The organism is Kitasatospora aureofaciens (assembly GCF_001188955.3).
Classification (GTDB): Bacteria; Actinomycetota; Actinomycetes; order Streptomycetales; family Streptomycetaceae; genus Kitasatospora; species Kitasatospora aureofaciens.
In genome coordinates, this window is the sequence record NZ_JPRF03000015.1 from 1 (window position 1) to 57,062 (window position 57,062).

47 protein-coding genes and 5 tRNA genes (1 of these 52 running past the window's edge) are annotated in these 57,062 nt (G+C 73.8%); 30 read left to right on the forward strand and 22 right to left on the reverse strand.

The genetic code is table 11. The features are described from left to right. A partial coding sequence (locus tag HS99_RS45775) for a hypothetical protein (protein ID WP_211295895.1) occupies positions 1-218 on the reverse strand: 218 nt, incomplete at its 3' end. A gap of 80 nt (positions 219-298) precedes the next feature. Here HS99_RS45775 and orn point away from each other — a divergent pair. The 4 genes from orn to HS99_RS08005 all read left to right on the forward strand — a co-directional run bounded on the left by orn (position 299) and on the right by HS99_RS08005 (position 2,690). Next, the gene (gene orn, locus HS99_RS07990; RefSeq protein ID WP_030290017.1) at positions 299-901 is read left to right on the forward strand and encodes an oligoribonuclease; all 603 of its coding nucleotides are present in this window, start codon (positions 299-301) and stop codon (positions 899-901) included. A 146-nt stretch (positions 902-1,047) separates the two neighbouring features. Next, positions 1,048-1,123: transfer RNA gene (locus HS99_RS07995), tRNA-His, on the forward strand. Positions 1,124-1,255: 132 nt separating this feature from the next. Further along, positions 1,256-1,702, forward strand: coding sequence for a DUF4442 domain-containing protein (locus HS99_RS08000; protein WP_030290018.1), 447 nt, complete (start codon positions 1,256-1,258; stop codon positions 1,700-1,702). Between the two features lie 109 nt (positions 1,703-1,811). Continuing rightward, positions 1,812-2,690 carry a hypothetical protein gene (locus HS99_RS08005; protein ID WP_030556886.1) on the forward strand — a complete coding sequence of 293 codons (879 nt, stop codon included), beginning with the start codon at positions 1,812-1,814 and terminating at the stop codon, positions 2,688-2,690. A gap of 82 nt (positions 2,691-2,772) precedes the next feature. On the opposite strand, the gene HS99_RS08010 is transcribed toward HS99_RS08005, so the two are convergent. From HS99_RS08010 to HS99_RS46400, 3 genes are all read right to left on the reverse strand, one after another. Further along, positions 2,773-3,234, reverse strand: coding sequence for a GNAT family N-acetyltransferase (locus tag HS99_RS08010; RefSeq protein ID WP_030556887.1), 462 nt, complete (start codon positions 3,232-3,234; stop codon positions 2,773-2,775). A 103-nt stretch (positions 3,235-3,337) separates the two neighbouring features. Further along, a complete protein-coding gene (locus tag HS99_RS08015; protein ID WP_046385945.1) occupies positions 3,338-4,243 on the reverse strand; it encodes a spermidine synthase in 906 nt (301 codons plus the stop codon). 105 nt (positions 4,244-4,348) lie between these two features. Beyond that, entirely contained in the window at positions 4,349-4,861 is a 513-nt protein-coding gene (locus tag HS99_RS46400; RefSeq protein ID WP_050366775.1) for a hypothetical protein, read from the reverse strand. 263 nt (positions 4,862-5,124) lie between these two features. On the opposite strand from HS99_RS46400, the gene HS99_RS08025 reads away from it, so the two are divergent. Further along, entirely contained in the window at positions 5,125-6,774 is a 1,650-nt protein-coding gene (locus tag HS99_RS08025; RefSeq protein WP_030290025.1) for an NsdA family TPR-like regulatory protein, read from the forward strand. A gap of 18 nt (positions 6,775-6,792) precedes the next feature. Here the strand turns inward: HS99_RS08025 and HS99_RS08030 are convergent, their stop codons facing one another. Continuing rightward, positions 6,793-7,449: a histidine phosphatase family protein gene (locus tag HS99_RS08030; protein ID WP_030556888.1), complete on the reverse strand. Its 657-nt coding sequence runs from the start codon at positions 7,447-7,449 to the stop codon at positions 6,793-6,795. Positions 7,450-7,657: 208 nt separating this feature from the next. On the opposite strand from HS99_RS08030, the gene HS99_RS08035 reads away from it, so the two are divergent. The 3 genes from HS99_RS08035 (at position 7,658) to HS99_RS08045 (ending at position 12,054) form a co-directional block, all read left to right on the forward strand. Continuing rightward, positions 7,658-8,929, forward strand: a complete 1,272-nt coding sequence (locus HS99_RS08035) for a hypothetical protein (protein ID WP_046386771.1) — start codon at positions 7,658-7,660, stop codon at positions 8,927-8,929. A gap of 150 nt (positions 8,930-9,079) precedes the next feature. Then, positions 9,080-10,705, forward strand: a complete 1,626-nt coding sequence (locus HS99_RS08040) for a hypothetical protein (protein WP_046386770.1) — start codon at positions 9,080-9,082, stop codon at positions 10,703-10,705. Beyond that, a complete protein-coding gene (locus HS99_RS08045) occupies positions 10,702-12,054 on the forward strand; it encodes an AAA family ATPase (protein ID WP_030290029.1) in 1,353 nt (450 codons plus the stop codon). Before HS99_RS08040 ends, HS99_RS08045 begins: the two co-directional genes overlap by 4 nt. Positions 12,055-12,077: 23 nt before the next feature. Here HS99_RS08045 and HS99_RS42355 read toward each other — a convergent pair whose 3' ends face one another. Beyond that, a complete protein-coding gene (locus HS99_RS42355) occupies positions 12,078-12,398 on the reverse strand; it encodes a hypothetical protein (protein WP_030290030.1) in 321 nt (106 codons plus the stop codon). Between the two features lie 247 nt (positions 12,399-12,645). Between HS99_RS42355 and HS99_RS08055 the strand changes: the two genes are divergently transcribed. The 3 genes from HS99_RS08055 to HS99_RS08065 all read left to right on the forward strand — a co-directional run bounded on the left by HS99_RS08055 (position 12,646) and on the right by HS99_RS08065 (position 13,825). Further along, entirely contained in the window at positions 12,646-13,002 is a 357-nt protein-coding gene (locus tag HS99_RS08055) for a DUF8844 domain-containing protein (protein ID WP_030290031.1), read from the forward strand. Positions 13,003-13,125: 123 nt separating this feature from the next. Continuing rightward, positions 13,126-13,683, forward strand: a complete 558-nt coding sequence (locus HS99_RS08060) for a bifunctional DNA primase/polymerase (protein WP_046386769.1) — start codon at positions 13,126-13,128, stop codon at positions 13,681-13,683. Between the two features lie 68 nt (positions 13,684-13,751). After that, positions 13,752-13,825: transfer RNA gene (locus HS99_RS08065), tRNA-Lys, on the forward strand. A gap of 116 nt (positions 13,826-13,941) precedes the next feature. On the opposite strand, the gene pgi is transcribed toward HS99_RS08065, so the two are convergent. After that, the gene (pgi, locus tag HS99_RS08070; RefSeq protein ID WP_030290033.1) at positions 13,942-15,603 is read right to left on the reverse strand and encodes a glucose-6-phosphate isomerase; all 1,662 of its coding nucleotides are present in this window, start codon (positions 15,601-15,603) and stop codon (positions 13,942-13,944) included. 177 nt (positions 15,604-15,780) lie between these two features. Then, positions 15,781-17,364, reverse strand: a complete 1,584-nt coding sequence (locus HS99_RS08075) for a Na+/H+ antiporter (RefSeq protein WP_030290034.1) — start codon at positions 17,362-17,364, stop codon at positions 15,781-15,783. 203 nt (positions 17,365-17,567) lie between these two features. Here HS99_RS08075 and HS99_RS08080 point away from each other — a divergent pair, with 203 nt between their 5' ends. From HS99_RS08080 to HS99_RS08095, 4 genes are all read left to right on the forward strand, one after another. Beyond that, complete coding sequence (locus HS99_RS08080; protein ID WP_030290035.1) at positions 17,568-18,476, forward strand: NADP-dependent oxidoreductase; 909 nt, start codon at positions 17,568-17,570, stop codon at positions 18,474-18,476. A gap of 70 nt (positions 18,477-18,546) precedes the next feature. After that, a tRNA-Lys gene (locus HS99_RS08085) sits at positions 18,547-18,620 on the forward strand. Between the two features lie 193 nt (positions 18,621-18,813). Beyond that, the gene (locus HS99_RS08090; protein ID WP_030290036.1) at positions 18,814-19,788 is read left to right on the forward strand and encodes a GlxA family transcriptional regulator; all 975 of its coding nucleotides are present in this window, start codon (positions 18,814-18,816) and stop codon (positions 19,786-19,788) included. Next, positions 19,788-20,417: a DJ-1/PfpI family protein gene (locus HS99_RS08095; RefSeq protein ID WP_030556896.1), complete on the forward strand. Its 630-nt coding sequence runs from the start codon at positions 19,788-19,790 to the stop codon at positions 20,415-20,417. The genes HS99_RS08090 and HS99_RS08095 overlap by 1 nt, the downstream gene beginning before the upstream one ends. Here HS99_RS08095 and HS99_RS08100 read toward each other — a convergent pair. Both HS99_RS08100 and HS99_RS08105 read right to left on the reverse strand, forming a co-directional pair. Next, positions 20,408-21,604, reverse strand: coding sequence for an MFS transporter (locus tag HS99_RS08100; RefSeq protein WP_030556898.1), 1,197 nt, complete (start codon positions 21,602-21,604; stop codon positions 20,408-20,410). The genes HS99_RS08095 and HS99_RS08100 overlap by 10 nt on opposite strands. Positions 21,605-21,663: 59 nt before the next feature. Beyond that, positions 21,664-23,292: a chitinase gene (locus HS99_RS08105; protein ID WP_030556900.1), complete on the reverse strand. Its 1,629-nt coding sequence runs from the start codon at positions 23,290-23,292 to the stop codon at positions 21,664-21,666. Positions 23,293-23,494: 202 nt separating this feature from the next. Between HS99_RS08105 and HS99_RS08110 the strand changes: the two genes are divergently transcribed. Next, on the forward strand, positions 23,495-26,722 hold the full coding sequence (locus HS99_RS08110) for a S41 family peptidase (RefSeq protein ID WP_030290041.1): 3,228 nt from the start codon (positions 23,495-23,497) through the stop codon (positions 26,720-26,722). Between the two features lie 14 nt (positions 26,723-26,736). On the opposite strand, the gene HS99_RS08115 is transcribed toward HS99_RS08110, so the two are convergent. Next, positions 26,737-26,952, reverse strand: coding sequence for a hypothetical protein (locus HS99_RS08115; RefSeq protein WP_030556902.1), 216 nt, complete (start codon positions 26,950-26,952; stop codon positions 26,737-26,739). Between the two features lie 226 nt (positions 26,953-27,178). On the opposite strand from HS99_RS08115, the gene HS99_RS08120 reads away from it, so the two are divergent. Next, positions 27,179-27,958, forward strand: coding sequence for a phosphoribosyl-dephospho-CoA transferase MdcG domain-containing protein (locus HS99_RS08120; RefSeq protein ID WP_050366774.1), 780 nt, complete (start codon positions 27,179-27,181; stop codon positions 27,956-27,958). A gap of 24 nt (positions 27,959-27,982) precedes the next feature. Here the strand turns inward: HS99_RS08120 and HS99_RS08125 are convergent, their stop codons facing one another. From HS99_RS08125 to HS99_RS08140, 4 genes are all read right to left on the reverse strand, one after another. Beyond that, complete coding sequence (locus HS99_RS08125; protein WP_030290044.1) at positions 27,983-30,043, reverse strand: phosphocholine-specific phospholipase C; 2,061 nt, start codon at positions 30,041-30,043, stop codon at positions 27,983-27,985. Positions 30,044-30,236: 193 nt separating this feature from the next. Further along, positions 30,237-30,896: a pentapeptide repeat-containing protein gene (locus HS99_RS08130; protein WP_030556904.1), complete on the reverse strand. Its 660-nt coding sequence runs from the start codon at positions 30,894-30,896 to the stop codon at positions 30,237-30,239. 169 nt (positions 30,897-31,065) lie between these two features. Next, positions 31,066-31,695 carry a snapalysin gene (gene snpA / locus HS99_RS08135; protein ID WP_030290046.1) on the reverse strand — a complete coding sequence of 210 codons (630 nt, stop codon included), beginning with the start codon at positions 31,693-31,695 and terminating at the stop codon, positions 31,066-31,068. A gap of 331 nt (positions 31,696-32,026) precedes the next feature. Further along, on the reverse strand, positions 32,027-32,683 hold the full coding sequence (locus HS99_RS08140) for a snapalysin family zinc-dependent metalloprotease (RefSeq protein WP_030556906.1): 657 nt from the start codon (positions 32,681-32,683) through the stop codon (positions 32,027-32,029). 316 nt (positions 32,684-32,999) lie between these two features. On the opposite strand from HS99_RS08140, the gene HS99_RS08145 reads away from it, so the two are divergent. Further along, a complete protein-coding gene (locus tag HS99_RS08145) occupies positions 33,000-34,013 on the forward strand; it encodes a LysR family transcriptional regulator (RefSeq protein ID WP_030290049.1) in 1,014 nt (337 codons plus the stop codon). Here HS99_RS08145 and HS99_RS08150 read toward each other — a convergent pair. Both HS99_RS08150 and HS99_RS08155 read right to left on the reverse strand, forming a co-directional pair. Beyond that, positions 34,001-35,242, reverse strand: a complete 1,242-nt coding sequence (locus HS99_RS08150) for a low temperature requirement protein A (protein WP_030598344.1) — start codon at positions 35,240-35,242, stop codon at positions 34,001-34,003. The two genes, HS99_RS08145 and HS99_RS08150, sit on opposite strands and share 13 nt — an antisense overlap. A gap of 522 nt (positions 35,243-35,764) precedes the next feature. Beyond that, positions 35,765-37,468: an ABC transporter family substrate-binding protein gene (locus HS99_RS08155; RefSeq protein WP_030556909.1), complete on the reverse strand. Its 1,704-nt coding sequence runs from the start codon at positions 37,466-37,468 to the stop codon at positions 35,765-35,767. 335 nt (positions 37,469-37,803) lie between these two features. Here HS99_RS08155 and HS99_RS08160 point away from each other — a divergent pair, with 335 nt between their 5' ends. From HS99_RS08160 to HS99_RS08180, 5 genes are all read left to right on the forward strand, one after another. Further along, positions 37,804-38,784, forward strand: a complete 981-nt coding sequence (locus HS99_RS08160; RefSeq protein ID WP_030290053.1) for an ABC transporter permease — start codon at positions 37,804-37,806, stop codon at positions 38,782-38,784. A gap of 29 nt (positions 38,785-38,813) precedes the next feature. Beyond that, positions 38,814-39,800: an ABC transporter permease gene (locus HS99_RS08165; RefSeq protein ID WP_046386477.1), complete on the forward strand. Its 987-nt coding sequence runs from the start codon at positions 38,814-38,816 to the stop codon at positions 39,798-39,800. Then, positions 39,797-41,869 (forward strand): dipeptide ABC transporter ATP-binding protein, encoded by a 2,073-nt coding sequence (locus HS99_RS08170; RefSeq protein WP_030598336.1) that lies wholly within the window; start codon positions 39,797-39,799, stop codon positions 41,867-41,869. The genes HS99_RS08165 and HS99_RS08170 overlap by 4 nt, the downstream gene beginning before the upstream one ends. 73 nt (positions 41,870-41,942) lie before the next feature. Continuing rightward, positions 41,943-42,016, forward strand: a tRNA-Lys gene (locus tag HS99_RS08175). Positions 42,017-42,088: 72 nt separating this feature from the next. After that, complete coding sequence (locus HS99_RS08180) at positions 42,089-42,769, forward strand: GOLPH3/VPS74 family protein (protein WP_050366773.1); 681 nt, start codon at positions 42,089-42,091, stop codon at positions 42,767-42,769. A gap of 77 nt (positions 42,770-42,846) precedes the next feature. Here the strand turns inward: HS99_RS08180 and HS99_RS08185 are convergent, their stop codons facing one another. Further along, positions 42,847-43,803: an alpha/beta fold hydrolase gene (locus HS99_RS08185; protein ID WP_305953104.1), complete on the reverse strand. Its 957-nt coding sequence runs from the start codon at positions 43,801-43,803 to the stop codon at positions 42,847-42,849. Between the two features lie 125 nt (positions 43,804-43,928). Here HS99_RS08185 and HS99_RS08190 point away from each other — a divergent pair. The 3 genes from HS99_RS08190 (at position 43,929) to HS99_RS08200 (ending at position 47,999) form a co-directional block, all read left to right on the forward strand. Then, a tRNA-Lys gene (locus HS99_RS08190) sits at positions 43,929-44,002 on the forward strand. Between the two features lie 223 nt (positions 44,003-44,225). Next, positions 44,226-46,670 carry a transglycosylase domain-containing protein gene (locus tag HS99_RS08195; RefSeq protein ID WP_050366772.1) on the forward strand — a complete coding sequence of 815 codons (2,445 nt, stop codon included), beginning with the start codon at positions 44,226-44,228 and terminating at the stop codon, positions 46,668-46,670. 219 nt (positions 46,671-46,889) lie between these two features. After that, entirely contained in the window at positions 46,890-47,999 is a 1,110-nt protein-coding gene (locus HS99_RS08200; protein WP_078867679.1) for an EamA family transporter, read from the forward strand. Here the strand turns inward: HS99_RS08200 and lepB are convergent. Further along, positions 47,962-48,849 carry a signal peptidase I gene (lepB, locus tag HS99_RS08205; RefSeq protein ID WP_050366771.1) on the reverse strand — a complete coding sequence of 296 codons (888 nt, stop codon included), beginning with the start codon at positions 48,847-48,849 and terminating at the stop codon, positions 47,962-47,964. The genes HS99_RS08200 and lepB overlap by 38 nt on opposite strands. Before the next feature lie 135 nt (positions 48,850-48,984). Beyond that, a complete protein-coding gene (locus tag HS99_RS08210) occupies positions 48,985-49,320 on the reverse strand; it encodes a chorismate mutase (protein ID WP_030290065.1) in 336 nt (111 codons plus the stop codon). 237 nt (positions 49,321-49,557) lie between these two features. Between HS99_RS08210 and HS99_RS08215 the strand changes: the two genes are divergently transcribed. Both HS99_RS08215 and HS99_RS40825 read left to right on the forward strand, forming a co-directional pair. Further along, the gene (locus HS99_RS08215; RefSeq protein ID WP_030290066.1) at positions 49,558-49,983 is read left to right on the forward strand and encodes an OsmC family protein; all 426 of its coding nucleotides are present in this window, start codon (positions 49,558-49,560) and stop codon (positions 49,981-49,983) included. 641 nt (positions 49,984-50,624) lie between these two features. After that, on the forward strand, positions 50,625-52,616 hold the full coding sequence (locus HS99_RS40825) for a putative bifunctional diguanylate cyclase/phosphodiesterase (protein WP_051835617.1): 1,992 nt from the start codon (positions 50,625-50,627) through the stop codon (positions 52,614-52,616). Between the two features lie 109 nt (positions 52,617-52,725). Here HS99_RS40825 and HS99_RS08225 read toward each other — a convergent pair whose 3' ends face one another. Continuing rightward, positions 52,726-53,817, reverse strand: a complete 1,092-nt coding sequence (locus HS99_RS08225) for an LLM class flavin-dependent oxidoreductase (RefSeq protein WP_030290068.1) — start codon at positions 53,815-53,817, stop codon at positions 52,726-52,728. 785 nt (positions 53,818-54,602) lie between these two features. Between HS99_RS08225 and HS99_RS08230 the strand changes: the two genes are divergently transcribed. Beyond that, positions 54,603-55,190 carry a DedA family protein gene (locus tag HS99_RS08230; RefSeq protein WP_050366769.1) on the forward strand — a complete coding sequence of 196 codons (588 nt, stop codon included), beginning with the start codon at positions 54,603-54,605 and terminating at the stop codon, positions 55,188-55,190. A gap of 357 nt (positions 55,191-55,547) precedes the next feature. Next, the gene (locus tag HS99_RS08235) at positions 55,548-56,831 is read left to right on the forward strand and encodes a polysaccharide deacetylase family protein (protein WP_030290070.1); all 1,284 of its coding nucleotides are present in this window, start codon (positions 55,548-55,550) and stop codon (positions 56,829-56,831) included. Positions 56,832-56,955: 124 nt separating this feature from the next. Here HS99_RS08235 and HS99_RS08240 read toward each other — a convergent pair whose 3' ends face one another. Then, positions 56,956-57,062, reverse strand: the 3' end of a protein-coding gene (locus HS99_RS08240) for an alpha/beta fold hydrolase (protein WP_030556922.1). Its footprint extends 799 nt past the window's final position; 107 of the gene's 906 nt are visible here — the last part of the coding sequence; its start codon lies beyond the right edge, outside the window; the stop codon is at positions 56,956-56,958.

Genomic DNA, 57,062 nt, shown 5'->3' on the forward strand with positions numbered 1-57,062 from the left:
CGGCGAAGGAGCCGGACCCGGCGGCCGGGGCGGGCGAGCCGCGGGGCCGGCAGTCGCGGGCGCCACAGGTCCGGGCCCCGGGCGCACGGGCCACCGCCGCGGACGGCGGACGGGCTGCGCGCGAGGCCCGTTCCGGGCGGGACGGCCACGCGGTCCGCACCGGCCGGGAGGGCGAGCATCCGGACGGCCACGGCACGCACGACGGGGCGGAGGAGCACCAGGCCGAGGCCTGCGCTCCGGCACCCCGCTCGGCTCCACCGGTCCCCGCAGCGCGTGATCGCGCCGTAGGGTGAGGTGCGTGAATGACCGTTTGGTATGGATCGACTGTGAAATGACCGGCCTCGACCTCGACCGGGACGCCCTGGTCGAGGTCGCGGTGCTGGTGACGGACTCCGAGCTGAACATCCTCGGCGAGGGCGTGGACGTCATCATCCGCCCGCCCGTGGAGGCTCTGGCGAACATGCCGGAGGTGGTGCGCGTGATGCACACCACCTCCGGCCTGCTGGAGGAGCTGGAGCAGGGCGTGACCCTGGCCGAGGCGGAGGAGCGGGTCCTCGCGTACGTGCGCGAGCACGTGCCGGAGGCCGGGAAGACGCCGCTGTGCGGCAACTCGGTGGCCACCGACCGCGGCTTCCTGGCCCGGGACATGCCGACCCTGGAGAGGCACCTGCACTACCGGATCGTGGACGTCTCCTCGATCAAGGAGCTGGCCCGCCGCTGGTACCCGAAGGCGTACTACAACAGCCCGCCGAAGGGCGGGAACCACCGGGCGCTCGCGGACATCCGCGAGAGCATCGACGAACTGCGGTACTACCGCGAGGCGGTGTTCGTCCCGCAGCCCGGGCCGGACGCCGACACCGCGCGTGCCATCGCCGAGAAGTACCGGGCCGCGGCCGACTGATCCAGGTCGGCCGCGGGGCCCTCGCGGGGTCGGAGGGGGTGCCACCGTTCGCCGGAACGAAACCCTGGCGCGAGCACCCTCTCGGATCCTGTAGAGTTCTTCCTGTCGGAACGGGAACGCGAGAGCGGGAACGGACCGGACAGATGGTGGGTGTAGCTCAGTTGGTAGAGCACCTGGTTGTGGTCCAGGTGGCCGCGGGTTCGAGTCCCGTCACTCACCCCAGAGCCCGAGGGGCCGATCTCTTCAAGAGATCGGCCCCTCGGGCGTTTTCGCGTTGCCTCAGTTGTGGGCGGCGGCCCGGGCTTTCCGGTCGGCCCCTGCCGCAACAAGCTACCGGCTAGTAACATCGTCGCCATGACCACTCCTTCGATCGGCCAGATGCTCGACGCCACCGTGCCGATGGCGCACACTCTCAAGCTGGAGTACCTGGAGACCACCCCGGAGCGCGCCGTGCTCCGGCTGCCCGACCAGCCCGCGTACCACAACCACGTCGGCGGCCCGCACGCCGGCGCGATGTTCACCCTCGCCGAGTCCGCCAGCGGCTGCATCGTGCTCGCCGCCTTCGGGGACCAGCTGTCCCGGGCCGTGCCGCTCGCCGTGAACGCCGAGATCGCCTACAAGAAGCTGGCCATGGGCGAGGTCACCGCCACCGCCGTGCTCGGCCGCCCGGCCACCGAGGTCGTCGCCGAGCTGGACGCCGGTGGCCGCCCCGAGTTCCCGGTCACCGTGGAGATCACCCGCACCGACGGCGCCGTCACCGGTGTGATGACGGTCACCTGGACCCTGCGTCCCAACTCCTGACCGCCACGCGGTCGGTGGCCCCGGGAGCGCCCTTCCGGGGCCAACCGCGCGATGACTGTCCGTGACGGCGGGCGTGACCTCGACGTCAGCCCGCTCGTTCTCAACTCACGTGCGAGCCAATCACGCGACCGAGCCCCAGGAACCGGCCCCCCGCGGCGTCGCCGGAGCCCGACGGACCGTCGCCCGATGGCTGCGCCGCCCCCGCTCCGTCGCCGCCTGCGGAGCCCTGCTCGCACAACTCTGGGCCGCCGGCGCCCCCAGCGCGTACGCCGCGCCTGCCGAGCCGCCGTCCAGGCAGCCCGGGCCCGCCGTCTCCCGCACCCTGCCCGACGCACCCGCGCTCGACGGCCCGTCAGCCGTCCGCCCCGTCGAACCGGGGCGGCGGGGCGCCGCCGGAGACGGCCGCTCCCCCGGACTCGTCGGGGAACGGGCCGACGGCGGGCCGGCCGACGGGGCCGCCGCCGCGGTCGGTGACGTCCTCCAGGAGCGCATCCGGGCCGGTGGTCTCCCGCTGCCCGGCCAGGGGGCGGCCGTCCCCGACGCCTTCGCCCTCGCCTCCGGCCTGCTCGGCACCGCCCCCGCCGAGGGCCGTTCTACCGGGACCCGCGCCTCCCGCGAGGGCGAACCCGGCACGCTGCCCGCCACCTCCCGGCCCCGCTCCGGCTCGGCCGACCAGGGCCGCCCGGCCCCGTCCGAGACGGCCGGGACCACCGCGGTCCGGGACGCGGCGGCCGACGAGGGGCCCGCCTCCGCGGAACCCGCCGGCACCGCGGGGAACGCGCAGGAGGCCGTGGCCCCGGGCGCACCGGCTGCCGCACCGGCGGACGCGGGGACGCCCGAGGCGCTCGCCCTCGCCGACACGGCGTCCGCGACGTCCGGGGCGGCCGGCGCGGCCACCGCGACCGCGGTGCTCGCCCCCATCGCCGCCGGGCTGCTGCTCACCGGCGCGGCGATGTGCAAGCACCGGGGGCTGCCGCGCGGGCACTGAGCAGCGCGGGTGCGGATGCGGGTGCGAGCGCGGATGCGGGGGCGGGGGATCGTTGCCACGCGGGGCAGCTCGAGGGCCGGACTCAGGCTCCGGGGGCCAGTTCCACTTCCAGCAGCGGGAGTTCCCGCCCGGGTATCGAGCCGGAGGGGGTGCTGCCGATGCGGGTCGCGCCCATCGCCAGGTAGAAGGGCTCGGCGTTCGGGTCGGAATCGATGGTGAGGCGGCGCAGGCCGGCGGCCCGGGCCTGCTCCCGGACGTGCTCGAACAGCGCCCGGCCGATGCCGCCGCCGATCCGGTCGGGCTCGACGAAGAGCATGGCCAGCTCACCGGACGGTGCGGCACCGGTCAGCACGGCGAAGCCCAGCACCCGGCCGCCGTCCTCGGCCACCACCGTCGACGCCCGTTCCACGGCGGCGGCGTCCAGAGTCAGCTCCTCGCGGCACGCGGCCATGAAGGCCTCGTCGTAGCCCCAGTACGCCTTGGCCCGCAGGGCGATGCCGGTGAGCAGGCCGGCTTCGTCCGGGCAGGCGGGTCGGATGTGCATGCCGTCCCCTCACGTCGACAGCCGGACTCCCGCGGCCACTGTGCGCCGCAACTCGGTCGTCCGCAAACGGTTTTACGGCGCGTGCGGAAGGAGCCTACCGCCGTCAGCGGAAGACGCCCGGCGGCGGCGACGGCGAGGGGGCGGCCGTGGCGTCGGTGGCCGGGGTGGCGCCGGCGGTGAAGTCGGTGAGGGCGCGGCCGTGTTCGACCCGGCCGTGGGAGGAGTCGGAGGCGACCCGGCGGGTGAGGTCGGCGATCGGGAGCGGGGTGTGGGCGGCGGCCAGGACGAGGTTGCCGAAGCGCTTGCCGCGCAGCACGGCGGGGTCCGCGGTCAGGCACAGTTCGGGGAAGACCGCGCCGAGGGTGGCGACCTGGGAGCGGGCGAAGGGCAGGGCGCCGCCGTCGGCGATGTTGGCGGTGTACCAGCCGCCGGGCGCGAGGGCGCGGGCCGCGAGGGTGGTGAACTCGACCGTGGTGCAGTGGGCCGGGGTGCGGGCGCCGGAGAAGACGTCGGTGATGACCAGGTCGACGCTGCCCTCGGGAGTGCGTTCCAGCACGCTGCGGGCGTCCGCGCCGCGCACCTTGATCTGCCAGCCGCGCTCCAACGGGAGTTCGGCGCGGACCAGTTCGGTGAGTGCGGTGTCGATCTCGGCGACCTGCTGGCGCGAGCGCGGCCGGGTGGCGGCCACGTAGCGGGCCAGGGTGAGGGCGCCGCCGCCCAGGTGCAGGACGGTCAGCGGGCGCCCGGGCGGGGCGACCAGGTCGATCAGGTGGCCGAGCCGGCGCTGGTACTCGAAACCCAGGTGGGTGGGGTCGGCGAGGTCGACCAGGGACTGCGGGGCACCGTCGATCAGTAGCGACCAGGCGTGCGGACGGTCGCGGTCGGGGCGCAGTTCGGCCAGGCCGGAGCCGACCGGGCGGGTGAGCGGGCCCTGGGCGTGGCCGCGGCCGTCCGGCCCGGTGGTGAGCGCCGGTTCAGGGCTGCGCGCGGCCCTGTTGCTTCGTCCCATGTCGGCCATTATCGCCGCCGACGGGGCCGCACCCCCAGGTCAGGGGCGTGCTGCGGGGATCCGGCCGGAGGCAGGGGGCCCGGCCGGGTCCGCGCGGCACGCCCGCTAGAACGGGCCGAGGCCGCCGGCGGTGAGCGTGCAGGCGGCCTCGCAGAGGGCGGAGCGGAGCACCCAGGCGTCGGTGGGGCGGGCGGCGCGACCGGCGCCGGACGGCGGGATGACCCAGCGCGGGTCGGTGGCGGCGGGCACCAGGGCGCCGGCCGTACAGGAGGTGCCGGGCAGGTGCCAGGTCTCCCAGGTGCCGGCCGGGACGAGGAAGGCGACGGTGCTGCCGTTGCGGCTCTGCAGGACGGCCCCGCAGGCGCGGCGCAGCCGCAGGATGTCGACGGCCTCCAGGCCGTGCCGCAGGGCGACCGTCACGGTGTCGCGGTCGGTGACGAGGGTGTCCTCGGCCGGGACGGCGTACTCCCGGCGCGGACCGCCGCAGGAGCCGCGGCCGCCCTCGACCGGGCCCCGGCCGGGGACCCCCTCGTCGGCCGGATCCGGCAGCAGGGCCGGGGAGGCGGCGGCGAGCACGCTCCCGGCAACGGGTCGGTGCTGCGGCAGTCCGGTGGCCATCGCGGGCCCTCCTGTACCTCGTCGGGTCGGAAGCACTGCCGCCGCGGGTGGGGGCCGCGGGGCGGGGACGGGCCGGGGACGGCCTGGGCTTCCACGTACCAGGACAACGCGGCAGGAACACCGAAGGCCACGGGGCGCCTTACAGCAAGGCATGGCATTTCATGGCGGATACCCGGCAACAACGACCGCTTCGCCCGGGATTGTCCGCTGATGTCCCGCCAACCCCATGTGTCCGGCCGGTGACTCCGAGTACTCTCGGCGCCATGGCAGCCACCCCACCGGCCGAGCCGAACCGACCGTCCCCCAACACCGTGATGCGCGCACTGCGTGGCGACCGCTCACCCGGCGAGTTCGCCATGGCCGTCCGCCGGGCCGCCCGCGAGATCGGCGAGCACGTGTCCTGCGACGCCCGCTACGTCGGCCGGGTCGAGTCCGGCGAGATCCGCTGCCCCAACTACGCCTACGAGCGGGTCTTCCGGCACATGTGGCCGGGCCGCACGCTCACCGACCTGGGCTTCGCCCCTCGCACCGCCGTCCGCCGCCGTTCGGCGGACGGCACCGGGGGGACCGCGGCCGGGGTGGCCCCACCCGCTCCCCCGCTCCACCCGCCGTTCCCGCCCCTGCCCGCCCCGCGCTCACCTCTCTCCACCCAACTCCCGTACGCTGCCTCGCCGTACGCGGATCCAACCGCTCCGGACGGGCCCCCGCGGCCGAGGGCCGGCGCGGCGCCCCGGGGGCCCGATGGATCGCCCTATCTCGACGAGGAGAACGACGACGTGCGTCGCCGTACGTTCCTGGCCGGCGGCTCGACCGCGCTGGCCACCGTGATCGGCATCGACCGGCCGGCTTCCGCCGCCCAGGTCGCCGGTGCCGGCTTCGGACCGGCCGTAGGCCGCTCCGCCCTCCCCGGTGCGGAGTTCGCCGCGCCCTCGCTGCTCGGCACCGCACCCTCGCTGCTCGGCACCGAGCCGGTGGTGCCCGGCCGGCCGGGGCCGGTGCCGCCGCCGCGCAAGGTCGGCGCCGCCGAGGTGTTCGGCGTCGAACAGGCCGTCCGGGACATCAGACTGGCCGACGACGCGCACGGCGCCGACGCCCTGTACGAACTCGCCGGGCAGTCCCTGCGCAACGCCTACCTGCTGCTCAACGAGGGCGAGTACAGCGCCGAGACCGAGCGTCGGCTCCAGTCGGGGGCCGGTGAACTGGCCATCTCGGTGGGATGGTTGGCACACGACTCGAACCGGCTCGGGGACGCCCGCTCGTTCTACGCGGAGGCGCTCGCCACCGCCCGGATGGCCGGGGACCCGGCACTGGAGGCGCACGTCTTCTGCAACAGCGCCTTCCTGGCCCGGGACGCCGGGCGCCCCCGCGAGGCGCTGCGCGCGGCGCAGGCCGGGCAGTGCGCCGCCCGGGAGCTGGACTCCGCCCGGCTGCTCGCCCTGCTGGCCATGCGCGAGGCCGGCGCCTGGGCCGTGCTGCGGGACCGTTCCGCCTGCGAACGCGCGATCGGCCGGGCGTACTCGCTGTTCGACCGGGGACCGTCCGAGACCGACCCGGAGTGGATGTCCTTCTTCGGCGAGGCCGAGATCGCCGGCCTGCAGTCGCAGTGCTGGTCCGCGCTGGAGGACTGGGACCGCGCCAGCGACCAGGCCGCGCTGGCCATAGCGCTGCAGGAGCCGCACTTCGTCCGCAACCGGGTGCTGTACACCGCCGAACTGGCCCACGACCGGCTCGGCCGGGGGGACCTGGCGGGCGCGGCGCACCACGGCTCGGCCGCCGTGGCCCTGTTCGGCGAGGTGCGCTCGGCCCGGATCCGCAGCATGCTGGCGGACACCGCGGGGCGGTTGCGCCCGCACGTCGCGGTGCCCGAGGTCCGCCGGTTCCTGATCGGCTACGAGCGGGCCGCAGCGGCCTGAGCCGCGTCACGGTCCGTGTCAGTGACCGGACTTGAGCCCGTCCAGGTGGGACAGGTCGTTCCAGATCTCCACCGCCGGGGCGCCGTACTCCCAGGACAGCACGCACAGCGCCGCCGTACCGAGCTTGAACCGCTGGGCGAACTCGGGCGGCAGGCCCAGCCAGCGGGCGGCCAGGATGCGCAGCAGGTGGCCGTGCGCGAACAGCACGATGTCCCGGTCGGCGCAGTGCATGACGGTGGTGTCCGTCTCCGGGACGCCGTGCTCCTCGTTGAGGTCGGCGAGCAGGCCGTCGACCCGGGCGGCCACGTCCGAGAGCTTCTCACCGCCGGGCACTCCGTCGCGCCAGATCAGCCAGCCGGGGTGGTCGGTGGCCCGGATGTCGGCGCCGGTACGGCCCTCGTACCGGCCGTAGTCCCACTCCATGAGCTCGGGGCGCTCGACGGCGCGGTCGCCGAAGCCGGCCAGTTCGCAGGTCTCCTTGGCGCGGCCGAGCGGGCTGGTGTAGACGAGCGCGTCCGGCAGTCCGTTCCACGGGGCCTTGGCCAGTCGGGCGCCGAGCGCCCGGGCCATCGCCCGGCCCTGCTCGGTCAGCGGGATGTCGGTGCGGCCGGTGTGTTGGCCGGTGGCCGACCACTCGGTCTCGCCGTGGCGGACCAGCACGATTCGGGCGGGCATGGAGAGCTCCTCGCAGCAGGGCGTTCAACGGTCGGTCTCACCCTTGAGCACCGGGCTTCCATGATCCCCCACCCCGGCGGGGGACACGACGCGGGCCCCTGGGACCGGACGGAACCGGCACATCCGGCCGGAAGGGGCCGGTTCCGTCCGGCACCCGGGGCCGGTCCGCACCACGTTGTCGGACCCGGATGCGACACTGGGCCGCACCATGAACGTCTCGACGAACGTCCCGCTCGGCGGGCACGCTGAGCCGCTCGCCCAGCGGCTCGCCGAGCTGCGCGGACCGGCCCCGCAGCGCAGTCTGAACGCCCGCTCCCTCGCCGCCCTGGCCGCCAACCCGGGCTGCCGGCGCCGCGCCGTGCTGGACGCGGCCGGGGTGGACAAGTCCGTGCTGGCCGCCCGGCTCGGCCGGCCCGCCCCCTTCGGACAGTCCCCGTTCGCGATCGCCCGCGGCCTGGTCTTCGAGTCCCGGCTGAAGGCGGACGGTTACGCCGCCCTGCTGGAGCCGCTCCGCGCCCACCTCGGCGTCCCCGCGGACGACCGCGCCCCGCTGCTGGTCCCCGACCTGCTGCACCGCTCCGGCCCGGCCGTCCGCGCCGACCGGACGGCCGAGGCGCTGGCCCGGGCCGCCGCAGATCCGGACGCCTGGACGCTGCTGGACCACCCGATGCTGCGGCTCGCCGTGGCCGGCAGCACCGCCTACCTGGAGCCGGACGCCCTGGTGGTGCACGGCGGCCGGTGCACGGTGGTCGAGATCAAGTCCTTCCCGGTCCTGGACGGCGGCGCGGACCCGGCCAAGGTCGGCGCCGCCGCCCGGCAGGCCGCGGTGTACGTGCTGGCGCTCCAGCACGCCGCCGCCGCGGCCGCCGGGCTGCCGCTCGCCGACGACCCGTACACCGAGCAGCGGCTGCCGGGCAGCCCCCGCACCAGCGTGCTGCTGGTCTGCCCGAAGGACTTCGGCAACCGGCCGACCGCGGTCGCCGTCGACGTCCGCCGCGAGCTGGCCACCACCCGCCGCCAGCTGAGCCGGATGACCGGCATCGGCCGGCTGCTGGCGGCACTGCCGCCGGGCACCGACTTCGACCTCGCCACCGACGAGGACGGCGCCCCGGCCCGGAGCACCGAGCAGCTGACCGCCGCGGTCGAGGCGGTGCCCGCCGCCTACAGCCCGGACTGCCTCTCCACCTGCGAACTCGGCTTCCACTGCCGTGCCCGGGCCCGCTGCGACGACCGGGTCGAGCAGCTCGGCCGGGGCGTGCGCGGCGAGCTGGGCAGCATCCGTACGGTCGCCGAGGCGCTGGCCGCCGCATCCGGGGCGGGCACCCCGGACACGGCCGCCCTGGACGCCGACGACACGGACGGCGCGCACGAGGCGGCCGAACGCCTGGCCTACGCCGCCGCCCTGCGCGCGGAAGCACTGGGTACGGGGCACCCGGGTGCGGACCGCCTGGGTACGGAACGAAACCCGGCGGGCGCATGAGCGAGCGCAGCGAGCGAATCATCAAGAGGTGCGGGTGGGCGAATGCCCCTGCCGAGCGAAGCGAGGAGGGCGCATGAGCGAGCGCAGCGAGCGAATCATCAAGAGGTGCGGGTGGGCGAATGCCCCTGCCGAGCGAAGCGAGGAGGGCGCATGAGTCTCCTGACCACCCTCGCCCGGCTGGAGGCCGTCCGCAGCGGGCGGGCCGAGCCGCTGGCCACCGTCCGGCACCGGCACCTCTCCGAGCGCCCGATGGTGCTCGTCCCGCTGACCGCCGCCGGTGAGTCCGGCGCGCCGCTGGCCGTGATGCTGGGCACCGACCGGGACGCGCCCCGGCTGCACCTGGTGCCGCAGCCGCTCAACCGCACCCTGCGGTTCGACTTCCTGGCCGCGCTGGCCGCCGACCTGCTGCCCTACCTGGAGTCCTTCGGCGAGGACGTCGAGCAGATCGAGGGCTCCGAGAAGGACCCGGAGACCGGCGAGAAGACCCAGGTGTTCCGCGAGCTGTGCACCGACGCGCCGCAGCTGATCGTGCCCAACGCTGCGGGCGTGCACCACCTCGCCCTGATCGGCCGGTCGACCCGTTTCCGCCGCACCGCCGAGGACGCCGAGCCGGGCCCCCACCCGGCGCCGCTACGGGTGCCGCTGCTCGGCCGCTGGCTGACCCACCTCACCGACCGGGCCCAGGTGCCCGGCTCCAGCCTGCTGCTGCCGATGACCGGCCTGCTCGCCCGGCACTGGGCCACCGGCCAGAGCCATCTGGAGGACCAGCACCTGGCGGCCCGGCTGGCCTGGCATTTCCCTCCGCCGGGGCTGACCGGCGCGCAGGCCGCCGAGCTGGCCGAGTCCGAGCGCGACGAGCACGGGCAGCTGGTGCACCCGCCGGCCGGTCCGGCCACCGACCCGGCCTTCGACGCGGGGGTGCTCGCCCCGGCGATCGCCCGTTACGACGCGGCCGTCAACGCCCTGCAGCACAGCACCGAGCAGGGCGACGAGGCCGCTGCCGAGCACGCCCGGGCGGCCGTCCGCTCGGCCGTCGAACACCTGGAGCGGGCGTTGCGGGCCGTCCTGCTGCCCACCTGGCGGGACGTCTGGCAGGGCCTGGACCTGCTGCGCACCCTGCCCCCGGCCGGGCACCTGGAGGAGCGCTGGACCGGCGACCGCTGGTCCTACACCGGCCACCGGGACCGCCTCGCGGCCGGCGAGCCGCCGCAACCCCGGCAGGACGACGCCGTCACCGCGGCCCGCAAGCTCGCCCAGCGCGAGCGCGAGCAGGCCCGGCTGGACGTCCAGGAGGCGCTGGACGATCCGCTGGCGATGGCCGAGCACCGGTTGTCCGGTGAGGCGTTCAGCGGGGTGGTGACCGAGGTGGTGCTGGAGTACGACACCACCGGCCGCTCCCCCAAGCCGCGCCCGCTGGTCACCCTGCGCACCGCCGACCGCCCGCACGCCGACCTCGGCCGGGAGGCGCACCGGGTGCACGGCCCGTCCGCGCAGAAGGCGCGGATCGTGGCGGTCGACCCGGCCGAGGGCACCGTCACCCTGCGGGTGCTGTCCGGCATGGGCCGCAAGAAGGAGCCCGAGCCGGGCAGCCTGCCGGAGCCCGGCGAGCCGGTCACCTTCACCCTGTTCGAGTTGACGGTCCGCCAGTCGGCGCCGCTTCCGGAGCCGGACGACACCCCGTGGACCCACGGCGGCCCGCCCGGCACCGCGCCCGTCGCCGGCCCGTCCGCCACCGGCCCGTCGGCCACCGTCGCTGCCTCCGAGGATTGGGAATGATGAGCGAGCAGCCCCCGGGTGCGGCGGCCGACGCCGCCGTGGCCCGCATCCTGGCGGCCACCGTCCACCCGTCGGCCGGTGCGCCGCGCGGTGTGGTGGTGGACTCCCCGCCCGGAGCCGGGAAGTCGACCCTGGTGGTGCGGGCCGCCCGCGAGCTGGTGGCGGCCGGTGAACGGCTGATGATCGTCGCCCAGACCAACGGCCAGGTGGACGACCTGGTGGGCCGGCTGGCCGAGAAGGCACCGGAGTTGACGATCGGCCGACTGCACGCGGCGGACTCCCGGCCCGGGCCGGAGGTGCTCCGGCACGCCAACGTCACGCCCTCCGACAAGGTCGCCGACCTGGTCGAGCAGGACGTGGTGATCTCGACCTCCGCCAAGTGGCAGTGGGTGCGGGCCGAGGCGCCGTGGCGGCACGCGATCGTCGACGAGGCGTACCAGATGCGCTCGGACGCGCTGCTCGCGGTGGCCCGGCTGTTCGAGCGGGCACTGTTCGTCGGCGACCCGGGCCAGCTGGACCCGTTCACCGTGGTCGGCACCGAGCAGTGGGCGGGCCTGTCCTACGACCCGTCCAGCAGCGCCGTGGTCACCATGCTGGCGCACAACCCGCAGATCGAGCCGCACCGGCTGCCGGTCTCCTGGCGGCTGCCGGCCAGCGCGGCGCCGCTGATCTCGCGGGCGTTCTACCCGTACACGCCGTTCCGCTCCGGCACCGGCCCGGAGGACCGCCGGCTGACCCCGGCCGTCCGCCCGGACGGTTCGGCGCTGGACGCGGTGATCGACCGGGCGGCCGAGCACGGCTGGGCGCTGCTGGAGCTGCCCGCCCGGCACACCGTACGGACCGACCCGCAGGCGGTGGCGGCCGTCGCGGCCACCGTACGGCGGCTGCTGGAGCGCGGGCTGACCGCCCGGTCCGAGCAGGGCGAGGCCCCGCTCACCGCGGACCGGATCGCCGTCGGCACCGCACACCGGGACCAGGCGGCGGCCGTCCGGGCGGCCCTGCTCAAGGTGGGGGTGCCGGTGGACGGCACGACCGGGCCGGCCGTCACGGTGGACACCGCCAACCGGCTGCAGGGCCGGGAGTACGACGTCACCGTGGTGCTGCACCCGCTCTCCGGACGCCCCGACGCGACGGCCTTCCACCTGGAGACCGGCCGGCTCTGCGTGCTCGCCTCCCGGCACCGGCACGCCTGCATCGTGGTCGCCCGGGCCGGGATCGCCGAGCTGCTGGACGAACACCCCTCCACCGAGCCGGTGCAGTTGGGCGTCCCGGTGGCCTTCCCGGACGGCTGGGAGGCCAATCACCAGGTCCTCGAGCACCTGAGCGGCCACCGGGTCCACCTGCGGTAGTGCCGGTGGACCCGGCCCGGTGGTCAGTCCTCGGTCTCGCACACCGCGAAGGCGACCACGGACCCGCGCTCGGCCTGGGCGCTCCAGCCGGTCGCGTCGGCGGTCGGCCCGTTGGCGCGCACCGGTCCGGCCGCGTCGGGCTGGAGCCGGTAGCCGCCGCCGGTCAGGTGGGTGCCGGCCGGGCAGGTCGCGGTCGAGGCGCCGCCCGGGCCGCTCGGCGCCCCGGTGACGACCTTGGCGGTCTCGGCGGCGAAGGCGGGCACGGCGGGTGCGGCGGCCACGGTGGCCGCGGCCGCGGTCAGGACGGCGGCGGCCAGCAGGAGGCCGGTGAACGGTGCGCGCATGGGGTGCTCCCGGTGCGGTGAGGGCTTTCGGTGGACGACTTGCACAGAGCACAACCGGTTCGCATGCGATCTGGAAGCGCGGCGCCCGGAGCACTCCTCGGGCGCGCGCCCGGGAATAGCGCCCGCACGCGCACCGTTCCGCTACCGGCCGCCGCCGCGAGACAATGGACGACGGCCACAACCGGGCGGTGCGGCCCGGAGCAGCCCGCCCGCCTTCCCTCACCCGAGACCCCGGAGGTGTCCGTCCATGCCCGACTCCCCCGCCGAGACGCCCGAGCCCCCCAGGCGCCAGCGCCCCGCGCAGCTCCTGTTCGAGCCGCAGTCCGCCGAACCGGAGCCGGAACGATTCTTCGACCTGGAGTCGATCGACGACCCCGCGGAGCTGCTGCGCCGCTCCACCGAACTGGCCCTGGCCTTCCGGGCCGCCGCCGAGCGGGCCACCGACTTCCAGGCCGTCGCCGCCGCACAGCTCGCGGACCCGCGCCGGTTCGACGCGCTCTCGAACACCGAGATCGCCGAGCGGGCGGACTGGACCCCGGACTACGCCGCCAAGATGATCGAGTACGGCCGCGGCCTGCTCCAGCCGCGCCGGCACGAGGACTGACCCGCCGCGAGGACCGGTCCCTGGCATATGCCAGCGGCGGAGGGTACGCGATCGCCCGCCGACCTGTCCGGTGAACCGCGCTTTCCGCCCCATCGGGACCGCGCACGGCGCAGGCTGCTGGGCGTGGACATCTGGACGCAACAGTCGGTGGAGTACGTCTCCGCGGCCGGGGAGGCCTGGCTCGCCTCCGCGAGCGAGTTCCCGCGCGGCATGCGCGCCCTCTGGGAGGCCCGTCCGTGGGCGCCCTCGGTACTGCCCTGCGGGCGGGCCTTCGACGTGATCAGCATGCCGTCGCTGTTCGGCCGCCGGGTGCTGGACGAGCTGTGGGCCTCCGGCCCCGGCTGCGGCCCGGTCGCGGGCTACCGGGGGCGCACCCTGCTGTTCGTCCAGCCCGGCGCGGCGCCCCGGCTGCGCCGACTGCTGGCCTGGGAGGAGTGGGCCCGGGACGTGCCGCCGCTGCTCTGCCACGGCCGGGGCGACGCGGTGACGGTGCCGCCGCTGCAGCGGATGGTGCACGGCCCGGACTCCCCCGGCCAGGGCTCGGGCCGCTGGATCGTCGCCCCCGACGAGCGGGAGCCCTGGCTGCCCGGGGCCTCGGTGGTGCTCTGGGCCTGCGTACGGGCGGCGCGCGAGCCCGGCGTGGGCGTTCCGGCCGAGCCGGTCGTCGTGACGGGCGGGTGAACGGAAGGCGACCGGTATTCGATTTTGGCTCGGACGCGGGCCGCTGCTAGAGTCTTCTCTGTCAGCAGGCGCCGCTAGCTCAGTTGGTTAGAGCAGCTGACTCTTAATCAGCGGGTCCGGGGTTCGAGTCCCTGGCGGCGCACAGACAGCCGGAAGGCCCTTCGCTCTCGCGAAGGGCCTTCCGGCGTTTTCCGCCCGGGCACCGAACTGGGGCGGACGAGCCGGACCGCCCGCCGGAGCGGACGGCCCGGCCGGGGTTCAGCGGCCGCGCAGCGAGCGGTAGCGGGCGACCAGCTCGGCGGTGGAGCTGTCCAGCTGCTCGCCGCCCTCGCCGGTGAGCAGCACCGGCTCGATCCGCTTGGCGAGCACCTTGCCCAGCTCGACGCCCCATTGGTCGAAGGAGTCGATGTTCCAGACCGCGCCCTGGACGAACACCTTGTGCTCGTACAGCGCGACCAGCTGGCCCAGCACCGAGGGGGTCAGCTCGGCGGCCAGGATGGTGGTGGTCGGGTGGTTGCCCTTGAAGGTCTTGTGCGGGACGAGCTCGGCCGGCACGCCCTCGGCGGCGACCTCCTCCGGGGTCTTGCCGAAGGCCAGCGCCTGGGTCTGGGCGAAGAAGTTGGCCAGCAGCAGGTCGTGCTGGGCGACCAGGCCGGGGAGCAGGTCGGCGACCGGCTTGGCGAAGCCGATGAAGTCGGCCGGGATGACCTTCGTGCCCTGGTGCAGCAGCTGGTAGTAGGCGTGCTGGCCGTTGGTGCCGGGGGTGCCCCAGACCACCGGGCCGGTCTGCCAGCCGACTGGGGTGCCGTCGCGGGTCACCGACTTGCCGTTGGACTCCATGTCCAGCTGCTGGAGGTAGGCCGTGAACTTGGACAGGTAGTGCGAGTAGGGCAGCACCGCGTGCGCCTGGGCGTCGAAGAACGCGCCGTACCAGACGCCCAGCAGGCCGAGCAGCAGCGGGACGTTCTGCTCCGGCGGGGCGGTGCGGAAGTGCTCGTCGACCAGGTGGAAGCCGTCCAGCATCTCGCGGAAGGCGTCCGGGCCGATGGCGATCATCAGTGAGAGGCCGATCGCCGAGTCGTAGGAGTAGCGGCCGCCGACCCAGTCCCAGAACTCGAACATGTTGGCGGTGTCGATGCCGAAGTCCTGCACGCCCTGGGCGTTGGTGGACAGCGCGACGAAGTGCTTGGCCACCGCCTCGGTGCCGGCGCCCAGGCCGTCGAGCAGCCAGGACCGCGCGGAGACCGCGTTGGTGATGGTCTCGATGGTGGTGAAGGTCTTCGAGGCGACGATGAACAGGGTCTCGGCCGGGTCGAGGTCGCGGACCGCCTCGTGCAGGTCGGCGCCGTCCACGTTGGACACGAAGCGGACGTCCAGGTCGCGCTTGGTGTACGGGCGGAGCACCTCGTAGGCCATCGCCGGGCCGAGGTCCGAGCCGCCGATGCCGATGTTGACCACGGTGCGGATCGGCTTGCCGGTGTGGCCCTTCCACTCGCCGCTGCGGACCCGGTCGGCGAAGGCCGCCATCTTGTCCAGGACGGCGTGCACCTCCGGGACGACGTTGACGCCGTCGACCTCGATCACGGCGTCGCGCGGGGCCCGCAGCGCGGTGTGCAGGACGGCGCGCCCCTCGGTGATGTTGATCTTCTCGCCGCGGAACATGGCGTCCCGCAGCTCGGCGACGCCGGTGGCGGCGGCGAGGTCGCGCAGCAGCTCCAGCGTCTCGTCGGTGACCAGGTGCTTGGCGTAGTCCACGTGCAGGTCGCCGACCTGGAGGGTGTGGGTGCGGCCGCGCTCGGGGTCGGCGGCGAACAGCTCGCGCAGGTGGGTCTCGCCCAGCTCGGACCGGTGCTTGGCCAGGGCGGCCCACTGCGGGGTGCGGTCGAGCGGGGTGCGGGCGTCGGCGCGGGTCTCCGACATCGGTGGGTCCTCGATTCATCTGGGTGCAGAAACCGGCAGGGCCAGGCGTGAGGGTGTGTTCGCGAGGTCGTGGCGGTACTGGTGGTGCGCCGACTCCGTTGACGGCCTGCCCGGGTTCAGCCTATGCAACCCCGGAGGGCGTCGCGCACATTCCGACCGGCGCGCGCGGACTGCCCGTCACTTCCGTTCCGAGCGCAGGTCCAGTCCGCGCAGCACCTGGTCGACCAGTTCGGGGTCGGCGCCGAGCTCGCTGCGGGCGGCGAGCATCTCGCGCCGGGAGGCGGCGATCATCTCCTGCTCGACCTCCGCCGCGGCCCGCCACTGGGCGAGGCGCTGCCTGGCCTCGGCGGCCTCCTCCTCGGCGTACTTCTCCGGGCAGAGCCGGGCCAGCCGGTCGTGCTGACGGTCCCGCAGGCGGTCGGCGAGCTCGGCGGGCAGCCGGTCCTGCTCCTCCAGTTCGCCGAGCCGCTTGAGCCCGGCCTTGGCGGCCCGCCACCAGAGTTCGCGCACGGCCTGCTCGTGGCGGTCCTGGTCGATGTCCAGCTTGAGGCGCTTGGCCAGCCAGGGCAGGGTCAGGCCCTGGACCAGCAGGGTGAACAGCACCACGCTGAAGGCGATGAAGACCAGCCGGCCGCGCTCCGGGAAGTCCGCGCCGGAGTGCAGGGTGAGCGGGATGGCGAGGGCCAGGGCGACGGTGGCCACGCCGCGCATGCCGGACCACCAGAGGACCACGCTCTCCTTCCAGCTGAACGGGGTGTCCTCGTCGTCGCCCTTGCGCACCTTCTTCGACAGCCAGCCGGCGGGCAGCAGCCAGAGCAGCCGGACCAGCACCACGACCGCGATGACCACGGCGGCGTCGCCGAGGAAGCCGGTCCAGCCGCGGCCGGCCTCCGCGAGCACGGTGGCCAGCTCCAGGCCGATCAGGCCGAAGGCGACCCCGGTGATCAGGATCTCGACCACCTCCCAGAAGGCGTTGCCGACCAACCGGTAGGAGACGGCGTCGGCGTCGGCGGCCCGCTCGGCGAGGTAGAGCGCGCAGATCACCACGGCGAGCACGCCGGAGCCGTGGATCTCCTCGGCGAGGGTGTAGGCGGCGAAGGGCACCAGCAGGTTGAGCGCGACCTGCTGGGTCGGGTCGTCCAGGCGTTCGGCGAGCCTGGCGTTCACCCAGCCGAGCCCGACGCCGACGACGACGGCGAGCACCGCGGACAGCACGAAGCGCAGCGCGGCGTCGCCGACCGAGAAGTCGCCGCTGACCATCGCCTCGATGGACAGGGAGTAGATGACGATCGCCGTGACGTCGTTGAACAGGCCCTCGCTCTCCAGGATGGCCACCAGGCGCCGGGGCAGCCCGATGCTGCCGGCCACCGCGACGGCGGCCACCGGGTCGGGCGGGGAGACCAGCGCGCCGAGCGCGATCGCGGCGGCCAGCGGCAGCGCGGGCAGCAGCCAGTGCACGGTGCCGGCCACGGCGATCGTGGTGACCACCACCAGGGCGACGGCCAGCAGCAGGATCGAGCGGGCGTTGGCCTTGAAATAGCGGACCGAGGAGCGCCGGGCGACGGCGAAGATCAACGGCGGCAGGACCAGCGGGAGGATCAGCGCGGGCTGGATCTCGACGTTGGGGATCTGCGGGACGAGCGCCATGACGATGCCGAGCAGGGTCATCAGGACCGGTTGCGGCACGCCCGTCCTGCGGGCGAGTGGCATCGTCACCACGGAGGCGAGCAGCACCAGGAAGAACAGGGGCAGCTGGCCCACGGGGAAGTTCCTCTCGACGGCGGATCGACGGCGGATCGGCGGCGGATCGGCGGCGGATCGACGGCGGACGGCTGAGCGCCGCCCAGGATAAATCTGACAATGCGCCCATAGGTGAGGACACACCGAACGGGCGCTTGACCTCAAGCGCACTTCAAGTTCGAGGATCGGGGGCGTTGAGCGGCGGAGCGACGAGAGGAGCACCCATGAAGGCGGTCACCGTACCGGGGCCCGGCGGTCCGGAGGCCCTGCGGGTCACCGAGGTGCCCGACCCCGAGCCCGGCGCGGGGGAGGTCCGGGTGCGGGTGTACGCCGCCGGGGTGCAGCCGGTGGACCTCGCGATCCGGGAGGGCTTCCGTCCGCCGGGGATGACGGCCGAGCCGCCGTTCGTCCTCGGCAACGAGTTCGCCGGAGTGGTGGACCGGCTGGGGCCCGGCGTCGACGGTCGGCGGGTCGGCGACCAGGTGCTGGGCTTCCGGCTGCTGGGCTGCCAGGCCGAGCTGGTCGCGGTGGACGCCGCCCAGCTGGTGGCCAAGCCCGCCGGGATGCCCTGGGAGCAGGCCGGCGCGCTCTCCGCTTCCGGCCAGACCGCCCACCTGGCGCTCACCCTGCTCGGGGTCGGCCCCGGCGACACCGTGCTGGTGCACGGCGCCGCGGGCGGGGTCGGCACCGTCGCCGTCCAGCTCGCCCGGGCCTGGGGCGCCACCGTGATCGGCACCGCGAGCGAGCGCAACCACGACTACCTGCGGGAGCTGGGCGCCGTCCCGGTCACGTACGGCGAGGGCCTGGTCGAGCGGGTCCGGGCGGTCGCGCCGCAGGGAGTGGACGCGGCCTTCGACGCCGCGGGGCGGGGCGCCCTGGCGGCCTCCGTCGAACTGGTCGCCGACCGGGACCGGATCGGCACCGTGGTCGACTACCCGGAGGCCGAACGGCTGGGCGTCCGGGGACTGCGGGGGCCGCGCACGGCCGAGCGGCTGGCCGAGCTGGTGCGGCTGTGGGAGGCGGGCGGGCTCAGGCTGGAGATCGCCGAGACGCTGCCGCTGGAGAAGGCCGAGGAGGCGCACCGGCTGGTCGCGACCGGCCACGTCAGGGGCAAGGTGGTGCTCACCGCCTGATGCCCCCGGGGCCGTCCGGGCCGATTGTGTGTTTCGGCCGCTGACCAGGTAATGTTCTCCACGTCAGCAGGCGCCGCTAGCTCAGTTGGTTAGAGCAGCTGACTCTTAATCAGCGGGTCCGGGGTTCGAGTCCCTGGCGGCGCACAGACAGCCGGAAGGCCCTTCGCGAGAGTGGAGGGCCTTCCGGCGTTTCCGCGTCCCCGCGCTCGCCGGTGCCCCGTCTCTCCGGTGCCGCCCCCGCGCCCCGGCGCCACCCGCGCCCCCGTGCCCGGTCGGTGGCAGAAAAGGTGGGAAACAGGTCATTGCTGCCGTCCGGGGCCGCTGACAGGCTGGCCGCATGAGAGCGCGCAGCGTGGTCGTCGTCCTCTACGACGGCGTGCAGAGCCTGGACGTCACCGGCCCGGTGGAGGTGTTCGCGGGGGCGGGCGCGGCCACCCGGCAGCCGGGGGCAGCGTACCGGGTGACCACGGCCTCTCCCGGCGGTCGGCCGGTGCGCAGCGGCAGCGGGCTGCGCCTGCTGCCGGACGCGGACCTGGCCGAGATCGGGCCGGTGCACACCTTGCTGGTTCCCGGCGGGGAGCCCTTCGAGGACCCGGAGGGCGTCCTGGTCGAACGGATCCGGGAGCTGGCCGGCCGGGCCGAGCGGGTGGTGTCGGTGTGCACCGGGGCCTTCCTGCTCGCCGAAGCCGGACTGCTGTCCGGTCGCCGGGCGACCACCCACTGGGCGTACTGCGAGGAGCTGGCCCGGCGGTTCCCGGACGTGACCGTCGACCCGGATCCGATCCACGTCCGGGACGGGCACGTCGCCACCTCGGCCGGGGTCACCGCCGGGATCGACCTGGCGCTGGCCCTGGTCGAGGAGGACTTCGGGCGGGACACCGCCCTGCTGATCGCCCGTCACCTGGTGGTCTTCCTGCGGCGGCCGGGCAACCAGGCCCAGTTCAGCACCCAGCTGGCCGCCCAGGTGGCGGCCCGGCAGCCGCTGCGCGAGGTCCAGCGGTGGATCGCCGAGCACCCGGAGGCCGACCTGTCGGTCGAGGCGCTGGCCCACCGGTCGGCGCTCTCGCCGCGGCACTTCGCCCGGGCCTTCGCCGCCGAGGTGGGGGTGCCCCCGGGCCGGTACGTGGACGGGGTCCGGCTGGAGGCCGCCCGGCGGCTGCTGGAGGACACCGACGACGGCATCGAGGAGATCGCCCGCTCCTGCGGCTACGGCACCCCGGAGGCGATGCGGCGCGCCTTCGTCCGGTCCCTGGCCGCCCCGCCCGCCGAGTACCGACGCCGCTTCCGTTCCGCACCCGCTGGAGGTCACTGATGCGCATCGCCGTCCTGCTCTACCCCGACTTCACCACCCTGGACGCGGTCGGCCCGTACGAGGTGCTGTCCCGGATCCCCGGCGCCGAGGTGGTGTTCACCGCCGCCGGGCGCGGGCCGGTCCGCAACGACCTGACCAGCCTGGCGATCACCGCGGACGCCGCCCTGGACGAGGTGGACTCGGCCGACCTGCTGCTGGTGCCCGGCGGGCCCGGCACCGAGGCGCAGCTGACCGATGAGGCGGTGCTCGACTGGGTGCGCCGGATCGACGCGACCACCACCTGGACCACCTCGGTCTGCTCCGGCTCGCTGCTGCTGGGCGCGGCCGGGCTGCTCAGGGGCCGCCGGGCCACCAGCCACTGGGGCGTGCTGGATCAGCTCCCCCGGTTCGGCGCCGAGCCGACCGGCAGCGAGCGGATCGTGGTCGACGGCAAGTACGCCACCGCGGCCGGGGTCTCGGCCGGGATCGACCTCGCGCTGACGCTGACCGGTCTGATCGCCGGGGACGAGACCGCGCAGGCGATCCAGCTGCTCATCGAGTACGACCCCCAGCCGCCGTACGCGGCCGGCTCGCTGGCGAAGGCGTCCCCGGAGGTCGTGGCGGGGGCGCACCGGCTGCTTCAGGGCTGACGGCGGACCGCCGGGAAGCCGTGGCGGCGGGCGGCGAGGGTTAGCGCGAGGACGGACAGCAGCAGGGCGAGCACCGTCCAGGGCAGGGCGCCGGTGCCGAGCCGGCCGAGCACCAGGCCGCCGACCAGCCCGCCGCCCGCCATCGCGGCGTTCCACAGGGTGACCAGCATCGCCTGGGCGGCGTCCGCCCGTTCGCCGCCCGCGTCGCTGACGGCGGTCTGCAGCAGGGTCGGCACGCCGCCCCAGCCCAGGCCCCAGAGCAGGGCGGCCGGGTACACCAGCGGCGCGCTGTGCGACCCGAGGCCGAGCAGGGTCGCGGTCACCGCGACCAGCAGCGCGCCGCCGATCGTCAACTGCCGCAGCCTGCGGTGGATGTGGGCGCCGACGAGCCAGACGCCCGCGAGCGAGGCCAGTCCGAAGACCAGCAGGACGGAGTCGGCGGACCCGCCGAGCCCGGCCCGGGCGAGGAAGGGCGTGACGTAGGTGAACAGGATGGTGTGGGCGAGCACGAAGAGCACCGTCACGGCGAGCACCGGCACCACCCCGGGGACGCCGAGCGCACTGCGCACCGGGGCGCGCCCGCCCCCGGGCCGGCCGGACTGCTCGGGAAGCAGGGCCGCGATCCAGCCGATCACGCCGAGCGCCAGTGCCGTCATGGCCAGGAAGGGCACCCACCAGGCGAGCACCTGGCCGAGGAAGGTGCCGATCGGCACTCCCAGGGACAGCGCCACCGGCACTCCCGCCATCGCCACCGCCATGGCCCGCCCCTGCTGGTCGACCGGCACCAGCCGCCGCGCGTACCCGGCCAGCAGCGCCCAGGCCAGGCCGGCCGCGACGCCCGCGAGGAAGCGGGCCGCCAGGGTGAGCGGGTAGCTGGTGGAGGCCGCGGTGACGGTGTTGGCCAGCGCGAAGCCGGCCATCGCGGTAAGCAGCAGCCGCTTGCGGCCCCAGCCGGCGGTGGCGGCGGTGAGCGGGATCGCGGTGGCGGCGGTGCCGATCGCGTAGACCGTGACGGCCTGCCCGGTGGCGGATTCGCCGACGCCGAGGGCGTCGCTCATCCCGGGAAGCACACCGGCCGGCAGGGTCTCGGTGAGCGCCGTGACGAAGACGGCGGTGGCCAGGGCGAGCAGGGCGGGGAGCGGAAGCGCCTTGGGGGATACCGTGGTTGTGAGCTGTGTGGTCGCCATGGGGACCATGCTTGGACCTCACACCGGTGTCAGGTTCAAGCACGGTCCCCGACGTCGGGTCAGCGGCCGAAGTAGCCGTCGAAGTTCTTGGAGAACTCCCGCCCGCCGAACTGGTCCCAGTTGATCGACCAGGCCATCAGCCCGGCCAGGTTCGGCTGGGCACCCGAACGCGGCACGTACGCCCCGCAGTTGGTCAGTTTGGTGAGGCAGTCCAGCGCCTTGTCCACCTCGGCCGGGGCGACGTAGCCGTTGCCCGCGTTGGTGGTGGCCGGCATGCCGATGGCGACCTTGGAGGCGGGCAGCGGCGGGAACACGTTGTTGGTGTTGCCCGCGACCGGGAAGCCCTTGAGCAGCAGGTCGGTCATCGCGACGTGGAAGTCGGCGCCGCCCATCGAGTGGTACTGGTTGTCCAGGCCCATGACGGAGCCGGAGTTGTAGTCCTGGACGTGCAGCAGGGTGAGGTCGTCGCGCAGCGCGTGGATGACCGGCAGGTACGCCCCGGCGCGCGGGTCCTGACCGCCCCACGGGCCGGATCCGTAGTACTGGTAGCCGAGTTGGACGAAGAAGGTCTCCGGCGCCATGGTCAGCACGAAGCCGGGCCCGTACTTGGCCTTGAGGGTCTTCAGCGCCGAGATCAGGTTGACGACGACCGCGCTCTTCGGGTTCTTGAAGTCGGTGTCGCCGGTGTCGAGGGACAGCGAGTGTCCCTCGAAGTCGATGTCCAGGCCGTCCAGGCCCCACTTGTCGATGATCGCCGAGACCGAGCTCACGAAGGTGTCCCGGGCGGCGGCGGTGGTCAGCTGGACCTGGCCGTTCTGGCCGCCGATCGAGATCAGCACCTTCTTGCCCCGGGCGCGCCTGGCGGCGATGGCGGCCTTGAAGTCGGCGTCGGACTCGACGGTCGGGCAGTCGGTGGCCGAGCAGCGGTTGAAGCGGATGTCGCCGGAGGTCGGGGAGGTGGGCTCGCCGAAGGAGAGGTCGATGATGTCCCAGGAGTTGGGGACGTCGGCCATCCGGGTGTAGCCGGCGCCGTTGGCGAAGCTGGCGTGGAGGTAGCCGACGAGGGTGTGGCTGCCGGAGGGGGTCCCCGTCGGGGTGCCGGTGGGCGTGCCCGTGGGTGTCGGCGTGGGCGTGGGCGTGCCGGTCGGGGTCGGGGTCGGGCTGGGGGCGCCCGGGCCGTCCAGCGAGACGTCGTCCGCGTAGTAGGTGCCCTGCCCGTACCAGCCGTGGGTGTAGACGGTCGCGCTGGTCTGGGTGGCGCCGGTGGTGAAGCTGACGCCGAGCTTCTGGTACGCGCCGCCGGTGCCGGGTGTCGAGGTGCTGGGGCCGCCGCCGTCGACGCCCAGGTAGACGTACGAGCCGTTGACCCAGGCGCTCAGCGTGTAGGTGGTGCCGGGCGCGACGGTGACGGTCTGGGCGCACTGCGCGGTGTCGCCCGCGGTGGCCGCGGCGGCGAGCGCGTGGCTGCCGCCGTGCACCGGGCCGGTGACGACGCTGCCGGAGCCGCCGGAGCAGCTCCAGGGGCCGAGCGAGCCGGACTCGAAGCCGCCGTTGACCAGGAACTCCCCGGCCGAGGCGGCGGGCGCCAGGCCCAGGGTGACGCCGACCAGGGTGGCGGCGGCGACGGCGGATGCGGTGCCGGCGGCGAGCGCGGCACGGCGGTGTCCGTGCACGGTGGGATTGCGCATGCGGGTGCTCCTGCGGTGGCGCGGTCGTGGGGGACGTCCGAGGGCACGCCGGAGCACGCGCCAGTGGGGGGGGAACGGCCCGGCCTGGCACCCAAGTTGGACTAGACCACTGAAGTGGATCCGCCCGCGCACTGTCAATGGTCCAGACCGGTTCCCGGCTCCTCCGGTTGCCGGGGGTGACACCCCGTCGAAGGATGGAGGGGTGACTTCGCCCGGCTACCTCCGCCACCCCCACCTGCACGGCGGCCTGCTCACCTTCACCGCCGAGGACGACGTCTGGCTCGCCCCGCTGGACGCCGACGGCGCCGCCACGGGCCGCGCCTGGCGGGTGGGCTGCGACCGCACCCGGGTCAGCAACCCCCGGTTCTCCCCGGACGGCACCACCCTCGCCTGGACCAGCTGGCTCGGCCTGACCCCCGAGGTGTGGACCGCCCCGGTCGAGGGCGGCGAGGCCCAGCGGCTCAGCTACTGGGGCAACCAGGACACCCGGGTGCGCGGCTGGCTACCGGACGGCGAGGTGCTGGCCGTCACCTCCTTCCACGAGCCCTTCGGCCACTACACCTGGGCGCACGCCCTGCCCGTCGACGGCTCCCCCGGCCGCCGGATGCCCTGGGGGCCGGTCGGCGACGCCCAGATGAGCCGGGAGCGGACCGTCCTGCTCACCGGCTCCGCCCCGCACGAACCCGCCGCCTGGAAGCGCTACCGCGGCGGCGCGATCGGCCGGCTCTGGGCGGACGGCGAACTGATCCTGCCCGAGCACACCGGGCACCTCGCCTCCCCCATGCCGGTCGGCGACCGGATCGCCTTCCTCTCCGACCACGAGGGCATCGGCAACCTCTACTCCTGCCGCCCCGACGGCACCGACCTGCGCCGGCACACCGACCACGCCTCCTACTACGCCCGCGAGGCCGCCACCGACGGCACCCGGATCGTCTACCAGCACGCCGGCGACCTCTGGCTGCTCGACGGACTGGACGCCCCCGCCCCGCGCCGGCTGCACGTCCCGCTCGGCGGCGCCCGGGCCGGCCGCCGCCCGTACCAGGTCAGTGCCGCCTCCCAGGTCAGGGACCTCGCCTGCGACCGGACCGGCCGGGCCGGGGTCGTCACCGTGCGCGGCAGCCAGTACTGGCTCACCCACAAGGACGGCCCGGCCCGCGCGCTCGCCGACACCCCCGGGGTGCGGACCCGGCTGCCGGTGGTGCTCGGGCACACCGGCGAGGCTGCCTGGATCACCGACGCCCTGGGCGCCGACGCCGTCGAGGTGATGCCGCTGCCGGGGCACGACGTCCCCGCCGAGCTCACCAGCGGGGCCCGGCACCACCACCGGGTGCTCGCCGCCGGGAAGCTCGGCCGGGTCCTGGAGCTCACCGCCTCCCCCGACGGCGCCCAGCTCGCCGTCACCGCCTCGGACGGGCGGCTGCTGCTGGTCTCCGCCGCCGACGGCGAGGTCCGCGAGCTCGCCGCCTCCGGCTACGGGCCGGTCACCAGCGCCCGGTTCTCCCCCGACTCGCACTGGATCGCCTGGTCCCAGCCGGCCGCCGGCCGCTCGCTGCGACGGATCCGGCTCACCCGCACCGACGCGTCCGCCCCGATCACCGACATCACCGACGGCCGCTTCGAGGACGAGCAGCCGGTGTTCACCCGGGACGGCCGCTACCTGGCCTTCCTGTCCTGGCGCGGTTTCGACCCGGTCCACGACGTGCACACCGGCGACCTCTCCTTCCCGGTCGGCTGCCGCCCGTACCTCGTGCCGCTCACCGCCGACACGCCCTCCCCGTTCTCCGCGCCCGCCGAGGACGGTGCCCCGCGCGGGGACGGCGGCGGCGACGGCACCGTCCGGGTCGACCCCCAGGGCATCGGCGACCGGCTGCTGCAGTTCCCGGTGATCGCCTCCAAGTACTCGGCCACCGACGCGGTGCGCGGCGGACTGCTCTGGCTGCGCTGGCCGATCTCCGGCACCCTCGGGCAGACCTTCGCCAGCCCCGAGGACACCTCCGGCCGCCCCTCGCTGGAGTACTTCGACCTGGCCCGGGGCAGCCGCACCACGCTGGTGGACAAGCTGGACGGCTACGCGGTCTCCGGGGACGGCGGCTCGATCGCGGTCTACTCGGCCGGGACGCTGCGGGTGATCCCGGTCGGCGCCCCCTCCGCCGGAACCGGCGTCGACCTGCGCCGGATCACCCACACCGTGCACCCGGCCGCCGAGTGGCGCCAGGCGTACCACGAGGCGGCCCGGATCGTCCGGGACCAGTTCTGGGACGAGCGGATGTCCGGCCTGGACTGGCCCGCACTGGTCGCCCAGTACGAGCCGCTGCTGGAACGCATCTGCTCACCCGACGACTTCGCCGACCTGCTGCGCGAACTCCTCGGCGAACTCGGCACCTCGCACGCCTACGTCACCCCCTCCCGGCGCGCCGAGGGCCCCACCCTCGCGCAGCAGCCGCTCGGGCTGCTCGCCGCCAACGCCCACCGCTCCCCCGACGGCCGCTGGCTGGTCGACCGGGTGCTGCCCGGCGAGTCCTCCGACCCGCGCGCCCGCGCCCCCCTCGCCGCCCAGGGCGTCCGGGACGGCGACGAGCTGCTGGAGGTGGGCGGCCGCCCGGTGGACCCGGTGCGCGGACCGCTGCCGCTGCTGGCCGGCACCGGCGGCACCACCGTCGAACTGGCCCTGCGCAGCGGCCCGGACGGCCCGGTGCGGCGGATCACCGTCACCCCGCTGACCGACGAGCGGGCCGTCCGCTACCAGCACTGGGTCGCCAAGCGCCGCTCCCTGGTGCGCGAGCTGAGCGACGGCCGGTGCGGCTACCTGCACATCCCGGACCTCGGCGGCTCCGGCTGGGCGCAGTTCAACCGGGACCTGCGGCGCGAGCTCGACAAGCCCGCGCTGGTGCTGGACGTACGCGGCAACGCCGGCGGCAACGTCTCCGAACTGGTCCTGGAGAAGCTCACCCGGCACGTTCTCGCCTGGGACTTCACCCGTGACCGCGAGCCCGTCCGCTGGCCCCGGCACGCGCTGCGCGGCCCTCTGGTGGCGCTCGCCGACGAGGCCACCAGTTCGGACGGGGACGTGATCATCGCGGCGATCAAGCTGCTCGGGCTCGGCCCGGTGATCGGCAACCGCACCTGGGGCGGGGTGGTCGGGATGACCGGACGGCACGCCCTGGGCGACGGCACCCAGATCTCGGTGCCGAAGAACGCCTCCTGGTTCAGCGGCGGGCTCGGCTGGTCGGTGGAGAACCGGGGCGTTGAGCCCGACGTGCACGTGCTGCGCACCCCGCGGGACTGGGCGCGGGGGCGCCATCCGGAACTGGTCACCGCCGTCCAGCTGGCCCTGGAGCTGCTGGAGGACATGCCCGCGGCGGCGCCCCCGCCGGAGTCCACGCCCCGGCCGGACCTGCGGCGCCCGCCGCTGCCGCCGCGGTCCGGATGACGTACGGGACGGGCTCAGTCCCAGGGGTCTCCCTCGGCGGTCATGTTCTCTGCCGCGCGCCGGTCGGCCTCCTCCTGGGCGCGCCTCTCCTCGGTCTCCCGGGAGCGCTCGACGTCGTCACCGAACGCGTCGGCCGCCTCGTCGTGGGCGAGGGCGGCGCGCTGGGCCGGGCCCTCCCCCGTACTCCCGGGCTGCGGCGGCCGGTGGAACAACCTGTCCAAGATTCCCATGACTCCTCCTTGTACGAACGGAACGCTCTTGCGGACGAACCGACGGAATTCCGGGCTGCCCCCACTCTCACACCGGCCGTACACGGCTGCACCTTGAGCCTTTGGTCCCGGCGGAAGGCGCCGAAGGGCCGTAGCCGGAGGCGCCCGGCGGGCGGAGGGTGGGCGGTGCGGGGAACGCGTCGAAGGGCCGTGGTCGGGGGCGCCCGACAGGCGGAAGGTGGGCGGTGTGAGGAACTCGGCCGAGGAACTGCACAACGGGCCGCGCCGGCGGGTCGGCCCGCTGGCCGCGCTGGACGGGCGGCTGCCCGGCGTCCACGACCTGCTGCTGCTGCAGTGCCCCAGCTCGCTGCACCCGCTGACCGGCGGCGGGCTGCCGGACTGGGCCCGCACGGTCCTGCGGGCGCACCCGTGGGTGACCGTCGGCCGCGCGCCCGCCGTGGTCGGCACCCCGGTGGACGTTCCGCGGCCGCGGCACTGCACCCGGGACCCGGAGGCCGCACCCGAGCACTGGCTGCCGGTGACCGTACGCGGCCCGCGACCCGGCCAGCGGCTGGACGCCCTGGCCCCCTGGGCGGCGGTGGCCCGCACCCTGCGGCCCGAGCGGCTGGCCGAACGGCGGGCACGGCTCGCCCCCGAGCGGATCACCGACATACCGGCGCTGGCCCTGCTCCCGGAGGCCGGCCGGCTGGTCGCGGACCACCGCCTCGCCTGGGGCCCGATCGGCGCGGTCGGCTACGAACTGGGCACCGGCGTCCCGGTCGCCGGGCCGCTCAGCCCACTGCGGCTGGTGCTGCGGGCCCCGCACCCGATCAGCCGACGCGACGCACTGCAGCTGCGCCGGGCGCTGAGCAAGCTGCCGGTACCGGTGCAGGCCGAGCTGGAGACCCGCTACGGCGCGGTCCAGCTGGCCGAGTACGCGGCGGGCGTGCACACCTTCACCCTGCTGACGCCGTACGGGCCCCGCGAGGTCCACGATCCGTGGTTCCCGCGGGGCCCGTACGGCTGACCGGGGTGGTCGGGGTGGTCGGGCTCAGCCGCTGACGCTGGGCGCGCCCGTCTCCAGGTGGCCGGTGAAGCGCTGGGTCCAGCTGCTGTCGGCGTCCACCGTGACGGTGAAGTCGTACCAGCCGTTGTTGTACGCGACCGCGTTGAAGAAGTCGCTGGTGCTGCCGCCGGCCGGCACCTGGTACGTCCAGGGGCCGTCCGTCCGGTAGTTGCCGGAGGTGATGGTGAAGGTCATCGGGGTGCTGCCGGAGTTGGCCATCCGGAAGTAGACCGCCAGCTTGCCGCTGCCCGGCTCGACCGCGTAGGAGGCGGTGACGGCGGCGTTCCTGCCCGGCTGGGTGAGGTCGCCGGTGAAGCGGCGCAGGAAGCGGTTGGGACCGACCACGGTGAGGTCGTACTTGCCGTTGCCGAAGCCGTTGGTGCCGCAGTTGAAGAAGTCGGTGGCCGGGCTGCCGGAGGCGACGGTGTACTGCCAGGGGCCGCCGCTGCGGTAGGCGTTGGCGTAGGCGGCGAAGTGCGCGGGCCGGGCGGCGCCGTCGTTGGACATCTTCAGCCACACGTGCATGACGCCGCTGGCGTTGGTGTCCCAGTGGTCCAGGTTGGCGTTGGGCTGGTACGGCAGGGCGCGGGCCGGCCGGGTGCCGGGCTCCTGCGCGGGCAGCGCGTTGTTGCTCGGCGAGGGGTTGGGCAGCGGGCCGCAGGTGGACAGGCCGATGGTCCGGGAGGTGTCGGGCAGCGCGGGCATGCCGTACACCGGGTTGGCGAAGTCGAAGACCGAGGTGAGGTCGCCGCAGACCTGGCGGCGCCAGGCGCTGATGTTGGGGCTGGTGGCCGGCTTGCCGATGGCGGCCGTCCACACCTCCAGGAAGCGCAGCACCGAGGTGTGGTCGAAGGTCTCGGAGTTGACCCAGCCGCCGCGGCTCCACGGGGAGACGGCGATCAGCGGGACGCGGAAGCCGAGGCCGATGTTGGTGGAGTTGTAGAACTCGTCCGCGGTGCCGGCGGGCGCGGCCGGCGGCGGGACGTGGTCGAAGAAGCCGTCGTTCTCGTCGTAGTTGATCAGCAGGACGCTGGAGTTGAACACGTCGGGGTCCGCGTTCAGGGCGTCCATCACCAGGTGGACGAAGTGCGCGCCGTCCTGCGGGGTGGCGTAGGGGTGCTCCGAGGACTGCTGGTCGGCGACGATCCAGGAGACCTGCGGCAGGGTGCCGTTCAGCACGTCGGCCCTGATCGCGGCGGCGATGTCGTCCGGGGTCCGGCCGGTGACGGCGGGGACGGAGCCCATGCCCTTGACGGCGAGCGGGCTGCCGGCCGCGGCGCCGGTGAACTGGCTGAAGTAGGCGAGGGCGTTGTCGCCGAAGTTGTCGTTGGCGTTCTGGTAGACCTTCCAGCTGACGCCGGCCTTCTCCAGCGCCTCGGCGTAGGTCTGCCAGCGCAGGTTGGACTCGGATCCGCCGTCGTAGGCGGGGCCCCCGGCGGTGCCGCTGGGGTCGATCCAGCCCGACCAGTGGTAGGTGCGGTTGGGGCCGGTCGCGCTCAGCACCGAGCAGTGGTAGGCGTCGCAGACGGTCCAGTTGTCGGCCAGCGCGTAGTGGAACGGGATGTCGCCGCGCTGCAGGTAGCCGAGGGTGCGGACGGTGCCCTTGGCGGACACCCAGGAGTCCATCTTGCCGCCGTTCCAGGCCTTGTGCTGGTCGGACCAGGCGTGCGAGAGGTCGCCGTTGCACTGCGCCTGGGTCTCCGGGGAGCCGCCGGCGCCCGAGGGGTTGAAGGCCCACGGGTACTGCCGGGCGAACAGGCCGTTCGGCTGGTTGAAGACGCTGTAGCCGCCGGAGAGCTGGATGGTGGCCTTGTCGGCGAAGCCGCGCACGCCCTTGAGGGTGCCGAAGTAGTGGTCGAAGCTGCGGTTCTCCTGCATCAGGATCACCACGTGCTGCACGTCGGTGATGGTGCCGGTGGTGCTGAGCGTGGTGGTGGAGGCCGTCGCGGCGGCCGCGGTCCCCGCGGCGCCGGTGCCGGCCGCCGCGAGACCGGCCGCAGCCGCTCCGGACAGCGTGACGAACTTCCTACGACTCAACTCGGCCATCAGCCCGGTCCGTCCCTTCGCTGGCGATGTTGTGTACACAAGTCGGGGCTCATCGATCGCGGAGCAGTCTCCACCTCGGCCGGAGCGGGCCACCAGATGCGTGCAGCAGGGTTGTCGGACTGTTCGGCCGGGTGTCACCGAGCGACGCGGGGCTGAACGCCCGACGGATCCGCCGGGGAGGGACGGTGCAGGGTCAGCGGTCCTTGACCTCGATTCCCAGCGCATGGGCGAACTGCGGTGCCAGCTCCAGCAGTTGGGCCGAACTGATGACGGCTCCGCGCAGGCCCTGGTGGCCGTCCGCGAGGCCGAGCCGGGCGGCTCCGCGCAGGTCCGTCCCGCTCAGCACGGCCCCGCGCAGCCGGACCTCCTCCAACGTCGAGCCGGGGAAGGACACCCCGGTCAGCTTGGCCTCGCCGAAGTCCACGTCGCGCAGCAGGCAGTCCTCGAACACGACGTCCCGCAGCACGGCCGCCCGCAGGTTGACGGCCTCCAGCTTGCAGCCGCGGAACACCACCCGGCGCAGCGCGGAGCCGTACCCGGCGACCCCGGCCAGCACGCCGCCGAGGAAGGCGCTGTCCTGCCACTCGGTGTCGCTCAGGTCGCAGGCCACCCACCGCCCGGCCTGCACCCAGACCTCGTTGAACCGGGCCTGGCGCAACTTGACGCCGCTGAGCGAGACCCCGGTGAAGGCGCACTCCAGGAAGACGGCGCCGGCGGCCGACTCGTCGGTGTGCCCGCCGCCGTCGAAGTGCGTGGTGTCGTACCGGGCGTCGCTGCGCAGCGGACCTGCGTGGGGGCGCAGCAGCTCGGCGTACGGGAGGTCGGCGAGCTGTTCGGGGAAGGAACGGGGCATGATGGCGGCACCTCACGGGGCAGGGGGCGAACGGGTCGGGAGCGAGCGGGTCAGGGCGAACGGGTCTCGTCCGCATGCTCGCACGCGCCACCGACAGGGCCCCGGCCCGGCACGCCCCGGCCCGGCCGCTGCGGACGCGGCCGGGCCGGGGCGTTCGGCGGTGGCGGCGTCAGCCGCGCGCCCAGAGGGAGTTGACCCGGCTGCGCTCGGTGGCGTTCGGGTACGGGTTGGTGCAGGACGTGCCGGGGCCGCCGCCCGACATCAGCTCGCTGCACGGACCGGAGTAGTGGTCCGGGAGACCGAGCACGTGCCCGGTCTCGTGGGCCGTCACCCGGACCGAGTTGTACTGCCGGTTCTGCTGGTAGTCGAGGAAGACGTAGCCGCGCCCGTGCCCGTCGGTGCTGGCGTACGAGCCGCGGCTGTCGTTGCCCTCGTAGTAGCGGAAGTCGGCGGCCGAGCCGGCCCGCAGTTGGACGTTGCTGACCGAACTGTTCCAGATCTGGGCGGCGTTGGCGATCTGGGTGCGGAAGGACGGGGCGGAGCTGGCGTCGTAGGTGACCACGACGGTGGCCAGGCCCGGGTTGGCCGCCTGCTTGGCCTTGGCCGAGGCCATCACGGCCTGGAAGAACGCCTGGTTGTCCGCGGCCTCCTGGGCCGAACCGGCGTACGTCGAGGCGGTGTAGCCCTGCACGGCCGCTGCGGTCGGGGCCGCCGGGGCAGCGGCCGCGGTGGTGGGCAGCACGGCGAGGCCGGCCGCGAGGGCGAGGCCGAGGGTTGCGGACAGCACGGATCGCTTCATGTGGGGGCTCCTGAAGGGGTCCTGGAGGTGGGGGTCCGGTCCCCGGTGCCACGGCCGCTTGGGGTCGGCCTTGGGGGGACACCTGGTGACCGGGTGTCCCCAGAGCTTCGGGCAGCCCGGCGGCGGTGCGGATGATGTCAACCCGCGATAGCCCGGTGCAATGCCCCGGAACACTCCGGATTTGAGCCGTCTTTTACTCGTCTTGACTCGACCATGCCCCTGGTATTCCGTTCCGGGGGCGGCTAGGCTCCCGGTCGGGGAAGTACCCATGCGGCGACCCGCCCGTTTCCGGCCGGGCGGGCCGCCGCACCCGATTCGCCCAGGAGGCAGGTCAGTTGGCCGCCGCCACGCCGTTCACCCAGAGCGCGTCGACCTGGGCGCTCTCGTTGGCGTCGGGGTGCGCGTTGGTGCAGGACGGGCCGGGGCCGTGGCCCGACATCAGTTCGCTGCACGGGCCGGAGTAGTCGTCGGGCAGGCCGAGCACGTGGCCGGTCTCGTGGGCGACGATCCGGAGCGAGTAGTACTCCTGGGCCTGCTGGTGGTCGATGAAGATGTAGCCGTGTCCGTGTCCGTCGGTGCTGGCGTACGAGCCGCTGCCGTCGCCCTCGGTGTACGAGAAGTCGCCGGTGCCGCTGGTCTCCTGGAGCTGGACGTTGTGCACCGAGCTGTTCCAGATCTGCGCGGCGTTGGCGATGTCGCCGGTGAAGGAGGGCGCGTTGGTGGTGTCGTAGGTGACGGTGACGGTCTGCAGCCAGGGCTCGGCGGCCTGCCTGGCCCTGGCCGAGGCCATCACGGCCCGGAAGAAGGCCTGGTTGTCCACGGCCTCCTCCTGCGGACCGGCGTGCGTCGAGCCGGAGTGGGCCCGGGCGGTGTGGGTCTGCACCGCCGGGGCCGCGGGCGCGGCGACGGCGGTGGCGGTGGCGGGCAGGGTCACGAGGGCGGCGGCGAGACCCAGGCCCAGGGTCGCGGACAGCACGGATCGCTTCATGTGGGGGCTCCGATTCGCGGTGCGCCCGCCGCCCGGGCCGGTGGGGGCCGGATCCGTCGGCAGTGGCGCGCGGTGGGGGCCGCCCCGGCCAGGCCGGGGCGGTGTGGTGCCCCTGAGCTTCGACCCGCCCGGGCCCGTGGCGGATGATGTCAACCGGCGATAGCCCGGCCGCATACGGCGGCGGTCCGTCGGCCGCGCGGAGACCCGGCCCCCCGCACGACCGCCCGCGCGGAGACGCGACCGCCCGCACGACCGCCCGTATAAAGGCCCGGGCGGGCCGTCGGCGCGCCCGCGATCTCCTGTCATGTCCTTGGCGATGCGGTGCGCCGACGTCTATGCTCCCGTCGTGGAGCTGGACGTGAGACACCTGCGGGTGCTGTGCGCGATCGCCGACACCGGCAGCCTCCGCAAGGCCGCGCTCCAACTCGGCATGACCCAGCCCTCCCTCACCACCCAGCTGCACCGCATCGAACGGGCCATCGGCGGAACCCTGTTCACCCGCGAGCAGACCGGCAGCCGGCCCACCGCGCTCGGCCACTCCGTGCTGTCCCGGGCCCGGCCGGTGATCACCGAGATGGCCGCCCTGGTGGCCGCCGCCCGCCAGGAGGCCCGGGACACCACCGGACCCGGCCGCCAGCGCCGGCTGCGGATAGGCAGCGTCGGCAGCCGGGCGGTGGCCGCCTGGCTGCGCCGGGTGCACGAGCGGCTGCCGGACACCGACACCACCATCCACGTCGACGTCTCCGCCAGCGCGCTGCTGCGGATGGTCGCCGCCGACCAGCTGGACGTGGCCTTCGTGTACGAGTGCGAGGGCTTCCCGCTGCGCGTGCCGCCGGACGCCGAGCACCGGGTGCTGATGGCCCGTGAGCCGCAGTTCGTCGCGCTGGCCGCCGGGCACCCGGCCGCCGCCCGCCCGGTCGTCCACCTGTCCGACCTCGCCGAGGACACCTGGATGGTCGACCCGACCGCCGACCACGAGTACGCCGCGATGCGCCGGGTGTTCAGCGAGGCCGGGCTCAACCCCCGGGTGGTGCAGGTGCGGGACAACGCCACCGCCGCCGAGCTGGTCGCCTCCGGCGAGGCCGTCCGCCCCTGCCAGCCGACCTCGCTGCCCGGGCCCGGCACCGTGGTCCGCCCGGTGCATGGGGACCCGCTGGCCGTCCGGCTGCTGTTCACCTGGCGCCCCCGGGTGCTCAGCCAGCCCGCCCTGGACGCGCTGTACGGCGAACTGCGCGCCGCCTACCTGGATCTGGCCAAGGTCAACCCGGCCTACCTGGCCTGGCTGGCGCGGCACGAACCGGTGCTGCTGGAGCGGGTTCAGGCCTTCTGAGCCCCCGCGCCGCGGCCCTCCCGGACCGCCCGGCTCTCCCGGCCGTGGATCAGCACCCCCACCGCGACCATCAGCGCGCAGACCAGGCCCGCCGCCGGCACCCCGGATCCGCCCAGCGCGGTGCAGGCCAGCACCAGCACCGCCCCGGTCGGCGCCACCGACTGGGCGACCGGGCCGCGCTTGGTGTGCCGGGAGTGCAGGTACCAGACGGTGAACAGGTAGACCGCGGTCGGCACGGTGACCGTCGCGGTGGCGGCCGTCGCGGAGATCTCCGCCTTGTGCACGGCCGACTCCACCGCCACCTCCAGCCCGGTGCCGATCGCCGCCGCCGAGCCGAACACCAGGTAGTGCCCGTAGCCCCAGGCGAAGGCCTGCCGGTTGGAGCGCAGGTGCTCGTGGACGGGCCGGGCGAAGTAGATCCACCAGGCCGCGAAGCAGATCAGCAGTCCGCCGGCCGCCACCGGCACCAGCCGGCCCGGCTCCTCGTGCCCGTCCACCGCCGACTGCACCGCGACCGTCGCGGCGGCCACCGTCTCGCCGAGCACGATCAGGGTGAACAGCCCGTACCGCTCGGCGATGTGGTGCGGGTGCCAGGCGGTCTGCATCCGCAGTTCGGCGACCACCGGCACGGCCAGCTCGCACAGCACGCCGATCGGGACGACCACCGGGCGGGCGGCGTCCGGCAGCAGCAGCACGACCACCCAGCCGACCTGGCAGATCGTGATCCCCACCGCGTAGCGCAGCGCGACCCGGCGCGCCTCGCCCTGCTCGGCGGCCGCCGCGCGCAGCCACTGGGTGACCATCGCCAGCCGCATCACCACGTACCCGGTGATCGCCAGCGCCAGGTCCTGGGTGGCGAACAGCCTCGGCACCCCGGCGGCGAGGATCAGCACGCCGGCGATCTGCACCAGCGTGGTGATCCGGTACGGCACGTCGTCGCAGTCGTAGGCGGAGGCGAACCAGGTGAAGTTCATCCACGCCCACCAGATGGCGAAGAAGGCGAGCGCGTAGCCGCGCAGACCCTCGCCGTAGTGCCCGGCCGCGAGGGAGTGGGCGAGTTCGCGGCCGGCCTGGCCGACCGCGACCACGAAGCAGAGGTCGAAGAAGAGTTCCAGCGGGGTGGCGACCCGGTGCGGCTCGTCGCGGTCGCGCGGGACCATCCGGCGCACCGGGGGCGGGTCGACGTACTGCGCTCGGGGTGCCGCCGCCGCGGCGGGATCGCTGGTCATCGGTGCTGCTCCGGGGGGGGGGAGGGGAGGGCGGGGGCGGGGCGGCGCGGCCCGGAGAGGGGTCGCCGTCCCGCATCCTGGCAGCGGCCCGGCCCGGGCGCACGCACCGGCGCGACGCGTGCACCGGCGCCCACACGGGCACGCGCACCAGTACGACAACTCCGTTCGAAGCCGGGCGCGATGCCTTCGTGTGCCCCTTTTCTCCTTGCCGTCAGCGAGAGTTGACGCCCCGGTGCGCGAAGTGGGTGACAGCACGGCGGGTTTCCGGGCGCGCCCCGCGCGCTGCACCGCGACCGGCCGCGATGCCCCGCTAGATTCTTCCCCGGTTGGAAGCGAGCGCGGGCCCCCGGCGGGGCCCCACGACACGGGCGGCCTGCGGGCAACGCGGAAGGTCAAGGCCGGTGGCAGGACAGCGGGGGCGGCGCGGTCGACCCACCCGTGTCCGCACCACCGGCCTCGTGATCACCGCGCTGCTCGCCAGCGCCTGCCGTGCGGTCGCCCTCGCCGCCTCGGCGGCCCGGGCTACTTCTCCCAGCCGATCTTGGCGTAGTCCGTGCTCCCCAGGCCGAACGCGCCCTCGTTCGCCAGGCCCTTGCGGGTCGCCACCACGACCGGCCGCTGGTAGAGCTCGACGGTGTGGCCGAGTTCCCAGATCTTCGCGTCCGCCTGGTTGTAGAGCTTCGCGGCCTCCGCCGGGTCGAGCGTGCCGGCGGCCTTCTTCAGCAGCGCGTCGATCTCGGGCGTGCCGAGTTTCGAGTAGTTGCCGAAGACGTTGTCGCCGACCGGCAGACGGAAGTTGGTGAGCGAGGTCGACAGCGGGAACGAGTCGGTGTTCCGCCAACTGGCGATCTCGAACTTGCCCGGGTTCACGTACTTGGTGAAGAAGTCGTTGGCGGGGACCTTGTCGAGGTCGACCTTCACCCCGGCGGCCAGCCACATCGCCGCCGCAGCAGTCGCCAGGTCCAACTGCGCCTGGGGGGTGGAGTCGTTGATCACCCAGTGCAGTTCCAGCTGCTGCCCGTCCTTGGTGCGCGGCTGACCGCTGCCCGCGTCCTTCCACCCCGCGTCGTCGAGCAGCTTCCTGGCCGCGGCCAGGTCGAACTTCGCCCACTCACCGGAGTTGTCCTGGTAGCCGGCCTGGTTGGGCATGAAGATGTGGTTGCCGAGCGCCTTGAACTCCACCGGCACGCCGTTGTTCGCGATCTTGATCAACGAGGACCGGTCGAGCGCCTTGCCGAGCGCCTGGCGGACCTTCTGGTCCGCCAGGGCCCCGCCCTGGCCGAACGAGATGTGCACGTCGTCCCACGGACTGGCGGCCCGGATGACGGCGTCCTTGGCGCCCTTGAGCTGCCCGTACGCGGCGGCGGTGCCGGCCGTGGCGAGGTCGATCTCGTTGTTGAGGAACGCCTGGGTCGTCGCCGACTGGGACATCACCCGGAAGGTGATCCGGTCGAGTTTGGCCTTCGTCCCCCACCACGCCGGGTCCGGGACCAGGGTCAGGGTCTGGGCGGTCTTGTCCGCCGTCCCGATCTTCAGCGCTCCCGCCGTGATCGGGATCTTGTCCACCCAGGCCTGGTTGAAGTCCTGGGCCGTACCGATGCCGGCCGCCGGGATCAGCGGGCGGAACAGGTTCTGCCAGTCGGCGTACGGCTCGGAGAAGGTCACCTTGACCTCGGTCGGGTCCGCGCCCTGCTCGACGGAGGAGATGAGCTCGTAGCCGGAGGAGTCGGCGATGTTGTAGCCGTCCTTCTTGCCGTTGCTGGCCTCCCAGTCCGCCTTGAAGTCGAGGTAGCCCAGCGGCTTGCCGTCCGACCACTTCGCCTTGGGATTGAGCTTGTAGGTGATCACCTGCGGTGAGGTCGAGGTGATCTTCGCCTCCTGGAGATAGTCGGCGACGGGCTGGAAGTTCCCGGAGGCGTCGGTGGTGAAGAGATCGGGCTCCAGCGCACGCATGATTTCGACCGCGTCGCCGTACCTGCCGTCCACCTGGAACGGGTTCCACTGGGTGATCCACTGGTACAGCGGCAGACGCACCTCCCCGCCGTCCTTGACCTGGTCCAACGGCTTGGCGTTGATGTCCTGGGAGTCCTGTCTCGGCGGCTCGCTCTTGGCCACGTCACCCGCCGAACCGCCCCCGCCCGAGGTGCACGCGGTGACCGCGAGCGCGACGGCGACGGCGAGGGCGGTCGCCCGGCCGAGGCGGCGGGCCGTGGTGGAAGCGTCCATGAGGGTCCCCCTGGTGAGGTCTGTGGAACGGGAGTTGGGGCGCAGCAGGCATGACTTGGCTTGAGCATGGGCACTCAATCCGGCACCGAGCCAGAGGAACGTAACAGCGGATCAGATCCGCCACCAGGGGGAGGAGCGCACACCTGATCCAAAAGTCACGGGCCGCAACGCTGCCGCAACACCCCCGCCGTGCCGGGGTGCTTCACTCTGACCTGCGCTTTCCCCGACCCGCCCGTCCCGACCGCCGATTGACGCCCTGACCGGGCCCCGACCGAAGGCCACCACCCGATGCCCACCAGACGCGGCGGCCCCGTCCCCACCCCGGGCGGCCGTTGATGCTCCGCTACCTCACCAAGCGGCTCGGCTACTACGCGGCGCTGCTGATCGCCGCCGTCTTCCTGGCGTACGCGATCTCCGCGAGCGCCCTCCAGCCCCGCACCTACTTCGACGCCAAGGTCCCGCGCCCGTCGGCCGAGTCGGTCGAGCACCAGCTCACCTCACTCAACCTGAACGACCGGACACCGGTGCTGGTGCGCTTCGGCCACTGGACCGGCGGTCTGCTCCACGGCGACCTCGGCCGGACCATCCACGACACCCCGGTCTCCGACGACTTCGGCCGCCGGGTCTGGGTCTCGCTGCGGCTGATGCTGCTGGGCAGCCTGCTGGGCATGCTCCTCGGCGTGGCCGCCGGGGCGTGGAGCGCGGTGCGCCAGTACCGGATCTCAGACCGGCTGCTCACCGTGCTGTCCTTCGTGCTGCTCTCCACTCCGGTCTTCCTCGTCGCGCTGTTCCTCAAGAACGGCGCGATCGCCGCGAAGGACGCGGCCGGCCACGAGGTCGTCCCGTTCACCGGCTACGAGACCCCGGGACTGACCGGCGGACTCGGCGCCCACCTCGCCGACTGGGCGCTGCACCTCCTGCTGCCCACCGTCTCGCTCGCCCTCGGCGGCCTCGCCACCTACAGCCGCTACCAGCGCGGCACCATGCTCGACGTGCTCGGCTCCGACTACCTGCGCACCGCCGAGGCCAAGGGCCTCACCCGCCGCCGGGCCCTGCTCAAGCACGGGCTGCGCACCGCCGTGATCCCGATGTCGACCATGTTCGCCTACAGCTTCCTGGGCATCTTCACCGGCGCGATCTTCACCGAGACGATCTTCGGCTGGCACGGCATGGGCGAGTGGCTGATCCAGTCGATCAACGAACAGGACGTCAACTCCGTGGTGGCGATCAACCTGTTCACCGCCGTCGTCGTGCTCGCCTCCGGCTTCCTGGCCGACACCCTGCACGCCGCCCTCGACCCGCGCGTGCGGTCCTGACCGGAGTGAGCCGAGATGAGTGAGCCGAGATGACCGCCGTCGCCGCCGAACCCACCGACCCCGACTCCCCCGTCGGCCGCGCCGATCCCGCCGATCCCACCGGGCGGCCGAGGGCCACCGGGCGCGGACGGCTCGTCCTGGCCCGGCTGCTGGCCGCCCGCGGGGCCGTCGCCGGAGCCGTCCTGATCCTGCTGCTGTTCGCGCTCGCCTTCGGCGGTCCGTACCTGACGCCCTGGGACTACGCCGCCCCGGACTTCAGCGCGCTGCACCAACCCCCCTCCGCCGAGCACTGGTTCGGCACCAACGGGGTCGGCCAGGACGTGTTCGCGCAGACCGTCCGCGGCCTGCAGAAGTCGCTGATCATCGGCCTGCTGGTGGCACTGTTCTCCACCGTGCTGGCCTCCGTGGTGGGAGCCTGCGCCGGCTACTTCGGCGGTTGGGCCGACCGGGCGCTGATGTTCCTGGTCGACCTGCTGCTGGTCTTCCCCAGCTTCCTGATCATCACCATCGTCTCGTCGCGGCTGAAGAGCGCCGGCTGGATCGCCTTCGTGCTGCTGCTCGCCCTGTTCAACTGGATGATCACCGCGCGGGTGGTCCGCTCGATGACCCTCTCCCTGCGCGAGCGCGAATTCGTGCGTGCCGCACGGTTCATGGGCGTGCGGCCGCTGCGGATCATCAGCCGGCACATCCTGCCGAACGTCGCCTCCTTCCTGATCATCGACGCCACCATCGCGGTCGGCGGCGCGGTGATGAGCGAGACCGCGCTCTCCTACTTCGGCTTCGGGGTCAAGGCGCCGGACGTCTCGCTCGGCACCCTGCTCGCCGCCGGGACCAGCGAGGCCCCGGTGTTCCCGTGGATGTTCTACTTCGCGGCCGGACTGCTGGTGCTGTTCGTGCTCGCCGTCAACCTGGTCGGGGACGGGCTGCGCGACGCCCTCGACCCGACCGCCGGGGGCGCTCCCCGCCGCTCCCGCCGGTCCCCCCGCTCGCGTCGTTCGTGGAGGAAGCAGAAGTGACCACCGCCGTCGAGACCCCGCTGCTCGCCGTCCGGGACCTGCGGGTGGACTTCGTCGGACCGCACGGCCCGGTGCCCGCCGTGCGCGGGGTGGACCTCACCCTGCGGCGCGGCGAGACCCTCGGCATCGTCGGAGAGTCCGGCTCCGGGAAGTCCGTCACCGCACTGTCCGTGCTCGGGCTGCTGCCGGGCACCGCCCGGGTCGGCGGCTCGGTACGGCTCGACGGCCGGGAGCTGGTCGGCCTGCCCGGCAGGGAACTCGCCGCGATCCGCGGCCGCAGGGTCGCCATGGTCTTCCAGGACCCGCTGTCCGCCTTCACCCCGGTCTACCGGATCGGCGACCAGATCGCCGAGGCGGTCCGGGTCCACCAGCCGGTCGACCGGGCCACCGCCCGCCGCCGGGCCGCCGAACTCCTCGACCTGGTCGGCATTCCGGCCCCCGACCGCGCCCTGGACAGCTTCCCCCACGAGTTCTCCGGCGGCATGCGCCAGCGCGCGATGATCGCCATGGCCATCGCCAACGAGCCCGACATCCTGCTCGCCGACGAGCCCACCACCGCCCTGGACGTCACCATCCAGGCCCAGGTGCTCGACGTGCTGCGCACCGCCCGGGAGGAGACCGGCGCGGCCCTAGTCCTGGTCAGCCACGACCTCGGGGTGATTGCCGGGGCGGCCGACCGGGTCGCCGTGATGTACGCGGGCCGGGTGGTCGAGACCGCCGGGGTGGACGAGCTGTTCGCGGCCCCGCGTCACCCGTACACGCTCGGCCTGATCGGCGCGTTGCCCCGGTTGGACGGGCACGGCGGTCCGCTCGTACCGATCCCCGGCGCCCCGGCGCCGATGTCCGAACTGCCGCCCGGCTGCCCGTTCGCCGCGCGGTGCCCGCTGGTGGAGGAGCGCTGCTCGGCGGCGGAGCCCGCGTTGAGCGGGGAGGACGGGCACCGGGCCGCGTGCGTGCGGTCGGCGGAGCTGGCCGGACGGCGGCCCGCGCCCAGCGAGGTGTACCCCGTGCCGGAGCTGCCGCCCGGGCCCTCCGGCGGCGACCGCGCCGGACGGGCGCCGGTGCTGTCGGTGAGCGGGCTCGGAAAAACGTTTCCGCTGCTCAAGGGCACGGTGTTCAAGCGCAAGGTCGGCGAGGTCTACGCGGTGGACGGCGTCGAGCTGGACCTCCGGGAGGGCGAGACCCTCGGCCTGGTCGGGGAGTCCGGCTCGGGCAAGTCCACCACGCTGTTCGAACTGCTGAAGCTGGGCGCCCCCGAGACCGGCCGGATCGAACTGCTCGGCCACGACACCGCGCGGCTCACCCGGGCCGAGGCCCAGCGGCTCCGGGCCGAGCTGCAGATCGTGTTCCAGGACCCGATGGCCAGCCTCGACCCCCGGATGCCGGTCGGCGACATCGTCGCCGAACCCCTGCGCGCCCAGCGCGCCCCGCGCGAGGAGATCGCCCGCCGGGTGCCCGAGCTGCTCCGCCAGGTCGGCCTCGATCCGGAGCACGCCGCCCGCTACCCGCACCAGTTCTCCGGCGGGCAGCGCCAGCGCATCTCCATCGCCCGGGCACTCGCCGTCCGGCCGAAACTGCTGGTCCTGGACGAACCGGTCTCCGCCCTGGACGTCTCGATCCAGGCCGGCGTGCTCAACCTGCTGCAACAGCTCAAGGCCGAACTCGGCCTGTCCTACCTGTTCGTCTCGCACGACCTCTCGGTGATCCGGCACCTCGCCGACCGGGTCAGCGTGATGTACCTCGGACGGACGGTCGAACAGGGCGAGGTCTCCGCCGTCTTCGACCACCCCCGCCACCCCTACACCCGGGCCCTGCTCTCCGCCGTCCCGCTGCCCGACCCGGCCGCCGAGCGCGCCCGCGACCGCATCCTGCTGGCCGGCGACCCGCCCTCCCCCACCGAGCGCCGCACCGGCTGCGCCTTCCGCACCCGCTGCCCGCTCTACGCCGGGCTCCGGGACACGGCGGCCCGGGAACTCTGCGAGCGGGAGCGGCCGACGCTGGACGACCGGGCGGGGGTGGACCACGGGTTGGAGGTGGACCACGGGGCGGCCTGCCACCACCCGCAGTGACCACGTGGCGTGATCGCCCGAATGCGATTCGGCGGATCGGGCCGGCGGCGTGTACTGTCTTCCACGTCAGCAGGCGCCGCTAGCTCAGTTGGTTAGAGCAGCTGACTCTTAATCAGCGGGTCCGGGGTTCGAGTCCCTGGCGGCGCACATGGCAAGGTCTCAGGCCGTCCACTCCGGTGGGCGGCCTGAGGCGTTTCCGAGGTGGGTAGGCCTCGGGTCGTGACTCCGTACCAGAGCCCCTCGCCGGGCGACAGCCGACCGCTGGCCGAGGAACTGCTGCTGCTCTGCGCCGAACCGACGCGCGGACTGCTGCGGATCCCCGGCACCACCTTCCCCACCGCGATCACGGGAGCCGTGCTCGCCGAACTGCAGCTCCGCGGCGCGATCACCGTCGAGGGCCGCCGGATCACCGGCTTCCATCCGCTGGGCGACCACGACGAGCTCGCCGCCCGGGTGCTGGCCGAACTGGAACGAGCGGGCAAGAACCAGCACCGGGCCACCCTGGACCACGTGCTCCGCAGGGTGCCGCACCGCACCGACCCCCAGTACTACCTGGACCGGCTGACCGGGCAGGGCGTGCTCACCGTCCGGACCCACCGCTTCCTCGGGCTGCCCTACCGCCGCTGGACCGCTGTGCCGCCGGACGCCGGGGCGCTGATCGCCGAGCGGGTCGCGGCGACACTGGCCCGGACCGCCGTCTCCGGCCCCACCAGCCCCGCGGAGGAGCGGGACCACCAGCTGGCCGGCCTGATCGGCGCGGTCCGGCTGGAGTACCGGATCTACCGGGGAACGGCGGGCACCCCGACCCGGCGCGCGGTGCGACGGCTGAGCCGGAGCCTGCCGGTCGCCCACGCCGTGAAGCAGGCGGTGGCGCGGCGGACGGCGGCGGCGAGCGGGTGACGTGACGGCCCGGCCCGTGTGCCGGCGCGTGTGGGTCCCGGCTCGTGGTTCGGCCCGTGGGGGCGTCGGCTCGTGCCTCAGCTCGTGTCGAGGACGGCGGAGGCCACCGCGTCGGGGCGGTCGAACATCACCAGGTGCCCGGCCGGCGCCGTGGTCCGGTAGTCGGCCCCGAGCAGCGTCGCCAGTTCCCGCTGCCGGGCCAGCCAGGACTCGGTGCGGCCGGTCCGGCAGCCGTCGTCGGCGGCCAGCACGGTGACCGGCAGGTCCTCGGGCAGCGGCCGGGTCCGCCGCAGCTCGTCCAGCTCGGCGGCCACGTCCAGGTAGCGCCCGTTCTCCCGCAACAGGGCGCGCAGCGCCCGGCCGGTGCGGTAGCAGTGCCGGACCAGCGGCGCAGGGGCGAGGTCCTCGCGGCGGACGGTGGACAGCCGGGCGGTCACCCGGCGGGCGGTCGGGCCGAGCAGGTAGGGCACGGCGAGGGCGGTCGCGGCGCCCGCCAGCGCCCGGGCCGCCCGGTCGCGCGCCGCGGGCGCCGGGTACGGGCGGGGCTCCGGTTCGACGCTGCCGTCGACCAGGACCAGCCTGGCGGTCCGGTCGGGGTGCAGCCGGGCGAAGGCCTCCACGTGGAAGCCCGCGAGCGAGTGGCCGACCAGGGTGCAGGGCCCGCCCAGCCCCAGGCCGTCCAGCACCGCGCGGATCCGCTCGGCCTCCCCGGCCGCCGTCGGCGCGGGGCGCCCGGTCGCGGGCTCGGCGGCGCTCAGCCCGTAGCCGGGCCGGTCGAAGCGGACGACGGTGCGGTAGGGGGCGAGGAAGGGGACGACGAGGTCCCAGTCGAACCAGCTGCTGCCCAGACCGCCGGTGAGCAGGCAGACCGGGCCGCTGCCCTCGGTGCGGACGTGCAGCGGGACGCCGTCGATGCGCAGGAAACCCACCCCGGTGCCGGAGCCGGTGGCGAACAGTTGGGCGCCGACCAGCCAGGGTCCGAGCCGGCGTACGGTCGTCCGCTCGCGGTGGTGCCAGAGGTGGGGGCTGGGCACGCTTCCACCCTAGCCGCCGGCCGAACTCCCCCCAAATGGGAGGAAACGGGCGCCCGGAGTGCCGGGTGGGGCCGCCGCGGTTCGAGGCACCCTCCGGGACCGTGTATTGTTTTCCAGGTCAGCAAGCGCCGCTAGCTCAGTTGGTTAGAGCAGCTGACTCTTAATCAGCGGGTCCGGGGTTCGAGTCCCTGGCGGCGCACAGACAGTTGGGGAGCCTCTCGCAATAGCGAGGGGCTCCCCGATTTTTTGGCCTTTGATGTCCGTTTTATGTGTGATGTCGGTCTCGATTGCCGTTCCGCTGGAGCCATTGGGCCCGCCCTGCTCGTCCAGGGCAGTAAACCGGAATCGGGACAAAGGTCCCCTACCGCCGATGTCCCCGTCTGTGCAGGCTGGCCCGGTCCGCCCGCAGGAAAGGCCGCGCCTTGTTCCGAAACGCCCAGAGCGGCCGGCCGCCGATCGGCCTCCGGCCGGTCAAGCGACTCAAGCGCTCCACCACCACGGCGCCCGGCGGCGGGAAGCCGCGCCGCCCCAGGCGCACCGGCTGGCGCCGGCTGATACCCACCTGGCGAATGACCCTGCTGGGCTTCGCCGCCGCACTGCTCCTCGGCGTCGGGCTGTTCGCGCTGGGGGTCGCGCTGGTGAAGGTCCCGGACGCGCACGCCGCCGCGATGGCCCAGAGCAACACCTGGCTGTACGCCGACGGCTCGGTGATCACCCGCACCGGCCAGACCAACCGGCAGAACGTCGGCCTGGACAAGGTCTCCCCCGCCGCCCAGCACGCCGCGCTGGCCGCCGAGGACCGCAACTTCTACAACGAGGGCGCCGTCAACGTCCAGGGCCTGGTCCGGGCCGCTCTCAACACCGCCAAGGGCGAGGGCACCCAGGGCGGCTCCACGATCACCCAGCAGTACGTGAAGAACACGTACCTGGACCAGAAGCAGTCGATCACCCGCAAGGTGAAGGAACTCTTCATCTCGATCAAGGTGGACGCCACCGAGAGCAAGGACGACGTCCTCTCCGGCTACCTCAACACCTCCTACTACGGTCGCGGCGCGTACGGCATCCAGGCCGCCGCCCAGGCGTACTTCGGCGTCGACGCCTCCGCGCTCAACCCGGCCCAGGGCGCCTACCTGGCCACCCTGCTGAACGCCCCGAGCGCGTACGACGTGGCCACCGCGACCCCGGCGGGCAAGCAGAACGCCGTCAACCGCTGGAACTACGTCATGGACGGCATGGTCAAGGAGGGCTGGCTCTCCGCCGACGAGCGGTCCAGGACCACCTTCCCGGACGTCAAGGACCCACAGCCCAACCCGGGGCTGTCCGGCCAGTCCGGCTACCTGGTGGACGCGGCCACCCAGTACCTCACCTCCAACGACGTCATCAGCGAGACCGAGCTGGCCAAGGGCGGCTACACGATCAAGCTGAGCATCGACCCGAACCGCCAGCAGGCCCTGCAGGACGCCGTCCAGGCGCAGCTGCACGACACCCTGAACCCGGACAAGCGGAAGAAGGACGCGGCCGCCCAGGCCGGCGCCGTCTCGGTGGACCCGAAGACCGGCGCGGTCGTCGCCCTGTACGGCGGCGTCGACTACGTGAAGCACTACGTCGACAACGCCACCCGGCGCGACTACCAGGCCGGTTCGACCTTCAAGGCGATCGCCCTGGCCGCCGCCTTCGAGAACAACGCCAAGACCCAGGACGGCCGGACCGTCACCCCGCACACGATCTACGACGGCACCAGCGGCCGCAAGGTCCGCGGCGGCAAGGGCACCCCGTACGCGCCGCCGAACGAGGGTGACAGGAGCTACGGCCAGATCAGCCTCCAGCAGGCCACCGACTGGTCGGTCAACTCGGCCTTCGCCCAGCTCGCCCAGGACACCGGGCTGCAGAAGGTCAAGGACACCGGCATCGCGCTGGGCCTGCCCGGCAACACCCCCGGGCTGGACCCGGTGCCCTCCATCCCGCTGGGCGCGGCCACCCCGAGCGTGTTCGACATGGCCGGGGTGTACGCCACCCTGGACAACGGCGGCAAGCAGATCACCCCGTGGCTGGTGCAGTCGGTGGACCGCGGCGGCGAGTCCGTGGCACTGCCCGCGCACAAGACCACCCAGGCGATCAGCGCGGACACCGCCAACCAGGTCACCTCGATGCTCCAGGGCGTGGTGAGCGACCCGGGCGGCACCGGCTGGCGGGCGAAGGCGCTGGGCCGTCCGGCGGCGGGCAAGACCGGCACCACCGACGACCAGAAGTCCGTCTGGTTCGTCGGCTACACTCCCGAGCTGGTCACCTCGGTCGCGCTGTTCGGCCAGGACCCGGGCACCGGCGCCCAGGTCAGCCTGAGCGGCGTCGGCGGGATCGACGGCGCGGCGGGCGGCCAGTACCCGGCCCAGATCTGGACCAGCTACATGAAGGCCGCCCTCAAGGGCCAGCCGGTGAGCGACTTCCCGACCCCGGCGGACGGCGAGGACTCCTCGGGCGCCACCGACCTGCCGACCGTCCCGAGCACGCCGAGCAGCACCCCGTCGACCGGCAGCGCCACGCCGAGCACCGGCACGGGCGGCCAGCAGGGCAACAGCTCCGGCGCGAACTCCTCGGGCGGCTCGGGCTCGGGTTCCGGCTCGGGTTCCGGTTCCGGCTCCGGCTCGGGTTCCGGCTCCGGGTCCGGGTCCGGTGCCGGCGGGAACGGCACCGGGACGACCACCGACCAGGGCGGTCAGCCCACCACCCAGCCCACCTCGCGGCCCACCGGCCGGCCGACCTCCCGGCCGACGCCGACCACCCAGCCGACCACCGGCCCCACCGGTCAGCCGACCACCCAGCCCACCGGCGGGACGGACGCGCTCACGGGGGCCGGGGCCGGGGGCTGATCGCCCCTCCCGGCGACGTCGTTCCATGCGAGCCGGATCACCGACACGGGTCGGTGGTCCGGCCCGTGTCCGTGTCGGTGGTCCGGCCCGTGCGCGTGTCCGGCCCGTGCGCGTGTCTGGCCCGTGTCGGTCATCGCGCCGTTGCGGACAGTTGAGACCAGGACCAAATGCCGAAATGGCGCCTTACCGAAGCATCGGTGCGGCTGCCACAATGCGCCAGTGCACAGATCAACGGCCTCGCCCACCCACCCTTCGGGCAGAACCCTCGGCCTCGGCCTCGCTCTGGTCTCGGCCTTCGCGTTCGGCGGCTCCGGTACCGCGGCCAAGCCGCTGATCGAGGCCGGGCTCTCCCCCCTGCACGTGGTCTGGCTCCGGGTGACCGGGGCGGCCGTGGCCCTGCTGCCGATCGCCTACCGGCACCGGGACGCCGTCCTGCGCCGCCCCGGCCTGCTGCTCGGCTTCGGCCTGCTCGCCGTGGCCGGCGTCCAGGCCTGCTACTTCGCCGCGATCTCCCGCATCCCGGTCGGGGTCGCCCTGCTCATCGAGTACCTCGGGCCGCCGCTGCTGATCGGCTACGTCAGGTTCGTGCAGCGCAGGCCGATCTCCCGCGGCGCGGCCATCGGCGCGGGCGTCGCGGTGGCCGGCCTGGCCTGTGTGGTGGAGGTCTGGAACGGCCTCAGCTTCGACGCGCTGGGCGTGCTGTTCGCCCTCGGTGCGGCCTTCTGCCAGGTCGGCTACTTCCTGCTGGCCGACGCCGGCCGCCGCGGCGACCGCCCGGTCGACCCGCTGGCCGTCAGTGCGTTCGGGCTGCTGATCGGCGCCGTCCTGCTCACCGTGTTCACCCGGCCCTGGCAGGCCGACTGGAGCCTGCTCGGCGGGTCCGTGGTGATGAACGGGCACACCCTGCCCGCCCTGCTCCCGGCCGCCTGGATGGTGCTGATCGCGACCGTGCTCGCCTACCTGACCGGCGTGGTCTCCGTCGGCTACCTCTCGCCGCCGGTCGCCGGGGTGGTGGCCAACCTGGAGGCCGTGGTCGCCACCGTGCTGGCCTGGGTCCTGCTCGGCGAGCACCTGGGGCTGCCGCAGGTCACGGGCGGTCTGCTGGTGCTGGCGGGCGCGTTCGCGGCGCAGACCAGCAAGCCGCCGACGGTCGAGGCGGGGGCTGGAGCTGGAGCTGAGGTGGGCGCGGGTTCCGCTGCGGGTGCTGCCGGGAGCTCCGTTCCTTCCGGAGCCACCGCTTCCCGTGCCGCAGTGGCGGCCCGGGAGCGGGTGGCCGCCGCCGACCGCGGGGTCAGCGGCCGGTCCAGCCGAACCAGTCGAGGTGACTGACCGGCCACACCACGGCCGACACCGGGCCGACCACGTTGCCCACCGGCACGGCGCCGCCACCCGGGCCCTGCCGGTGCCAGCGGGAGTCCGCCGAGTCGCTGCGGTGGTCGCCCTCGACCCAGACGTAGCCCGAGGGGACGTTCACCGGGCCGAAGTCCATGCCCGCGCAGGAGTCGTCGCCGGGGTGCAGGTACGGCTCGTCGACCTTCTTGCCGTCGACGGTCAGCGTGGTGCCCGCGCACTGGACGGTCTGGCCGCCGGTCGCGATCACCCGCTTGACCAGGTAGTTGTCGTCCTTCGGCGGCACCAGCCCGACGAAGCTCAGCACCGAGCTCACGGCGTTGGTGATCGGATTCGAGTCGACCGGCTGCGGCGGCAGCCAGTTCCCGGGGTCCTTGAACACCACTGGCTGCCCCTGCTGGGGCGTCCAGCCGGTCAACGGCGCGAGCTTGTTCACGCCGACCCGGTCGCCGACCCGCAGGGTGTTCTCCATCGACCCGGACGGGATGGTGAAGACCTGGAACAGGCAGGTCTTGATCAGCAGCGCGACCACCAGTCCGACCGCCGCCATCGCCGGCAGCTCGATCCACCACGGCCGGGGACGGCGCCCCGACCGACGGGCCTTGCGTCCGCGCGATCCACCGGCCCGACCGCGGGCCTCGGCCCGGCCCCCGGGCCCGTCCCCCTGGATCCGCCGGCCGTCCGTACCCTGCCGGGCGTACGGGACCTGCTGGGTGTACGGGGCATAGGGGCCCTGCTGGCCGTACGGGGTGTCCCGGGCGGCTGGTACGCCGGGCTCGGCGGGTTCGCTGGGAGCACCGCCGGGCGTTTCGGGCAGGTTCACCGCCATGGTCGCTGCTCCACCTCTCCGGCTGGGGAAAGTTGCACGCTACGCCAACCGGGGAGCCTCACGAAATCCGGCGTTTAGCCGCGTCCGACATCGCGGTCCGCAGGGTTCCGGTGCCGGGCGCCGTCCTCAGCTCCCTCAAGCGCGGGCGATGGCCTCGTGGTGGCGGATCACCTCGGCGATGATGAAGTTCAGGAACTTCTCCGCGAAGACCGGGTCGAGCTTGGCCCCGGCGGCCAGCTCCCGCAGTCGCTTGATCTGGTCCCGCTCCCGCGCCGGATCGGCCGGCGGCAGCTTGTGCTCGGCCTTGAGCCGCCCGACCCGCTGGGTCGCCTTGAAACGCTCGGCCAGCATGTGGACGACCGCGGCATCGATGTTGTCGATGCTCTCGCGCAGGCTGGTCAGCTCCGCCCGTACCGCGTCGTCGGTCCCCTCGGTCACGTCGGCGTCAGGGGTCGTGGGCTGGTCCGTCATCGGGTCGGCTCCCGGTGTCTGGGGTGGGCGCCCGACCGTACGGCGGCCGGGCTCGGGCCCGGGCAAATCTAACAGGGCACCCGGTCCCGACCGGCACCGTTCGGGGGAACCGTCCACCATCCGGACAGCCCGCCGGACCGCCCGGCGCCCGGCTCCGCGACGTGGCTGCCCGTAGGCTGGTGCGTGCATGACCGGAAGTGACGACTCAGCAGTCCCTCAGCACTGGAGGAACCGATCGTGGCAACCACCCGCACCGCCCGCACGGCCTGGGAGGGCGACCTCCTCCACGGCAAGGGGCAGGTGACCTTCGCCTCCTCCGGGATCGGCGAGTACCCCGTCTCCTGGCCGGCCCGCGCCGAGGAGCCCAACGGCAGGACCAGCCCCGAGGAACTCATCGCGGCCGCCCACTCCGCCTGCTTCTCGATGGCCCTCAGCAACGGCCTGGCCAAGGCCGGCAACCCGCCCACCAAGCTGGACACCCGGGCCGACGTCACCTTCCAGCCCGGCACCGGCATCACCGGCATCCACCTGACCGTCACCGGTGAGGTCCCCGGACTGGACGAGGCCGGCTTCGTGAAGGCCGCCGAGGACGCCAAGGCCAACTGCCCGGTCAGCCAGGCGCTGACCGGCACCACCATCACCCTCACCGCCGAGCTCGCCTGACCGACCGCTGCCTCCGGCCCGTCCGCCCCCGGCCCGTCCGGGGGCGCACCCCGGCCCCGCCCCGGCGCACGACCAGCGCCCGGGGGCGCGGCTTCGGCGCACGCGCTCCGGTCGCACCTCATGTGATGTGCACCGAAGGCGTCTGAACGTTCGCCATGCATGTTCACAAACGGGGCGAATCACCCTGGCGGCGGTCACCGCGCGTTGTGGTCGCGGCCTATGATCGGCCGAAGCGCCCTGTTCTTCACCCGGGTCCCCGCGCGACAGCGCCCCGCAGCGGACCGACTCCGAGGACCCCGACAGAGTGCGGAGCCGGCCGCCGGAATCCCGACCGGCCAGGCAGACCATCGTCAAGCGTCAGCAGCGGACGGGAGCATGCCGTGCCGGGCCAGAACGAGGGGGCCGACGCACACCACCCAGGCGTGCGGCACAAGGAATCGTCACACCACCGCCACCTCGCCGCGCCGGTCCTCGGTCCGGCGCGGTCGGTCGGACCGGCTGCTCCTCCGGCCTCCGCGTCGACCTCCCCGCCCACGTCGTCGGCTGCGGCCCCGAGTGCGTCCCCGAGTGCGTCCCCGGCTGCGGCCTGCGGCACCTTGGAGGATCCGGGCGTACTGCTCTGCCCCACCTGTTCGGCCCCGTTGGCCGACAGCGCACACTCGGGGTCCGGTGGGGCCCCCGGCCGGGAGGACGGCGACGACCGGCTGCTGGCGGCACTCCGGGCCAGCGAGTCCCGGTTCCGGGCCGCGTTCTGCGACGCCGTCATCGGCATGGCGCTGATCGACCCCGAGGACCGGATCATCGAGGTCAACCCCGCCTTCGCCTCCCTGATCGGCCGTGGCGTCGGCGAACTGGTCCGCACCCACCTGCACGAGATCATCGACCCGGAGGGCATGCCGCCCAGGCTGTTCACCGCGCTCGTCCACAGCCAGCGGGAACGGTTCCGCGTGGAGAAACCGCTCAAGCACCGTGAGGGCCACACGGTCTGGAGCAAGGTGACCGTCTCGCTCATCCGGGACCCCGCCGGGAAGCCGCTCTACACGCTCGCACTGGTCGAGGACATGACCGAGCAGCGCCGGCTCGGCGACCGCCTGGAGTACCAGGCCCTGCACGATCCGCTGACCAGGCTGCCCAACCGGACCTTCTTCTTCGAACGGCTGGACGCCGCCTGCCTCCCGGGCACCGAGGACCGCGGGAACCGCGGAGGTTCCGGCCGACCGGTGGCGGTAGCGGAGGAACGGCGGGTGGGTGTCTGCTACCTCGACCTCGACGGCTTCGCGGCGATCAACGAGACCCTCGGCCACCACATCGGCGACGAGCTGCTGATCGCCGTCGCCACCCGGCTGCGGCGCGGGCTCTCCGAACGGGACGCCCACCTGGTCGCCCGGATGGGCGGCGACGAGTTCGCCGTCCTGGTCACCGACAGCGTCGGCAGCGAGCAGCTGACCGCGCTGGCCGGGCGGATCCTGGAGGTGCTGGAACGTCCCTTCGACGTCGCCGGGCACCGGCTGGTGGTCACCGCCAGCATCGGCGTCGTCGAACGCTCGGTGCACGAGACCACCCCGACCGACCTGGTCAAGGACGCCGACTCCACGCTCTACTGGTCCAAGGCGGACGGCCGTGCCCGCTGGACCCTCTACGACCCCGACCGGGGTGCTCACCAGCTCACCCGCCAGCTGCTCGCCACCGCACTGCGGCCGGCCCTGGAGCGCGGCGAGTTCACCATCGAGTACCAGCCGCTGGTCGGCCTGGCCGACGGCGCGGTGCACGGCGCCGAGGCCCTGGTCCGCTGGCGCCACCCCCGCTACGGGACGCTCTCCCCCGACCGCTTCATCCCGCTCGCCGAGGAGTCCGGCGCCATCGTGCCGCTCGGCAAGTGGGTGCTGGAGGAGTCCTGCCGTCAGGCCCGGCAGTGGCTGACCGAGTTCCCGGACACCGAGACCTTCGTGAGCGTCAACCTGGCGGCCCGCCAGATCTGGGACTCCGACGTGGTCGCCGACGTCGCCCGGGCCCTCGACAGCGCCGGCCTGCCCGCCCGGCTGCTGCAGCTGGAGATCACCGAGAGCGCCCTGCTCGGCCCCGGCGGCCGCCCGCTGCAGGCCCTCCAGGCGCTCGCCGACATGGGCGTGCGGATCGCGATCGACGACTTCGGCACCGGCTACTCCAACCTGGCCTACCTCTCCCGGCTGCCGGTGCACGTGCTGAAGCTCGACGGGACGTTCATCGAGGGCTTCCGCGACCCGGCGCCGCCGACGGCTGGGCACTCCGCCGCGGCAGCGGTTGGGGGTGGAGGTGGGGGTGGGGCATCGGGCGCGTCCCCCGCCACGTCCTCCGCCACGTCCTCCGCCACGTCCTCGGCTACGTCCTCGGCACCGGCGGAGCGCCCGGCCCTCCCGGAGCTCCACTCCCGCCGCCGCGACGCGGACGAGCAGATCGTCGGCGCAATGGTCCAGCTGGCCCACACCCTCGGCCTGACCGTCACCGCCGAGGGCATCGAGAGTGCCGCCCAGGCCGAGCGGCTCCGGCTGACCGGCTGCGACACCGCCCAGGGCTGGTACTTCGCCCGCCCCGGCGAGGCCGAGCTGGTCGCGGCGATACTCCGGAAGGGCCGCCCCGCCCCCATCCACCGCTAGGGGCGGGGGCGTCACCGAGGTGGTGCGCAGACGGTCGGGGCGGGGCCTCGGCCGTCAGGGTCTGCCGTCAGGCCGTCGAGGTCAGGCCGCTGCCGTGAGGCCGTCGCCGTCAGGCCGTCGCTGTCAGGCCGTACGCCTCGGCGATCAGGCCGTAGGAGCGGAACCGGGCCTCGTGGCCGTGGATGTGCGAGGTGACCATCAACTCGTCCACCCCGGTCCGCTTGCGCAGCGCCTCCAGGCCGTCCGCGACCTGGCCCGGGGCGCCCAGCACCACGTTGTCGAGCCAGCTGTCGATGAAGTCCGCCTCGGCCGGGTTGTACGGGTACTCCTCGGCCTCCTCCGGTGTCGGGATCGGGCCGGGGTTGCCGCGCCGGAGCCGGAGCATGCCGAGGGCCGCGGAGCGGGCGAGGCGGCGGGCGGCGGTCTCGTCGTCGGCGGCGACGGCGCTCACGCCGATCAGCGCGTACGGCTCGCTGAGCACGGCGGAAGGGCGGAAGGACGTCCGGTACAGGTCCAGCGCCGGAATGGTGTTGGCGCTGCTGAAGTGGTGGGCGAAGGCGAACGGTAGGCCGAGGTGGCCGGCCAGCTGGGCGCTGAAGCCGGAGGACCCGAGCAGCCAGACCGGCGGACGGCCCTCGCCCCTGGGGACGGCGGTCAGCCGCTCGTACGGGTGGCCGGAGGGGAAGTCGCCGTCGAGGAAGTGGGTCAGCTCGGAGAGCTGCAGCGGGAAGTCGTCCGCACCCTCGGCGAGTCCGCGGCGCAGCGCGCGGGCGGTGGCCGGGTCGGTGCCGGGGGCGCGGCCGAGCCCGAGGTCGATCCGGCCGGGGTGCAGGGCCTCCAGCAGGCCGAACTGCTCAGCAATGGCCAGCGGGGCGTGGTTGGGGAGCATGACCCCGCCCGAGCCGAGCCGCAGCGTGGTGGTGTGGGCCCCGAGGTGGGCGAGCAGGACGGCCGGGGTCGAGCTGGCCACACCGGGCATGCCGTGGTGCTCGGCCACCCAGAAACGGTGGTACCCCCACTGCTCGGCCCGGCGGGCCAGTTCGGTGGTGGCGGCCAGGGCCTGGCCGGGCGTGTAGCCGACGCCGACGGTGGCCAGGTCGAGGATCGAGAGCGGAGCGGGTGCAGTGCCGCGGGCGGTGCCCCGGATCGCCTCACCGGTCCCCGGTCCGGTTCGGTGCTCCTGCTGGTCCTCGGTGGTCATGCCGTCCGCCCTCCTGGCTGTCCTTGGTCCGGCTCTCCTCCGAGCCGGCCGTCGTGGGCGGCCGCGGGGTCTCGGACGGCCCGGCGGTCGCTGCTGCCGACGGACGTCAACCACGGTCGCGGGCTCGCTGTTCCCGGGCTGGCCGCCCGATGCGGACAGAGCCGGATCGGGCGGCCGGAGGCGCGCTCCGGGCGTGGCGGGGTGTGCGGTCCAGGTTCGGCCCGGGGGCGGGTCGGGTTCGTACGAGGGCGGTCGGGTTCGCGCGGGGGCGGTCGGGTTCGCCCGGGGGCGGTCGGGTTCGCCCGGGGGCGGCCGGGGCACGGCCCCGACGGTTCGGGCGGGCGAGTGGGCCGACCGACCGTTCGTATGACGGAAAGCCAGCAGCCGGTCACCGCTGGCGACTTCACGCCAGGGTCGCAAAGTCGCCAGCCGGAGCGCTCGCGACCGGCGGCCGGCTTCAGGCAGGGTGGTGATCAGGAACGGGGCACCGAGCGGGTCCATGTTCCGCAGGCAAGATCGTCGGGCTGGACCAGTGCCGCACGATCCCTGCGAGCCCCCGGCGCGGCACCCCGCCCCGGGGGCTCGTTCCATTTCCGGGGCCTTCGCCCGCGCACTCCACAGGACCACCTCACCGGGCACACCACAGGGCCGTGAGCTGCGGGCGGCTCCCGTGATCCCCGCCATACCGGGGTGCTTCATGGCATGAAAAGTCGGGGCGCTAGCGTTGACCCCAGCAGCCACCTGCTCCCCCAGGGCGGCGTGGAGGGAGTAAGGCCTTGAATTTCGTGGCGGCGACCGGATCCTCGTGGATCTGCGCCCTTGCGCTCTTCGCCGTACTCGGCGACGCCCTTCTCCCCTTCATCCCGAGCGGAACGCTGGTCATCCTGGCCGTGCTCAAGACGGCACAGATCAACGGCGCCCCGGTGCTGCTCGGCCTGGGCGTGGCGGTGGCCTCCTTCCTGGGCGACCTCCTGTTGCTCCACCTCGCCCGTCGCGGCGCCCCAGTGCTGCAGCGCCGGATCGCCCGGCGCCCGAAACTGGCGGCGAGCGTGGCCCGGGTCCAGCAGTCACTGGTCGAGCGCCCGCACGGCGGGGCTGCCGCGATGGTGGTGGTCGCGCGGTTCGTGCCGGCCGGGCGGACCGTCCTGGACCTGGCCATCGGCCACTCCCCCGCCCATCCGCACCGCTTCCTGCACTGGTCGGCGCTGGCGGGGCTGGTCTGGGCCGCTTACATCGTGACGCTGGGTTGGCTGAACAGCCACTGGTTCAACACCGCCTGGCTGAGTCTGGCCGTCTCCTGCGCGGCGGCTACCGCCGTCAGCACCGCGATCGCCCGAATAGTGCGCCGCAACCGGCGGCTGGCCACGCTGTGACCAGCCCCGCCGCGGCTGGCGCCTTTCGGCCGCGGGATGCTGTCAGGAGCACAATTTTCCCTTACGAGCGACGGCCCGCACCGAGTGCTGACGAACTCTGACCGGGCCGGACAGGGCGGCGGTACCGTACTCCCCTGACGCCGCGCAGTGTGAAGCGTCACAGGACCGCAACAGACGACGGATCCCTGCAGCCCAGCCCGGTGCCCCCGACGTGTTGACTGGCGTCGGAGCCCGGCGACCTTGGTGGCCGCTGTGGCGACATGACATGCTAACGGCGGAATATTCATCAATTGCCCGATTTGACCGGTGCGGCCCGGGGCCGCCCCCACCACCGGCGATCGGCACCCAGGGGAGACCATGACCAGCATCTCGCGCAGGACGGTGCTCAGTGCGACCGCTGCGACCGCGGCCCTCGGCGCGGTCGCTGCCTGTTCCAGCAACGGATCCGGTTCGGGGCAGGACTCCACCTCACATTCCTCCTCCGGCACCAGTCCGAAGGCCGGGCAGACCGGCACCACCGACCCGACCCAGGCCGTGGTGCCCAAGGGCACCCCGATCGGCGACGGCTCCACGGCGGACACCGGTCCGCAGCCGAACCAACCCAAGCCCGAGAAGCTCAAGCCGGGCGAGCGCCCGCCGCAGTTCGTGGTGTTCTCCTGGGACGGCGCGGGCGGCACCGACGACGGCCAGTTCCCCCGCTTTCTCAAGCTGGCGGAACAGTACAAGGCCACGATGACCTTCTTCCTCTCCGGCATATACGCCCTGCCCAAGGACAAGTCCCAGCTGTACCACCCGCCGAAGCACGCGGTCGGCGCCTCCGACATCCCGTACCTCTCGGACGGTGCGGTCAAGAGCACCCTCAAGCTCGTCAGCCAGGCCTGGCTCGCCGGGCACGAGATCGGCACCCACTTCAACGGGCACTTCTGCTCCAGCCGCCCGGACAAGAACGGGGTCAACATGTGGACCCCGGACGACTGGCAGAGCGAGATCGACCAGGCCATCGCCTTCGTCACCCAGTGGCGGACCAACACCGGCTTCACCGACGTCGATCCGCTCCCCTTCGACTACAAGAAGGAGCTCATAGGCGGCCGCACCCCCTGCCTGGAGGGCCAGAAGGCGCTGCTGCCGACCATCGCCAAGCTGGGCTGGAAGTACGACGCCAGCTCCTCGGGCGGCCTCCAGATATGGCCGCAGAAGGTGCAGGACGGCAAGATCTGGGACTTCCCGCTGCAGTCCATACCGTTCCCCGGCCACACCTTCCAGGTCCTGTCGATGGACTACAACATCCTGGCCAACCAGTCCAACGGCAGCACCAAGGGCGACCCGTCCAAGTACGGCGACTGGCGGACCCAGGCCACCAACTCCTACCTGGCCGGCTTCGAGCGCGCCTACAACAGCAACCGGGCGCCGTTCTTCATCGGCAATCACTTCGAGCAGTGGAACGGCGGCATCTACATGGACGCCGTCGAGGAGACGCTCAAGGCCATCGCGGGCAAGCCCGAGGTCCGGCTGGTCTCGTTCCGGCAGTTGGTCGAATGGCTGGAGGTTCAGGACCAGTCGACCCTGCGGAAGCTGCGCACGCTCAACGTCGGCCAGGCGCCCTCCGGCGGCTGGGAGAGCTTCCTCGGCGCGGCGGGCTGACCCGACTTCTACGGCCGGCGGGTGTCCGCACCCCGCCGGCCGTTGCCGTTCCGTGGCTCCGGCGTCCCGTCATGTCGTTGGGCTGTGGCTCCGTTGCGCCGTTGCGCCGTTGCTTCCGGGACCGTCACCCGGCGGCGGAGACGTCCGCGAGCAGCCTGCGGACGATCTGGTCGGCTCCGGCCTCGCCCCAGAGGATCGAGTAGTGGTTGGTGTCCGGCACGAGCGCGGCCG

Coding starts and splice junctions, on each gene's coding strand:
- HS99_RS08210 (WP_030290065.1), bottom strand. CDS start 49,320: ATGACGGACCAGCCCACGACCCCTGACGCCGACGTGACCGAGGGGACC.
- HS99_RS08130 (WP_030556904.1), bottom strand. CDS start 30,896: ATGCCCCGTTCCTTCCCCGAACAGCTCGCCGACCTCCCGTACGCCGAG.
- HS99_RS08160 (WP_030290053.1), top strand. CDS start 37,804: ATGCTCCGCTACCTCACCAAGCGGCTCGGCTACTACGCGGCGCTGCTG.
- HS99_RS08235 (WP_030290070.1), top strand. CDS start 55,548: ATGACCAGCATCTCGCGCAGGACGGTGCTCAGTGCGACCGCTGCGACC.
- HS99_RS08090 (WP_030290036.1), top strand. CDS start 18,814: ATGAGAGCGCGCAGCGTGGTCGTCGTCCTCTACGACGGCGTGCAGAGC.
- HS99_RS08040 (WP_046386770.1), top strand. CDS start 9,080: ATGAGTCTCCTGACCACCCTCGCCCGGCTGGAGGCCGTCCGCAGCGGG.
- HS99_RS08080 (WP_030290035.1), top strand. CDS start 17,568: ATGAAGGCGGTCACCGTACCGGGGCCCGGCGGTCCGGAGGCCCTGCGG.
- HS99_RS08140 (WP_030556906.1), bottom strand. CDS start 32,683: ATGAAGCGATCCGTGCTGTCCGCGACCCTGGGCCTGGGTCTCGCCGCC.
- HS99_RS08125 (WP_030290044.1), bottom strand. CDS start 30,043: ATGGCCGAGTTGAGTCGTAGGAAGTTCGTCACGCTGTCCGGAGCGGCT.
- HS99_RS08010 (WP_030556887.1), bottom strand. CDS start 3,234: ATGCACATCCGACCCGCCTGCCCGGACGAAGCCGGCCTGCTCACCGGC.
- HS99_RS08100 (WP_030556898.1), bottom strand. CDS start 21,604: ATGGCGACCACACAGCTCACAACCACGGTATCCCCCAAGGCGCTTCCG.
- HS99_RS08055 (WP_030290031.1), top strand. CDS start 12,646: ATGCCCGACTCCCCCGCCGAGACGCCCGAGCCCCCCAGGCGCCAGCGC.
- HS99_RS08155 (WP_030556909.1), bottom strand. CDS start 37,468: ATGGACGCTTCCACCACGGCCCGCCGCCTCGGCCGGGCGACCGCCCTC.
- HS99_RS42355 (WP_030290030.1), bottom strand. CDS start 12,398: ATGCGCGCACCGTTCACCGGCCTCCTGCTGGCCGCCGCCGTCCTGACC.
- HS99_RS08045 (WP_030290029.1), top strand. CDS start 10,702: ATGATGAGCGAGCAGCCCCCGGGTGCGGCGGCCGACGCCGCCGTGGCC.
- HS99_RS08145 (WP_030290049.1), top strand. CDS start 33,000: ATGCGGTGCGCCGACGTCTATGCTCCCGTCGTGGAGCTGGACGTGAGA.
- HS99_RS08035 (WP_046386771.1), top strand. CDS start 7,658: ATGAACGTCTCGACGAACGTCCCGCTCGGCGGGCACGCTGAGCCGCTC.
- HS99_RS08150 (WP_030598344.1), bottom strand. CDS start 35,242: ATGACCAGCGATCCCGCCGCGGCGGCGGCACCCCGAGCGCAGTACGTC.
- snpA (WP_030290046.1), bottom strand. CDS start 31,695: ATGAAGCGATCCGTGCTGTCCGCAACCCTCGGCCTCGCCCTCGCGGCC.
- HS99_RS08015 (WP_046385945.1), bottom strand. CDS start 4,243: ATGGGACGAAGCAACAGGGCCGCGCGCAGCCCTGAACCGGCGCTCACC.
- lepB (WP_050366771.1), bottom strand. CDS start 48,849: ATGGCGGTGAACCTGCCCGAAACGCCCGGCGGTGCTCCCAGCGAACCC.
- HS99_RS08165 (WP_046386477.1), top strand. CDS start 38,814: ATGACCGCCGTCGCCGCCGAACCCACCGACCCCGACTCCCCCGTCGGC.
- HS99_RS46400 (WP_050366775.1), bottom strand. CDS start 4,861: ATGGCCACCGGACTGCCGCAGCACCGACCCGTTGCCGGGAGCGTGCTC.
- HS99_RS08225 (WP_030290068.1), bottom strand. CDS start 53,817: ATGACCACCGAGGACCAGCAGGAGCACCGAACCGGACCGGGGACCGGT.
- HS99_RS08000 (WP_030290018.1), top strand. CDS start 1,256: ATGACCACTCCTTCGATCGGCCAGATGCTCGACGCCACCGTGCCGATG.
- HS99_RS08115 (WP_030556902.1), bottom strand. CDS start 26,952: ATGGGAATCTTGGACAGGTTGTTCCACCGGCCGCCGCAGCCCGGGAGT.
- HS99_RS08025 (WP_030290025.1), top strand. CDS start 5,125: ATGGCAGCCACCCCACCGGCCGAGCCGAACCGACCGTCCCCCAACACC.
- HS99_RS08105 (WP_030556900.1), bottom strand. CDS start 23,292: ATGCGCAATCCCACCGTGCACGGACACCGCCGTGCCGCGCTCGCCGCC.
- HS99_RS08095 (WP_030556896.1), top strand. CDS start 19,788: ATGCGCATCGCCGTCCTGCTCTACCCCGACTTCACCACCCTGGACGCG.
- pgi (WP_030290033.1), bottom strand. CDS start 15,603: ATGTCGGAGACCCGCGCCGACGCCCGCACCCCGCTCGACCGCACCCCG.
- HS99_RS08030 (WP_030556888.1), bottom strand. CDS start 7,449: ATGCCCGCCCGAATCGTGCTGGTCCGCCACGGCGAGACCGAGTGGTCG.